A 57,671-nucleotide genomic window follows, 5' to 3' on the forward strand; every position below is an offset into this window, starting at 1 on the left:
TTTGTTTGAAGTAGTTTACCTTCGCTATCGCGTAACTCAAACGTGAATTCCCCATTGTTCAAAGCTCTTCCATTTAGTTTCTTCTGAGCTGTTAAAACAACACTACCAGATTTTGGCGTATACGTATTTTCAAATGTTGTATCGCCTTCATACGTAGTTTTGGCCACTAATTGTCCAGATTCATCACTCACCGTTACTTTGGCTTTTATAACTTTTTTATCATACGTAATTGTGGTGTCGGTACCTTTTACTTCGGTAATGGTGTAATCATACGTGCCCGCTTTTTCATAAGACAATGCATCAAAATAGATATTTCCATCGCTGTCATTTGTTTTTGTTTGAAGCAGTTTGCCTTCGCTATCACGCAACTCAAATTGAAACTCATTGGCTAAAAGATTTCGCCCTGTAAGCCGCTTATCTACGGTAAAACTTGCAGTGGCAATCTTCTTTTGATTCTCCCCGATATATTTCAAGCCTGCACTTTCATCGCCAGTAACCGAAAATTCAAATCCTTTATAATCTAAGCCATCAACATTGTAATCTTTCACTGGTACGGATTGGCCTTGTTCATTTTGGATTGTTAAGGATTTTTGATCATGCGTAGACGATTTCAGCTCTAAAATGACAAAATTTCCAATGCCAATTTGTTCAAACTCTACTATTCCCTCACTATTTGTCTGTTTATTATCAAGAAGAGTGAGCTGATCTCCTGATTTTTTATATAAGCCAAAAGAAACTCCTGGAATTGCTTCTTGCGTTTGTGCATCTCGTTTTTCAAGGCGAACATTGCCTTTTTCTACTGCACCAACAGTACCATTAAAATCTTTATACTCAACAATCGACTCATTACTGTTGACAGAGCTATTACTATATTCGATTCGAGCCGTATTCACAATATCTTGTGAAGCAGTACCTTCTGGAACATTTGTAGAAAATTTGATAATAGGACTCATTACAGGCACGTAATCATTGGCCGCTACACCTAAATCAGAAAAGTAACGATCATAAGCTGTTCTAGTAGTCTCTTTAACAATCTCGGGTACATTTAAACCATCAACTGCTGCATACAAATCACTTTTGGTAAAATTCGCTCGCAATGTACCTGGCAAATCGCCTGCATTAAAATAAAGATAGTCACCGTCATCAGGCGCATTAGCCTCAGCTGTATGATTATCTTTTGGAAAAATACCATAGCAAGGAGCGGGCGTATTTTTTACTTTTTCTTTAAATTCAGATTCCGTTTCACCGTTTTGATATTCTAGCTTTTTGAAATTCTGTGCGCCTAAAAATTCTCCCGAAATAGCATAAGGAGTACCAGGTTGTAGTTGACCTTGATATTCCACAACTAATGGAAAAGCAACCCAAGGAGATAAGCTACGCACAGTCTGTCCTTTTTGTAGTTCATCAATAAACAACACATTCTTTTTTGTCGCAGCTTGGATATCTGTTATTTTTCCTGTTAAAAAATCAAAAAAGTCACTACGATTGACCCCAATTTCCCAATTAACACGGTTCACATCGTTATTATTTTGCCAACCCCATTTTTCCATATTCCCAGAAGGACGGATGATACCGATTTGATTTCCTCCACCACCTTCTGTAACAGGAATTTCGATTGGACTACTACCGTCAGCTATTTCAATAACAACAGTATCATTTGAAGTAATTCCGCCACCTGCAAAAAATTTTCCATTTTTCAAAGATGCTTTCGATTCAATTTCTTCATTGAATGTGCATTTTATCAAATATTGCCCCTCTGCTTCTTTGATAACTCCCCAACGCCCAATTTCAGTATTCGAACCTTCCAGTTTTAAAGAATAACTGTTTTCCATAGTGGTCTGTATGTCTACCCCACTGATTTTCACTGGTATATAAATGAAATCACCAGCCTTTATTCCCGTAGTATCTGAAATGTTCCAATACACTTCAAGTTGAAATTTATCTCCTTTTTTTACCTCTGTTGCTGATTCATATTCTTTGTCATTAATGAGGATCTTTTTTGAAGTAACGTTAAGCTTTTCAGATACGTCTTGCCCTGCCGCTAAAGCATTCATTGGAAATAAAAACTGAATGAGCAATACACCAATCATGAAAAGACTCATACATCTTTTTTTTGCCATCATTCTATCCCCTTTTCATTTCTAAAATAGTGCATTTTTAATCTCTGATTTTCATAATTGTGTGAAAGTATTAATTGTTCTTATATGAATTAGTCAGACATTCCTCTACTCCTACTTGATATCAAATTCTCGCCAAAGAAAAACTCCCATTTCCAATGTCAATCAGCTTTTTTACCCTCTCCCACTTTAAAATCTCCTCCTTATCTTTTATCGTTGCGTAGTAGATACTGCTACTTTTTACTTTCACTCTGATTGTTTGTTCATGTAAGGCAAAAAGTATCATTTTCCTGATTGAATCGTAACAAAAAAGTGAAATTGAAAACTTAGTTTGAAATCGCTTTCAGATAGTTTTGAGGAGCAATTTTAACTACTCTTAAAACATCACGTTTAATTCAACTTTTTTTCTGTCCTACAAAAATCACTTCTAATGAATCACGTGAATAATAACGGATGTTTTTTCAGCTAAAACATTAAAAATTCTGATATACCTTTCATTATTCTTCAAATAGAATTAAAATATATTTGATATTTGATAATAAAATAAGATTATAGCTATTAAAAAAACCTGAATCATACTGACTCAGGTTCTACTACTCATTGAGGTGATAATAATGCGCGTTTTCATTATTGATGATCATTTCATCATCCGTCAAAAAGTTGCAAATATTATAACGGCATATTCTTCCTCTGATTTTGTAATTGTCGATGTAAAAAATGAAATCCGTTTTTATAAAGAGCTCGACTGCCTCACAATTTTATCTGATGATTTATTCATTATAGATATTAATTTAAATACTTTTTTTACTGGTATTGATTTGGCAGAAAAAATTCGTCAGCGTAATGAATCATGTTCCATCGTGTTTTTAACTATTTATGAAGATAAAGCCGTTACTGTTATTAACCGACAAATTAATGCAGCAGGCTATATCTTAAAAGACCAACCACAACAAGAGATTGAGCAAAAACTCTACTTGTTACTGGACAATCTTTGTAATGATAATAGTGCTATTAAAGAGACAAAGCTAGCTTTCAGCTGCGGCAGTCACACGTTATTTGTTCCTACTGCACAGATTATGTTCATTTCTATTCTTCCTGGCAGTCGCAGTACCTTGCTTGTTCAAACTACAGAGGAACAAGTACTAATTAAAGAACGCTTAAAAGTAATCAAAGCCAAGGTAGTTGGCACCTCTATGATTTGTGATTTAAAATCATTTATTATTAACCCAGATTATGTGAAAAGCGTTTTTACGACAGAAGGATTGATACAATTCACGGATTGGAGCACTTTAGATGTGGGAAAAATTGGCGCCAAGAAAATATTGAAACACTTGAAAGAAGGTGTTTGAGATTAGCATTGCTGAAACCGTCTCACTTTTTTCATTGAATTACATCATCATTTTGTGGTCCATTTTATATGGAAATTTACTTTCAAAAAGAAATACTGTCTTCTTAACGTTATTTCTTTTTATAACTTTTGTGATAGGCATGTTATTTCAAGATAATTTTATCTTTATTAACATCTTACTTTTTTTCATAATCCAATTTTTTATGACAGCAACCTTCATCAAAGACTTTTCTCTCAGTGCCATCTTTTCTATTTTAGCATTTGGGCTGGTTGCCACAACCTGGTTTGTGACAAATTTTGTTCCGCAATATTTTGACTTATTATATTTTCTTGCAAATGAACAGCGTATTAGTTTACTTATCATCACCCAAGCCATTTTACTATTAATCATTACAAATCTTTTGCGTAATATTAGTGATAAACACCACTTTTGGCAGATGCTCAATTATCAGAGTACGGTCAATTTTAAAAAAGGGATTTTTTTATTTGCGATCTTTTTTTGCTTAGTTATTTTAGAGTATCATCTTATGTTGAAAGGGGCATTTTTCCCTAATCTTTTCATGATTGTCGTTCTTTTCTTAGTCATATTTTTATTATTTTATGCTCTAACAATGAAAAATATCAGCTATCAAAGAAAAGTTGCTGTTGAAAATCTCGAATTAACCTTACAAGAAGAGCAAACTTATTATGAAAAAGCGCGGGAATATCGTCACGACTTACGTTCCATCCTCGTTTCGTTACAGGCTTACCTTGATACTGACAATCTTTGTGGTGCTAAACAATTTTTAACAGATGTTTTACAAGATAGCGCACAGTATTTTGATAACTATCATTTTTTGCAATTAACAACGGTCAGTAATCCTGCAGTCAAAGGACTATTATTAGACTTTATCGCACGTTGTAAGGAAAAAAATATTCCCGTGACACTTGAAATTAATGATGCCGGCCAAGCTATTCCCATTCCATTGATTGATTTTTTAAGATGCCTTTCAATTGTCATGAACAATGCTTTAGAGAGTACCCAGTCTTTGTCTAAACCAGGCAAGATTCAACTTTCTTATTATACTGATACAAAAGATATTCGCTTTTTAGTAAAAAATAGTGTTATCAAAAAGCCTGATATTACCCAAATATTAAAAAAAGGCAGCACTTCAAAAGTTGATCATGAAGGATTAGGACTGCCATTTATTCAAAAAATGAGTAAAAAATATTCTTGTTTTGATTTTTTCATTTCTAGTACTGATTCAGAGTTTTCTGTTTTGTTGCATTTTATGTTGCACTAAGCTACAAAATTAAATTCGTTTTACTCAAATAAGCTAAAAAAGGTTATGGTAGAGCAGTTAGTTTCAAGTAATAAGATGTAATTTTAAGAAAATTACTGTTCAAGTTTTGACGAAATTCCGTCTTATTTAAAAAGAAATTGCTTCTGTCACAACCTTTATCCGCAAAAAAGGAGATGCGACAAAAATTTGTCGCATCTCCTTTCTTTTAGCTTAAATTAAATTTGAGCCCAAACACTTTCTAAAATATTGGTTTGGTTGCGGTCTGGCCCGACAGAGAATGTTGAAATGCGGACGCCGACTAGTTCTGAAATGCGACGCACATAATTACGCGCATTTTCTGGTAATTCACTTAAGTCTTTACAATTTGTAATATCTTCAGACCAGCCTGGTAACTCTTCATAGACCGGTTTGCAACGGTTCAATTCTTTTAAGCTGGCTGGATAATGGTAAATTAATTCGCCATCTAATTCGTAAGCAGTACAAATTTTAACTGTTTCAAGTCCACTCAATACGTCAATAGAGTTTAAGGATAAATTGGTGATCCCTGAAACGCGTTTGCTGTGACGCATCACCACAGAATCAAACCAACCAACACGTCTTGGACGTCCTGTTGTCGTACCGTATTCACGACCGATTTTGCGAATTTGTTCGCCTGTTTCATCAAATAACTCAGTTGGGAATGGGCCATCGCCGACACGAGAAGTGTAAGCTTTACATACGCCGACTACTTTATTAATTTTAGATGGGCCAACCCCTGAACCGATGGTAACACCACCGGCAACTGGATTAGATGAGGTTACAAAAGGATAAGTTCCTTGGTCGATATCTAACATAACCCCTTGCGCACCTTCAAATAATACGCGTTTGCCCGCATCTAAAGCGTCATTTAAAATAACAGAAGTATCCGTTACATATTTTTTAATTTCTTGACCATATTGGTAATATTCTTCAAAAATATCATCAAAATTCATGGCGTCGCTGTCAAACATTTTCGTAAATTGACGGTTTTTGTCTTCTAAATTAATCCGTAAACGTTCTGCAAAAATTTCTTTATCTAGTAAGTCGGCAATACGAATCCCCACTCGGGCTGCTTTGTCCATATAAGCTGGGCCAATACCTTTAATCGTGGTACCGATTTTATTATCGCCTTTTGCATCTTCTTGTAATTGGTCTAATTTAATATGATAAGGCAAAATCACATGGGCACGATCAGAAATACGTAAGTTATCCGTTGCTACTCCATGTTCTTTTAAATAAGCTAGTTCTTGCACCAATGATTTCGGGTTCACGACGACGCCGTTTCCGATGACACTGATTTTTTCCCGATAAAAAATACCTGAGGGAATTAAATGTAATTTATAAGTCACACCATCAAATTTAATAGTATGTCCTGCATTATCGCCACCTTGATAACGGGCAATAACTTCTGCATTTTCACTTAAAAAGTCAGTGATCTTTCCTTTTCCTTCGTCGCCCCATTGTGTTCCCACAACTACTACTGATGACATACGAACACCTCATTTTCTTTTATTCAATCCTGAACTATTGTATCAGGTTAACTGGAATTATTCAACTTATTCTCGAATAATGATTTTAATTTTTTCTTCAAATTAACCAAAACACGAACATTAAAAAGAGCCTTCGCCATTTCTAGTATTTTACTTCCAAATTCACTTCTCACCTTTTCAATTTGCTTTATGCGACACAAAAGCATTAAACCCAGCTGACGAACTTTTGCTAAATAGTGCCTTTTTAATAGCAGCCACTGATGCAAGCTAAAAAAATGCTTCAAATCAATAAAAAAGCGTAATTGCCATAAACTCCATTCTTCTTTTTGATAAATCTGCGTTAATTCTGCTTGAAAACAAGCACTTGGAAATTCAGCTGACGAGCTTAAGCATGCTCTTAATTGAAAACATTTCAATAGTTGTAAATAAATCGTTTCGTCAAAACGTTGATCTTGATAATAGTTTTTCATGCGTTTGGTTAGTGTTTTAGCCGTTAAGCCAAAAACTTGTTTTGCATTAAATGGAATATACATCGCTTTTTGCTCCTTTTTTTATTGACCTGTATTTCCTCGTTTAGTGTGGTATTGTTACGCTTTTTTTGCGTAATAAATATTACGCAAAAAAGCGCACCGATGATTTTATCTATCTTTCACAAAACGCTGACCTGATTTTTTAATCCTCACCTTAACAACGAAAAAAGCAGCAGTTGTGTCAAAAAACGCTATAAAAGAGGACAACTTTTTAATATCAAAATAAAATTAGCCAAAATTATTCCGCCAATTTATTCAAATTTCTTTCGTAAAAAATCAGCCTTGCGACTGATTTTTACTAAAATACTGCTTTTTACTTCATCTGTCGTAGTAAACATGCTATTATTATTACGACAGATGAAGTAATTTTAAAAGGTGGTGACACAATGATTTCAAGCGATGGCATTCGCGGTTATAATGACGCGATTATTTTAACAATTTTGGCTGAAGGAGATTCTTATGGCTATGCGATTTCAAAAGAAATTAAGGCCCGCACCGATGAAATTTATGTCATCAAAGAAACGACGCTCTATTCCGCTTTTACCCGTTTGGAAAAACAAGGTCTCATTACCGCTTATCCCGGGGAAGTGACCCATGGCAAAAAGCGCACCTATTACGCGATTACCGCTGCCGGAAAAACGGCTTTAGCCGAAAAAATTGCCGAATGGAGTCAGACAAAAAAAGTAGTCGATCGCTTTTTAATTGGTTCATAACAAAGCACTGCCTAATTTTTAACACGTCTGAAAATATATTGTCACAAAACGACTTCAATTTGAGCTGGAAAATAAAAGGTCACCTGACTTCACATCAGATAAACTCCTTAAAATACAGCTATAACTTGAAATATGTACCTTGTTGTTAGACTGACAAAAATTTTTCAATCCAACTAACAACAATCAAACAAGGAGGAAGAAAAATGAAAATTATCGTGGAATATTTAGATAGTTTGTTTTTAAATGTCCCCGTCACGCCGGAAACAAAAAAAGCAAAAGAAGATTTACTGGCATTGATGGAAGATCATTATAACGAATTAATTGCTGAAGGAAAAAATGAACATGAAGCAATCGGGGCGGTAATTACCGAATTTGGTTCAATCGATGAATTACTTGATGAGTTAGGCGTACAGCGGGAAATGCCACAAGCTACTTCAGAGAAAAAGATAGCCCCAGAACATGAACAACCCCAAACTAGTTTAGATGAAGATTTCAATTTTGATGAAGAAGATTTTTCAAAAGCAGCTTGGCGGGCCAACCACGAAAATTCCGACCAACAAGATTGGGACACTTCAGATTATGCCAAAGAAGATTACGCCAAAAATTATGCCGAGCCAATTACCCTAGACGAAGCTGAAGATTACTGGCGCATGATTCGCCAGTTTGCCCTTTTCATTGCCAGCGGGGTCTTATTGTGTGTCGTAGCGCTTGCTTCACTAATTTTGTTAGCTAATAGAGGTGTAGAAGGTATAGGGTTAGCAAGTTTCTTCTTATTAGTGGCAGTAGCAGTCGGGATGTTTATCTCTGCTGGGATGAAATTTACGCGTACTCATAAAGCATTAGATGATCGACCGATTAAAGAAGAAGTCCGTGCCACCGGTAAAATGTACGCTCAACAATATCATCGTAGTTTTAGTTTGTCACTTGTAGTTGGAATTTTTCTTTGTATTGTCTCGTTTATGCCGATTTTCATTTTTCAATATGCCGAATATTTTGGCGTTGCCTTGTTTTTGATTATCGCCGGCTTAGGTGCTTTTCTAATTATTTATGGCAGTATCGTGCAAACTTATTACAAACGCTTTGATAAAGGTTCGATTTTCATTTCCGATGAAGGAGAACCTGGGCCAAATGCTCGCCAACATCTGTATGGCAAAAATGCGCCCATTGTCGGAATGTTTTCAACCATTTACTGGCCGGTTGTCGTTGTGATTTATTTTATTTGGTCCTTTGTGTTTCATGGTTGGGGGTATTCTTGGTTAATTTTTGTTATCGCTGGAATTTTTCAAGACAGCATTTTAAAATATTTCAAAAATAAACGGTAATGTTGCCTCCTTCTAAATTAAATTCTGCATGAAAAAACAAAATTATGTGAAATTACTTTTTATTTTATTTGATTGTTTCATAGCGGTACAATGAAACTTACTTCTGACAAACAAAAACAGTTACAGGTGCGCCGACCTCATTGCTAAAAGAGGTAATTTAGGCTAACACTTGTAACTGTTTTTTATTTTTAGTTACCTTTTTTTGAAAAATGGGCAACTACATGACGTTATTGTTTTGAATCACTTCTTGAATGGCGCAAAGATATTTTTCAGTGCTTTTTACGTGGGCAGCTTCATGCGCTTTGATTTCAGCCAAACGTTGATCGGTTTCTTCTAATTTCACCAATACTTGTTGTAATAACACTGTGATTTGCTCATTATTCATTTTTTAACCCCCAGATTCTAATCTTCCACCGGTAATTCTTCTTTTAGTGTGTCGGTAGTTTTGACCCGATAAAAAATGCCATATAAAATTGCACAAACAACCGGTAAAAAACCTGCCACTAAATAAATGCCTTGGAAAGATAACATGCTGCGTAATTCTCCTAAAATAAATGGTCCAATCCCAAGTCCTAAGTCAAGACCGATAAAATAAGTCGATAGCGCAATCCCAATGCGGTGGTCTTCACTGACTTTTAAACAAATGGCTTGGCCATTTGACATGAAAGTCCCATAGCCTAAACCAATTAAAGCCCCCGCTACTAGTAACATCCAGCTGGCATTGGTGATACTTAAAAGAAATAAACCGCCAGTTAAAAATAAATAACTTGGATACATTACGTAGTTTTCCCCACGTAAGTCAAAAATGCGTCCTGACATTGGCCGCGTGAAAGTAATAATAAGAGCGTAAACCACAAAGAATAGTGAACTAGCACTTACTAAATGAATTTCTTTGGCATAAGAAGATAAAAAAGCCAAGACACTTGAATAAGCTAACCCCATTAAAAAGCCAATAAATGAAATAAAGGCAACTTTCTTTTCCACAAAACTATCAAAAGTCCATTTGGATAATTGTGCGCGATGTTCTGGCGTTAAGACAATATTTTTGACCGGGAAGAAAAAACAAGCAATCGTTGTTAATAAAATTAAAACGATGGAGAAAATAATAATGAAATAGAAATTGGTGGTATTTAAAAGTACCATCCCGATTAACGGACCAATCGCAGCCGCTAAACTAGTTGATAACCCATAATAATTAATACCCTCTCCGTATTTTGATTTGGGAATATAGGCGGTCACAATTGCGTTAGTCGCAGTTGAAACCGTTCCATAAGCAAAACCGTTTAACAAGCGAATCAGATACATCATGCCAATAGTCGGCATGTAAAGATAGGCAATCATCGTGACCAAATAAAATAATGCACCGTAACGCAGTACCGCTTTACGGCCCCATAGTTCAAGGGTTTTCCCAATAATTAAACGGGCTAATAATGTTCCTAAGATATAAATGCCTGTCGCTAATCCCGCTTGTCCTAACGTCGCATGGAGATTATCTTGGGCGATGACGGCCATAATTACCACTAACAAATAATAAACCAAATAAACAATAAAATTAATGAGGGTGATACTGATAAAGCCCTTATTGAATAATTTTTCTTCCTTGTGTTCCAACGAATTTCCTCCTAGAATTTTACAGTCAGCTCTTCAAAAATAGAAAGTGACTGCTTAAATGTTTTGGTGGCGTAGTTTTAGTTGCCTACTTCCACCCTACGTGAAAAAAATCTAATTCCTTTGGTTATTAAAAAACAATCTTCCTGTTTATAATTGCTTTAAAACTAATTACGTAATGCGTTAAGCAAAAGATTCGGCTAAATTAGAGGTAAAGGCCACTTCTACTTGGTTGCCACTACGCAAATGTTCTAATTTTGCTTCTACTTCGCGGTAATTTGAAGGGTAGCGATCGACTAAAAGACTAATAAATAAATCCCGCACCGCCATAAACTCTTGCATAAAAGCAGTAAATTCTTGGCTTTCTTCTTTACTTACTTCCAGCTTCCAAAATAAAGCATCTTGATAGGCATCATTTAAGAAAATTAACGCCTGATCTTTTTCAAACCGTGCTTGATACGCTGCATCCAAACGTTCAAAAATCATTTCTTGCCATTCTTTCATGAAAATTTCCTTCTTTCTTTTCCTTGTGGGACTTAGTATAGCCAGCAACAGCAAAGAAAAAATGCGATTTTGTGATAAAAAAAAGTTTAAAATAAAATATAAAAACAAAAAACATTAACATTTGTTATTGTTTTTCCTACTTTTATCAGTTTAAATAAAGCTAACTATGTTTTCTGAAAAAAAATGAAAAATTGCACAAAAGAGGGTAAGGAGCGTTTGCTTAGATGGATAATCGCGTGTTGGAGGAGTATTTGCAAGCTCATGATTTTCCGGTAGTGGTTAAGGAAAAGAAAAAATATTTAACTTATGAAGGATTACAAGATTCAAATGTCTACATTTTAAAAAGTGGCACAATTAAAACCAGCGTCATCTCCCGTGATGGCCGAGAGTTTAATCTGCGCTACATCAATAGTTTAGAAATTGTCTCATTATTAAAAGATGAATATTCCCAATTTATTGATGCTCCTTTTAACATTCGCGTTGAATCCTGCAAAGCAGAACTTTATCAAATTGATCGAGTCCAATTTTGGAAAGACATCAACCAAAATCTAGACTTGCAGCTTTTTGTCAAAGATTATTACCGAGTGCGGCTGCTTCACTCCATGAAACGCATGCAGCAAATGTTAATGAACGGCAAATTTGGTGCTGTTTGTACGCAAATATATGAACTATACGATACTTTTGGTGTCAAAACGTCAGATGGCTTACTGATCGATTTTGTCGTCACCAACGAAGAAATTGCTCACTTTTGTGGTATTGCTTCAGCTAGTAGCGTCAATCGCATGATGCAGCAGCTAAAAGATATGGGAGCAATCACTATTAAAAAACGCAAAATTCTTATTTTAGATCTTGAAATTATTAAAGATAATATTATTTTTTAGCTAAGCGCAAATTTTTTCAAGCAAATACTAAAAGATGTTGTGACAGAAGCGACTAGCATCACGAAATAAGACGGAATTTCTGAAAATTGTTTTTCAAATTTTAGGAAATTCCGTCTTATTTAAGAAGAAGCTGCTTTGAAGTGCGCCCCAAAAGTTAGATTTTCTGGTCTAACTTAGAGGGCGCACTTCACTTTTGTCACACCGTTTATTTAAAAAAAGAAGATGTAACAAGACTTTTGTCACATCCTCTGAGATATATTCGAACTTTCTTTCACTTCTCACTATAATCCAAAAATGAAAATAGAGGGAAGAATCAGTCGTCACTGACTCTTCCCTCTAATCTTAGTATGTTTATTTTGCCCTATTTTAATTCATGTTTTAAAACGGACAATTGCTATCTCTTAACGATCTTTTTCCAATTCTTTTGCGATTGCTTTTGTTGTCTCCTTTTTAGGTTCTGCGTTTTCAGCTACCCGCAAAGCTTCCAAGTGTTCCAATTTCACATGTAATTCTGCAATTCTATCCGTCAATTCTTGGTGCATATCTTCATGACGGCGCTGCATTTTATCCATCCGCGAACGGACCACCACACCATTTCCCGCTGCAATGGAAGCTCCTAAGGCACTTAACACATTCGTATAATTGCCCAAAATCAGTTGTACATTGTTATCTGGTGATAAAGTGTGAATTGCTGGTACTATCTTTGTAATAAAGGCAAAAATAACCAGATAAAAAAACAAGAATAAATAGATGAAGATTGAAATTTTACTCGCTAGTAGCGCCGGAATTTTTTGCAATATTTTTTCCATTAGACTCTCCTTTACCGTCATTCAAGCAAACGTCGCCATATCCATATGAAGTAGCCCTATATAAGTCGCTACCAAGACCGCTTATGAAAAACTCTTTAATCTATGGTTCTAACTGCAACTAGTTTATAGAAATAAATTAAAATTATCCCAAACAACGGAGAGTTCAAAACAACCGCATATTGTGAACTCGCTTTTTCTAATCATCACCAATATGTGACAAACTTCATCGGTAGTTTCGTATAAAATTTCCTATCAAACTAATAACGTATAGAACCACAAGCCTACTAATCCGATAAAAATTAATAGCCAAACAGCTTTTCCAAGAAGTAAATTGGGATTAATAGATAACCCAATCCCGTAAACTTTGGGTACCCAGATAGAATTCGTTTCATTTTCAGGCTGGCTATAAATAGCTTTATATAGGAAATAACTCATTATTTCTAACGGTATACATGCTGTCAGAATAGCTAATCCCACCCATTTTTCATTTGCTTGGCCAAATAAGGTTCCCCCAATAATAGCTAATCCCATAATAAGAATCGACAAAGCGGCAACAAATCTCCCTAATTTTTTAATTTCTTTCTTTTGGGAAATTTGTTCATAGTCCTGCTCAACCTTTTTCACGTACTGCTCATCTCCTTTTAATAAGTAGTCGAGAGAGAGCTCGAATTGGTCGCTAATTTTTATGAGCGTAGGAATGTCAGGAAAATTTTTCCCATTTTCCCAATTGGAAATTGTTTGTCGTGTCACAAACAATTTGTTAGCAACTTCTTGCTGTGTCCATCCCAATTCATTTCGTCTTTTTTTAAAAATATCACTGAACACACGTATCCCTCCCTAGCTATTACTATAAAGACATTTCTGGTGAGAAAGCTAGCAAAACTCCCTTGCAGTGCTCCGCAAAGGTACCTTGCATCCTTATTATATCAACATTTTTAATTCTATTTTAAAAAAACAGCATGCAATAAAAAATTGCCCAATGCTGTTTTTTGTACGAGGTTAAAGCGTTTTGTCATAGTATCTTAAACTGAAATATTCTACTGGATACTTAAGCATCATTAAATATAAGGCGTAATTGAAGGCATGCTCTAACGTAATCGTTTGTGTAGAAGTTCCAAACAAAATAAAGTAAATTGCACCGCAAGAAACAATAGTAGCGATTAAATCATAAAACTTTAGCAAAATATCAGCTGACTTTATTCGGACTAGTTGCCAACGTTCATCATTTTTATAGAGCTCAACCATTTTTGATTTGTAGCGAGTATTTAGATACATGAAAATAATAATTATAATACATAAAAGAAGAATTATTGTTTGTCTCATTGATGATTATCCTCCACTTGAAACACCTCATTAATGTCTACATCAAAAGCTTGAGCAATATGAAAAGCTAGTTCTAATGACGGTGTATATTTGTATTTTTCAATCGATATTACTGCTTGCCTAGAGATACCTACTCTCTCAGCCAAATCTACTTGTGTCCAATTCCTTTCGGCGCGAAGAACTTTAATTCTATTTTTAATCATAGATAACCTCCAGCAAAATGTAACTAACTCATTACATTTAAAATTGTAACCAAGTGATTACATTTTGTCAATAAGCTAATACAAAAGAAGAACTGATTTTCGTCAATTCTTTTAAAAAGTAACGATTATTTTTTTGTGATACTGCCCACTCACTTCGTTTATAGAAGCAATATTTCTCGATTGACTCGCTTGGTAGAATTTGAAATCTACCAGAGAACAGTCCGTCTACTTTTAGTAGATGTGCATTGTGGTTAATAAAAATCTAATTTTCGCCATTGATGGATGTGTGAATCTTTCCACCTACAATTAGACTTACTTATCCATCTTCAATTTTCACATTGTTTTTATCCCTATGTACTTAAAACAGATGTTGCTCTATCACTTTTAAAATTTTCAGTTGCAAAAATGAAAACATGAACAACAACTTGAACTAAAAAAGCAGCATCTCCGCAATTTTTGCCGACATGCTGCTTTTTTTACTTTTCATAAATTAATAAATCTCCTGGCTGACACTCTAACACTTCACAAATTTTTTCTAAAGTTGAAAAACGAATGGCCTTAGCTTTACCGTTTTTCAAAATAGAAATATTTGCCATGGTAATGCCGACTTTTTCAGCAAGTTCTGTCACACTCATTTTACGCTTTGCTAGCATAACATCTAGATTCACTACAATTCCCACCTAATAGCCTCCTATACCGTCAAATCTTGTTCTTTTTGTAAAATTACCGCTTGTTTAAATAATGCTTCAACAATTTGGGCAAAAATGAATAACGCAAAAGGCAGCAACACTGCGATCAAACCTAATACCATTAAGCCTGGTGCATCTTCTATTTGCGCACCCTCATAAACAAAGGGCAAAATGCCACAAAACGAGCAAGCCATCCCTAAAATAAACTGACGCATTCTTTGAACAATAGGTAAAATCTTAGTGGAAAAAGCTTGGTTATCTCCAATTAACTGGACGGCTTGATAGAGTTTCCACAACGCTGCTAACGCAAACAGCGCGGTTGCCAAAATGGCCACAACAAAAATGATTAAAGAATTATTCCAATGCGGATTTTCTGCCATAAAAATTTGTGTTCCCACTAAAAAAACTAAAAATAAAATACTTACAACAAATAATAAAATAACGCCTTTAAAGAAATTCGTCTTAACTTTCATCTCGTTCACCTCAATAATTGATGTTCTGATTATAAGCACCGCTTGTATTGAATGTCAATATTTTTTTATCGAAAAACGATAAATCAATAACCCTATTTTTGGAGCTAAAAGAAAACTTAGAAACTATTTCCTCCACTTTATTTCCAGTCCCAATAAGAATCTAGCTGTGAAATAAAACTACTTGCAATATTTTTATTCAAAAAAAGGCCACAACGCTTATGCTATACTAAATTGATCCAAGTAATGAATAAATTTAGTGTTCAAAAGAAAAGAGGTCTTCCATGACAAAAATTAAATTAAAAAAAGTAACGCCTCCTAAAAGAGACAACGAGGCAAAAATTTATCAGTTGACCGACGAAACAATGCTAGGTCGTAAAGAAAAAGTCTTAGCCCAAATGCGGGCAGAAAAACTCGATAGCCTGATTATTTATTGCGATTTAGAGCACGGTGGAAACTTTGCTTACTTAACCGGTTTTGTGACACGTTTTGAAGAAAGCTTACTCATTTTACACCAAGATGGTACCGCTTTTTTTGTGGCGGGCAATGAGAATTTAAAACTAAATCAACACAGCCGTATCTCAGCAACATTGCTGCATTATCCTCAATTTTCTTTACCTGATCAGCCAATGGCAGGTGAAAAAACATTGACAACTGTTTTACAGGAGGCAAAAATTTCTGATTCAAAAGCAAGCATTGGTATTGTTGGCTGGAAAATGTTTACCACCACCAATGAAAATAATCGCCAAATTTTTGATGTTCCTCACTTTATCGTCACAGCCGTCAAAAAAGCTGCTCCTAACAGTAAGATTGAAAACCGCAGTGACCTTTTCATTGATCCTCAAAAAGGCGTACGAGCAATAAATAACGCTAACGAAATTGCCTATTATGAATTTGGCTCAAGTTTAGCTTCTGACTGCGTTTTAAATGCTCTGGATGCTGTTGCGATTGACAAAACTGAAATGGAAATCGGTACTCATTTGACCCGTTACGGGCAAACACCAAATGTTATGCCCATCGCAGCTACCGGCGAGCGTTTTTCTCACGCCTTTATTTCGCCGACTGATAAAAAAATACAATTGGGCGATAAGATGTCACTAACAACCGGCTTTAAAGGTGGATTAGCAAGTCGCAGTGGCTATGCTGTTCATAATGAGAACCAATTACCCCAAGATCAGACTGATTATTTAGAAAAAATTGCCAAACCTTACTTTAATGCGGTGACAACTTGGCTCGAAAAAATCGAACTTGGCATGACCGGTGGGCAATTATATCAGATGATTGAAGCCGTTTTGCCTAAAGAAACTTACCATTGGCACTTAAACCCTGGACACTTAACTGCAGACGAAGAGTGGTTATCATCTCCTGTCAAAGAAAATTCACCGCATCCGCTAACCTCTGGTATGCTCTTGCAAATTGATATTATTCCATCTGTTTCAGGTTATGCCGGTGCTAGTTGTGAAAATGGGATTGCCTTAGCCGACAGCAAATTGCGCCAAGAATTAGCGGCAAATTATCCAACTGTCTGGCAACGCATCAAAGCTCGTCAAGAATACATTCGCCAAGAACTTAACATTGCCTTGCCTGATCACGTATTACCATTATCTAGTGGCGTGGCCTTTTATACGCCATTTTTCTTAGTCAAAGATCTGGCTTTTGTAAAAGAATAAGAAATATTCTTTATAACCAAAAATAACTCGCTCAAAATTAGCCAACTAAGCTGGTTTTGCGCGGGTTATCTTTTTAAATTTATTTTTCTGTTGTTTGGAGCGGATAGCTAATCTTCACCTTAATTATATTAAAAACACGTAAGAAAGCTGAAATCATCGGCCCCAGAGCAAAAATTGCAAAAAAAGTACCAATTCCTATTGATCCTCCTAATAAAAAACCTATTAAGACAATAGTAAAATCAATTAAGATTCGACTATACTTCAACGAGAATTGTAATTTATCACAAAGACAAAACATAATTCCTTCAACTGGGCCCGCTCCTAAATCTGCTCTTAAATAGATAGCTGTTCCTAGAGCCATTAAAGTGAAGCCTAAAAGTAAATAAATAAAATTTATTATTGCAGGACGACTGTTTTCAAATTGCACAAAATTAGCACAAAAAGAAATTGCTTCTCCAAATAAAAGAGTATTAATGAGACTGCCAACTCCTAATAGCTCTTTTTTGTAAATAAAAGTACTCAGTAAAAATAAAAGACTTAATAGCTGACTCCAACGACCAAAAGGGATAGTCGTATGTTGTAATAAGCCTAAAATTAATGTGCTCACAGAATCAGAACCTAAGTTAGCCGTAACAATGAGTTGTACGCCAAAACCTGCAATTACAGTTCCTAGGCATACAATTATGATTCGTTTCCAAATATTATTCATCCGCATCCACCAATACTTTTAATTTTAAAATGAATTCTGTAAATTCATCGGTAGCTGCCAATTGTTTGACGTTAACTGGCTCAGAAACTATTTCAATAAACATTTCAAAGAATTCATTGAACTCTTTACTTTCTGCTTGCGCAATGGCAACCAGTGCTACCATTTCCACAGAATAATTGCACCAGCGTATATTTTCTTGTAACGTCATTACTGAAATCGCACTCTTTTGTGCGTTTTGTTCAATGGAATGTGGAACAGCAATCCCTGATGGAAAGCTTGTCGGTGACATTGCTTCTCTTTTTTCCATCGTTTTAGAAAATTCTGAGTTGACAAAACCTGACACAAACATTTTTTGAAACATTTTTTGTCGAATAGTTTCTGGTGTGCTATCACTAGGGTCAAACTGACCAATATAAAGTTCTTCTACCATGAAGCGATCAATATAACTGAACATTTTTTGACGCCAACAACTTTTTTTCTTCGCTGTGACTCGCTTTTGCACTTTCTCCAAATCTTTTCGAGTTAAGATGGGATGAACGTATACGGCCCCATTAACTTCTACTGCTTTTTCCCGATCTGAGGTTAAATAAACATCACAATTTTGTATATCATTTAATTGATTTTTTACTTCTACAATGGTGATATCTTTTTCTAAAGCATTACGTAGATTTTTAATATTCGTTGTTTCAAAATCGTGATAATCATTTACATCAACCAATACTCTTAATTTAGGCCCGCTATCTTTTTTACTTTCTAAATAAGCACCAATATGCAAAGCGATAAAAGAAATTTCATCATCATTAAACCAAATCGCCAATTTTTCTTGTAATAACATCGAAATATAGACCGCAATATCGTAAGTTAAAGGGTAGGCTGTTTTAATATCTAATAAACTACTATTACGAGTAAAGCGTTCATATTGCGAGCGATCATATAAACTTTGCAGATGAATAGCGAGTTTATTAAAAAAAGCTTCATCTTGTAAATCAATAAGATAAGTTTCTTTTACGTCACTTAATACTTCTTGCAAAACTTTAATAAAACGCAATTCAACAAATTCTGATAATTTACTTTCTTTATGAGTTGTTAAGTATTCATTTTGTAGCCCTACAAATAGTAACGCTAATTGCTGAATTTCAGAATCTGAAAAATCAATTTGATAAAAATGAGAAAGAATATCTGTAATTTCTTTACTTATTTGGTATTCAGTAGAATGAATGTTTAACGGATAATCTTTAATAATTTTCAAGTTATTTCCTTGACGAATCCGTTCAATACTAATGGCAAAGTGTAAGACAATATTATTCATGGAATATTGATTTATTTTTATTTGGTGCAGTGCTAAAACATCTCGAATTCTTCGTTCTAAATCTGCTAAAGAGATTTCACCAATCATATCTTGAATGTGATACTTAAGCTTTTCTTGGTAGTCTCCTTCATCATAGAGTAATGAAATCATATATCGTCTTTTATCACGTTCAGAACCTGCTAAATAAATTCTATTATCACTGATGGTGACTTTTAAATTCTTTGTTTGCATTTCTTGTCGCAAGGCCTGAATATCATTTTTCAACGTCGATTCTGAAATATACAGTTTCTCAGCTAAATCATAAAGATCTATTCCGGCTGCTGTGCTTTTGAGTAGCAATAAAAATAATTGTGCCTTACGATCTTCTTTTGTATCATCCAAATCATGTTTTAACAAACTCTTCTTATTTTCATCAATGCGATAACCTTGCGTACTAGAAAGAATTTGTTGCTCTTCTTCATTCAATTTAGCTACTTGATTGCGTATAGTCCGAGTAGTACAACCACAAAATTTTGCTAGTTCGCCTGCAGTCACCCACCGTTTTTGATTTTTTGTGAGATACGCAACAATATCTTTTTGTCTTTTGGTGGCCACTTTTTTCAACTCCTCTAGCATCTACTTTGCAGAAAATTTTGCTTTTTAATACTTTAAAAAGGTGGATACGCAAGTCTAAGACTCGTATCCCACCTATCAGTTGCTTTAATTTATAGTTTTTCCCCATTAGATGAAATAACATCTTTATACCAGTAAAAACTATCTTTTTTGATCCGCTCGCCACTACCTTTTCCCTCGTTATCAAGGTCAACATAGATAAAACCATACCGCTTTTCCATTTGCGCAGATGAACAACTAATGATATCAATTGGACCCCACGCACAGTAAGCAATTACTGCTACACCGTCATACATAGCCCGTTTTATTTGATCAATATGGCTTGCTAAATATGAAATTCGGTAATCATCATGAATGTGGCCATCTTCTAGTTGGTCATACATACCAAAGCCATTTTCTGCAATAATAATTTCTTTGCCATAACGATCCCAATATTGTGATAATGAATTATATAACCCCTTAGGATCCACTGCCCAGCCCCAAGGATTTGCTTTTAAGTTGGGATTTGGTGTCACAGATGCTGGATTCATATCATTTTTCTTTGCATCCACCATTTGAGAGTAATAATAAGAAATTGCAAGGTAGTCCATCGTATTTTCTTTTAATATTTCTTTATCTTCTGCAGTAATATCAATATGAATATTGTTTTCTGCAAAATAGTTCAAAGCATATTGTGGATATTCGCCTCGAAACTGTACATCTGTATAAAAATATTCCATGCGATTACGGCGTAAAGCCAAATTAACATCATCAGGATCACAAGAAAATGGATATGCCGTACAATCTGCGACCATTGTGCCAATTTGCATAGCTGGATTTACTTTTTTGCCGTATTCATAGATTTTGGCACTAGCAACAAATTGATTGTGGACCGCCTGATAACTTGCTTCTTCATAATTATCTACCGTATCATAAGGAATTGCAGTTGAGTTGAAAGGTTCAAATTGGATCAAATTGATTTGATTGATTACAATCCAATATTTCACTTTATCTTTGTAGCGATCCAAAATTGTTTTGCCATATTTTACAAATAAGTCGATGACAGAACGATTATTCCACCCACCATATTTTAAAGTGATTTCCACAGGTGTTTCATAATGTAACATCGTAATAATTGGCTCCATACCTAATTCACGTATCTTATCAATCAACGCATCATAATAAGCCAGACCTGCTTCATTTGGCTCTGTTTCTTCACCGGTAGGAAAAATGCGTGTCCAATCAATCGATGTTCGAAACGTTTTAAAACCCATTTCTGCTAATAAAGCTAAATCTTCAGGATAGGTATGATAAAAATCGATTCCATGCCGTTTTGGATAATACCCTTTTTCATCTACCATATTTGCTTTAACTTGAGCCAATGACATTCCTTTATGTTGTTCGGCGGAAATTTCCTCATTTGTTTTATCTGGATAGTATAAATGTAAGTCAGCTAAGCTAACTCCTTTACCAGCTACCTTATAAGCACCTTCTGCTTGATTAGCTGCAATGGCTCCTCCCCATAAAAAATCTTTTGGAAATTTATATTCTGAAAACATTGAACATCCTCCTAATTCATTTTTTCTAATTCATTTTTTCTGCGAATTTTTTAAATAAGCGTACCATGTGTTCCCCAATTAAAATTTCACTTTGGGCTGTCATCAATGTATCTTGAGCATGACAAAATAATGTTGAGTAGCGAATTTGTTCGCCTGAAGCTTCCATCTGTAACGTATCTGTCTGTAGTCCGTGGGCAACCACAACTTCTTTACGCGCAGCTTTTACAAAATTTTCAGCTGTAGAAAAATCCATTTCTTCGAGTGCATTTAAACCTTTAACTAATAGCTCTCGCGCATTACCAGCATGAATTAGAATATTCATAGATAATTCGTTCAAACTATCTGTTTCAACAAACTGTTGTGACATACAAATTCCTCCAATTATTGAACGATTGAAGCCTGCATCGTTTTTGCTGCTTCTTGTTCTTCAGCGATTTTTTCTTGTTTTACTAACGAATTGTCATAAGCTTTGAAAAATGGTAGGAATACAAACCAAGTAATTACAAAAATCAAAGCGCAGACGATAATGGCGCGGAAATCTTGTGTTGCTAAATAGGAAGTAAATGGATATGGCATGTACCAAAGTAAAAATGATTGGCTAGGAATATTGACTAATCCCATATTCATCACTACATATGAAATAGTTGGTACAATTAATGCATTAATCCACATTGGCACCATTAAATAAGGATTAAAAGCAATAGGTGCACCAAAAACCAGTGGTTCATTAATATTAAAGATAGAAGGTACAAACACTGCTTTACCAATTGCTTTTAACTAGGCAGACTTACTTAAAAGTAACATCATCACGGACAATGCTAAGGTAGTCCCAACACCACCCATCGATGAAAATGCATAACAAGTTTCTTGTGTTGCAATATTTACTGCTTGACCACCATTGGCAACTGCTTCTGCGTTAGCAGCTAATCCTGCCATATAGACCGGATAAATTGCTGGCATCATGACCCAACCAGAAATTCCGAAAGTATATAGGAAAACTGGAATAAATACTGATAGAACAAAGCCTGGATAAGACTGTACAATTTTAGCTAATGGACTAAAGGCCCAAATAACGACTTCAAAGAAATCAACATTCATTTGCACAGTAATAAACCAACCCACTAATAAAATGAATGTTATTGGCAATAAACTATTGAACCAGCCTACGACGAAATCAGGAATAGGTGTATCTTCATCAAATAAAGAATGTTTTGCCGCAAAATTCATAATACAAGAAACAAACAGCCCTGAAATAATCGCTAGAAACATTCCAGTAGCGCCAAATCTAGAAAGAATAAATGTTGCATTTCCTTCAGCTGTTACAGTGGGGAATAATAACATCATAAATAAAACCAAACCCGTTGCCCCAGAGATTAATTTTTGTCCGCTGTTTCCCTTTTTCTCCATCAAATAATAAGGAATCAAAAATGAGACAACTAAGCCAAACATCCCAAAAGAAAAATTACTAATCATTGAAAAGTCGGGTAAACCACTAAAAATATTCTTTAATAAGGAAACCACAGTCACCAATGAACCCACAAATACTAATGGTAATGCAGCCATAATCGAATCCTGAATAGCAGCAACCCAAGGATTTTTAACTACTTTATTCACTTTTGGAGCAAATTTATTCGTCATAAAGTCCATAATTTTATTCATCATTGTTTAACCCTCCATGCTTAGAATTAAATCCAATGCCTTATCTCCATTTAACGTGCCGTAAGTAGCTTGAGGAATCACAGCGACTTTAACGTCTTTTCCTTTGGTCTGTTCTTTTAATTCATCTAACATATAAGACAAATGCGGCCCAATTAAAAGATAATTAATTTCGTTAATGCGCTCGTCAAGTTGCGATTCACTTGCCGCTTTGACTGTCACTTCTTCCCCTCGCTTTTTAGCTGCCTTACGAATCGATGCAGCCATAAAACCACTTGAAGCCCCAGAGCCACAAATTAATAAAATATTTTTCGCCATTTTTACCATTCCCTTCTCTTTCTTACATGTTTAGTTTAGTTTTTTTAGTATCCGCTTTCAAACCGTTGTTTTTCCTAAGGTTAGGAAATTTACCAGATAAAAAAACTCTAACAAAATCATAAATTTTGTTAGAGTTTTAGTTGTTTTTTGATAAATATTTACAAACTATTATCCGTGATAGCTTTTCCCCGTAATCTTAGTTGCAGTCGCCTAGTATTTCGTGGGGATCAAAAGATATCACTATCTTTAAGACTACTTGAAAAAATTTTGCTGATTATGATTAAATTTTATCACGAAGTAACTCCAGTGTAACTTCCATTGTTCTTTCGTTATTTATTTTTTATAATAGAAATAGAATAATCAATATTAAGTCGTTTCAAAATATTATAAACTGTTATTTAATTCTATATAATAAAATTATATTCAGCTAAAATAGGAATGGAGGTGAGTTACGATGGAAAAAGTGAGTAGCGATATTATTGGTCAAAGTGATGGCCCCACCGATATTTTGGTAGAAACACCCCATTATTTAGTTCCGATAATTGCTGTAGTGGTATTGTGTGTGGTAATAGGATTTGTAATATATAAACGGAAAAAGAAATAAGCTTCAGCTAAATTTTCTAGTTACAGGCTTGCGTAATATCAGCTTTTTAAACCAGCCTTTTGCTAAAAAAATATTATAAAGTGAGCTGATTCTACAATATTGCCTGTTAACTCACTTAAAGTGTTAATAAATAGCGAACTAATCAGCTTGCCTTACATAATCAATCCGTTACATTACAAATACGTTTTAAGCGTCATACGTTTTATTGTTATCGCTTTTCAATGTCAGTAAAAAACATCTTATCTTCTCGTACGAGTCAGAATAAGATGTTTTTTGCTATACTATTTCGCATAAATTGCCGCAAAACGCTGCAAAACAATTCCAATTGCCGCTTCCCAATAATCCCAGTCATGATTGCCGGGACCTTCTTGGTATTCAAAGTTGTTGAAAGATTTTTTAGCTACTTGTAAAAAACGTTGGTTATCAGCGTAAACAAAATCTTCAGTCCCACACATTTGTAAAAAAAACGTATCACAAGATTTTTCTACTAGGTCTTGTCTTTTCAGCAAGGTAAATAAATCATTTTGACTGTCTTTAAGTTTCTGTAAATCACCAAAAATAGCCGCAAGATGTTTTTGGCGTTCTGGTCTTTTGCGCCATATATTCACAACATCTAACGCTCCTGAAAGTGAAGCGGCGCCACTAAATTGTTCAGGATAGGTGAGCGCCCATTTAAATGCACCATATCCGCCCATAGAAAGTCCAGCGACAAACATTTTTTCTTTAACCGCCTCAATTTGAAACCAATGCTTCATTTTTTGAGGTAACTCCTGAGTCAAAAAGGTGAAATAGTCACCGCCTGCGGCCATATCGGTATAATAACTTAAACCCACTTGTGGCATCACAATAACAAAGGGATATTTTTGGGCTTGGCGTGCTAAATTCGTCTGATTCAACCAAGCGTTGCAATCATCTGACCAGCCATGTAATAAATAAAGGACTGGCGCATCAGAAACTGACACTGTGTCTGGCAAATAAATACTGACACTGGTACTTAAATCTAAAATTTGTGATTTAAAATTTAGCTGACAAATTGTCATCAAAAAGACTCCTTTATCCACGAACCAACGTGGTATTTACTAATAAAAAATCCAGTTCACAGCTGCTTAAAATTAATTAGTAGCAACCGCACACTGGAATTTATTTATTATCCTAATGAAGCACCGGGAACAAACGTGGTATAAATTGCTTCATCCTCCACCTTTTCGCCTTGTATTAGGCGAATAATCTTCTCAGCTGCCACCATACCCCAGCGATGTTTAGAGTATGCAATAGTCGCTAGTCGTGGTGTTAAAAATGAACTGATTTCAATATTATCAAAACCGACAATGCGAATATCTTGCCCAATTTTTTCTTTGCGTTTTGAAAAAAACTTATAAATCCCCACAGCCATTTCATCATTAAAAGAAAAAATATCAATGGGAAACATTACCTGACCCTGATCTATTTTTTCGGCTATTTTTTCAGCTGCGGCATAGCCAGAAGGTTCGGTGAAATTACCGGTGATGATTTCATACGCAATACCAAAACGCGTTAATTCTTTGGTGCTGGCCTGTAAACGCTGTTCGTTATCGTAACCCATTGAGCCGGTTACTAAATAGACGTGCTGGGTTTTTGCTGCTAGCAGTCGCTCTACCGCTAAAGTAGCACCACCTTTATTATCAAGTAAAACGCGGGAGATATTATCTTTTTTAATTTCGCGATCCAATACCACCATTTGATGACCCCGATCAGCTAACATTTCGATTTCTTTTGTCTTAAATGTCCAATCCAAAATAATCGCACCGTCTACCATGCGTTCAGGAATAAATAAATGCGATTTTTGACCACTACAAACAATCATCTCATAATCATAAGCTGCTAATCCACGTTTAATCCCGTCCAATAATTCACCATAAAAGCTACCAGCATAATCGGCTAAATAAACCCCAATAATATTGGTTTGTTGCCTTTTTAATGTACGGGCTGCCATATTGGGAACATAGTTTAACTCATCGGCAATGGCCATAATCCGCTGACGGGTTTGTTCTGTTACTTTGGTACTGCCGTTTAAAGCATAGGAAACTGTGGAAATTGATACCCCTGCGGCTTTTGCTATATCTTTAATACCAACCATGTGCCTTACGCTCCTATTCCAATTCATCACAATCTAGTTTGTTGCTATGTAAAATGCAACTTTTCTACCCTAATTTTGATAATGTAACCAAAATTGGTCACATTATCAAAATCATTATTTATTAATACTACTGCCAATTAGCAATAAATTTCAATTTGATTGCCAGCTGCCAAGTAACCAACAAAATCTGTTTTACTTAAAACAAATCCACCATGACGATACGGGTTGGCTTCTAAGGGAGCTTCTATCACTTTACCATTGATTAACAATTTTTTCTTGCCGTCTTGCGCCTTGTGGAAAGTAATAACAACCGGTTTAGTCGCTAAGGCGTAATTCACTTTCAACCCATCGAGCATAGCAGGCAAAACAGGATCCAGTACAATCGTTTGACTGTCTTCTCTTAAGCCTAAAACACTGGTGAGTAATTGATTTAAATAAATTCCCGGTCCGCTGGAATAAATACGCCAGCCACCTTTCACGTCAACGCTTCCATCTCTTAGTTTACCAAAATTTTCTTGTGCTTCATATCTTGTTTTGAAATCGCCATCAGAACTACTGAAATAAACATTTGATTGACGTAATTTGGCATTTTTTACCCGTGTTTTTAAATTGATGGGATTAATCGTCTGCAATGCTTGCCAAGTCTCTTCAGATTGGCCTAATTTAGCCATCGCTTCTGTAAAACGAATGTGCGCATGAACGTATTGTAAGCCGATTTCTCGTCCAAAGTTGGCTGCTTGTTCTGCCCGTTTGAAATTGGTACTGACACCACCAGCATAATGGGCAGGACGATTCATCAAACGCACACCATCTGGAAATTGCAAGTTTTCTTTGATTACAGCCAGATGAGCTTGCGCTTGTTCTGGTGTTAATAATTCTGCAATCATACTACGTGTCATCGGTAATAAGCGATATTGAATCCCCGTCTTTTTATCGGTAGGATGAATCATTAATTCTGTTGACCCATCTTCTTCCATATAGACAAAACCTGGAATAACATCTGTGGCTAACATGTACTTATTAAAGTCAGCTTTAATACCTGTGACAAGTTTTGCCAAGTGACTACTGTAATCTTTATCGACTGCCGCTAAAACAGCGCTAAGTTTATTTAACACTTGGTAAGTTAATGCCACAGTCCAACTTGATGCCATGTGTTTTTTCAAACGACTATCATAAGGTTGTAAGGTATCGTCCCAGTCTCCATCCCCATAGCAAGAAAGATAAGTTCCCGCTAGAAAATGGTCTTCAATATATTGAACCTCTTTTTTCAAATGCTCAAACAAAGTAAAACTTTCTGTTGTTTTATAGAAGTCACTGCGTTTAGTATAGGGCACAACTTCTTTTAAAAGATGATAATCCCCTGTTTTTGCGAGGTAATCTGCGACAATTTTCATTGGCCATACAATCACATCACCATGACTTTCGTCAGCTTTTTGCGTTTCATAACGATCAAACATAAACCACTGCGGCCAGTTGCCATCGTCATCAAATTGATTTGCATAAACTTTTTTAATAATGTCTTTAACTACTTCAGGACGATTGATGGCAAAGAAAAATTCTGTTGGCCCTTGGGAAACATCCCGCGTACCCCATGCTGCCCCACCATACTGTTCTAAGCCATGAGGAGATAAATAATGAACTAACATATTGTGAACATACCAGCGACTTAGATAGTTCATACTGCTAACATCTACTGTTTCATGTTCCAATTTAAAGTGATGCAATAAGCCATCGATAAAATCACAATAAGCTTCATCTTCTGCAATGAAATCCGTTTGTGTTACCTTAAAATCAGCTCCTGTTAAAGAACCTTGGATGCTACTTTCAAAACCTGCGACATCTTCTATAAGCAAAACATTTAAATCACTAGCTTCCACTCCAAAGAGACGCTCATCACTAACCGTAAAGCCTGTATCTATTGTCATATAATAAGTTAAATCTGGATACTCATTTGTTATAGGTGATGTGGCAGCTGGTTTAATGATCAGTTTATTTTCAACATGTGTCATTTGATAAACCGGCGTTTCTGTTGCGCCCATCAGCAGATGATTGGTTAATGCAAAAGTATAATTTTTGCCAATTGCGCTATGACAATTTAAGCGAATCTCACGACCATCTGCTATGGTATAAGTAGTAATTGTCAATAAGTCATCTGCTAACTGGTAATACCAAGTAGCTGAATTTAAGCCCATTTCAAAAGCGGATGGCATCGTTAATAAGCGCCATTGCCCGCTTTCTTTCACATACAAGCGTTGCCCGGAATGTTTTAAAACATTTAACGCGTTACGGCTATTACTCATCAATTTGTTCATTGAAGTATTTCCTAAAACCACTTGTGAGTTAAAAATGCCATACATGTAAACAGTTGTAGCAAGTAGTGGCTGATCCACAGTTAAATCGGTGCCACTTAATAAAATATGCCCAGTTGCCCGTTCCATTTGCTCTTCTTTTTCTTGTAAGACAACATGGTGATAATTAGCGGTAAAAAAGGACAGTAGACCATTTTCATCTACTTCTACCTGTTCTTTTTCCGGAAATAGAGCATTTACTTCTGCAGTGGTAAACTTACGCCCCACTAAAGGTGCCCCTATTTTTTTCTGAGGCGCATTTTGCTCAGAATTAGCGAGAATGGTTGGTTTAAGATAAGCTTCTGCTACCTGTTCATTACTAAAAATCGGCTCTGTTACTGCTTGGGGCTGATTTTCTTTAAACCCACCGTAAAAAATAACTTCTGTTGAACCTTGTAATGTTATTTTTTCTGATTGTAAAACCGGATAAGCAAATTCATATTGGTAGACTTCATTAGCAAATTGATCATCTGCTAGGGCTTCAGGCACATTAGTTGTTTTGAAAGTTGTTCCAAAAAATTGATAGCCATCTGTTAAATAGCCTCGGTTTTTGGTTAAGCTACCGTGTTCTACAACTGGAAAAGTGCCGCTTTGCGGTTGATTTTGCCGTGAAGTAATAATATAACCGTTTGCGCCTTCGGTAATTTTATGATCCACGTATTGGGACATATAAGCTTCATTTGACTGAACTGCCCCTTTTGCTGCATTACCCAAATCTTGCGCGAAAACGACATCGACAATTTGTCCTGAACCTTTTAATGTCACTGTCCAAAACCAAATATCTTTTGGGCTTAAAGTAAAATCAACTTGATAAGAAATCTCCCCCACGTTGCCTTGCCACGTTACCCCATTTTCACTTTTTGAAAAAGTACTGGCACTGTTGGAGCCAATTAAAGGTGTTGCAGTGATTTCATTGGCAAAATTACGTAAATAGATTTGGTTAACACTACCGTCTAATGCATTACCGTTTAATTGATTAATCATGATTTCATTACTAGTTAGTTCATATAAATCCCCTGTGGGTAAAAACGCCGCTTTGACATCTGTTCCTTTTAAAATAATTTGTGTCATTGTCTTAACTCCCTACTTCACTAAATTAAATCTTACTGCAGTTAAATCGCGACTATTTGGTCCCACCATCGCTAAAAAGGCTCCAGTGTCACTGGTGGTCATTTGATTTTGATGGACATAACGCAACATCTCTTCTGTAATGGTAAACGAAACTTTACGACTTTCTTTACCTGCTAATGACACTTGTTCAAAAGCCTTTAATTCCTTAATTGGCCGTACGACTTGTCCGACTAAATCTTGGAGGTATAATTGCACTGTTTCTATTCCAGCGACATCACTTTCATTGGTCACAGTCACAGTCGCTTTAATTTGACTGTCCTTAGTTAATTCTGTTTGATCCAGGACAAAATCTCGATATGAAAATTGACTATAACTTAAGCCAAAACCAAAAGGATATTTGGCGTAATTGGAAACATCCAAATATTTTGAAACATATTTTTCTTGCGGCGCACTTTCATAAGGACGTCCGGTATTATCACAGTTATAAAAAATCGGAACTTGGCCGACATTTTCTGGAAATGACATGGATAACCGTGCAGACGGGTTATAATCCCCCCATAATATAGCAGCTAGCGCATTACCTGTTTCTGTTCCACCAAACCACGCTTCTACAATCGCCTTTGCTTCATCAATACCGTTTAAATCCAGTGGTCGACCGTTATATAATGTCACAATAATATTGTCATTAACTTTTTTAATTGCTTCAAACAACGCAATTTGTGCTGCTGGTAGGGTAATATCACTCCGACTTGCTGCTTCTCCGCTCATCCACTCTGCTTCTCCGAGCGCCAAGACAACTTTATCTGCTTTTGTTGCTAGTAAAATAGCTTCGTTAAGCGCTGCATCACTTGGAGTAAAATAATCAAAAGTTTCTTTTCCAATCAATAACTGTTGACTGTAAGCTTGCGCACCTGTAACTAAAGAGACCGCTTCTTCCATCTTTCCTTGCCATGACCATGCCCCTAAAACATCTTGACTGTTGGCGGCTGGACCGATAATGGCCACGGTTTCCGTCGTATTTAACGGCAAAATATTCTCGTCATTTTTTAATAGCACCATCGATTTTTTAGCAATTTCTTGGGCAGATTGCCGGTGTTCTTGCGATAAAATTACTTTTTCATCTGCAACGCTGGCACCGCGATATGGATTTTCAAAAAGTCCTAAGTCATTTTTCAACTCTAAAATACGTAAAACAGCTTCATCCAGTAAGGCTTCATCGACACGCCCTTCAGCAATTAGCTCTGCTAGATAGTGGGTATAGCAAGTCGTCATCATTTCAATATCGACGCCTGCTGCAATAGCTAGTTGCGCCGCTTCTTTTTCATCTGCGGCAACACCGTGGGGAATCAATTCTTTTACTGCTCCCCAGTCAGAAATTACAACCCCGTCAAAATCGTACTCCTCTCTTAATACATCGCGGAATAACCATTTATTCCCTGTAGCAGGAATTCCGTCAATCGTATTAAAAGATGTCATCACTAATTTTGCCCCTGCGTCTAGTGCTGCTTTGTAACCGGGTAAATAACTTTCTCTTAGTTGTCTTTCAGACATATTCACTGTATTGTAATCTCGCCCTGCTAAAGCTGCACCATAAGCGGCAAAATGCTTAACACAAGCGGCAACCCGACTAAAATCATTTTTTAAATCGTCTCCTTGGTAGCCTTTAACAAAACTTTCGGCAAAACGAGCGTTCAAGTAAGGATCTTCTCCTGTCGACTCCATCACGCGTCCCCAACGTGGATCGCGAACCAAATCCACCATCGGAGAAAAGGTCACGTGTAAACCAGAAACTGCGGCTTCTTTGGCGGAAACTTGTGCCATCTCTTCAGCGGCAGCTAAGTCCCAACTGCTACCTAGTGCTAATGGAATCGGAAAAATTGTCCGAAAACCGTGAATAATGTCGGCCATTAGTAAAGTTGGTATCCCCAAGCGATTTTTTGCCATATATTCTTTTTGAATTCGTATTGCTTCGCTCGCACCTGATAACCCTAAAATAGTACCGGCATTTTGAATATTTTCATCAGTTAAGCCCATCTCTGTCATCGGACCGGTTTTTTCTTCGGCGGCCTGTGAATAAAAATCAGCAGCTAACTGTAATAATTGATCGACTTTTTCAGCCAATGTCATTTCTTGTACCAATGCAGTTAATTGTGCTTGTTCCATTGCTGCATCCTCCTTTAGCGTATACGTGGGTAGTTATTTGTTTCCTGAAACGTTATAACCTTCTAAAATATATTTTTGTAAAAACATGAAGATGATTAAAATCGGCACCACCATAAACGTTGAACCGGCCATCTGTAAGGAATAGTTATTGGCATATTGACCTTTTAGTAGTTGCAACCCAACAGATAAGGTGTAGTATTTTTCGTCGTTTGCCATAATCAACGGCCATAAGAATGAATTCCAACCACCGATAAATGTCGCAATTCCTTGAACTGCCAAAACAGGTTTTGAAATTGGTAGAATAATACGAGTGAAGATAAACCATTCACTAGCACCATCTAAACGGGCTGCTTCTAAAAGTTCATTAGAAATCGCAGAAGCAAATTGTCGGAATAAGAAAATCCCGTAGGCTCCCACTAACCCTGGCAAGATAATCCCAGCCATAGTATTGGTTAATTTTAATGAATTCATGATTAAATAAACGGGAATCATCGTTACTTGTCCGGGAATCATCATTGTTGCCAACACTAAGTAAAATAAAGGTTCCCGACCTTTAAAATTATATTTGGCAAAACCAAAACCAGCCATTGCATTAAAGAACATGCCTAAAAAAGAAAAGGCTACGACAATTAACGTGTTTTTTAAATAAACAATAAAATTAAAAGCACCAAACAACTCTTTGAAGTTATCAAAAGAAAACTGTTCAGGTAAAATTTTAGGAGGAAACTGCATGATTTCCGCGTCTGTTTTAAAAGAAGAAAGAATCATCCAGACAAAAGGAATCATCCAAATAATCGCACCAATCGCTAAGGCAATTCCGATTGCAATTTTGGCACGACGGTTACTTTGCATTTCTTTGGTCATCTTTTGCTACCTCACTTATAATTGATTTTCTGCGTTTTTGCGTTGCATTCTAAATTGCAACAAGGTGACAATAATAATGGCTGCAAATAAAATGAACGAGCCAGCTGCGGCATAACCAAATTTACTTAATTGGAAACCATTACGATAAATGAACAGTGCCACAGAAGTCGTGGAATCTAGTGGTCCACCATTGGTTAAAACAAACGGCTCTTCGAAGAATTGTAACCAACCAATTAACGTTGTCACTGTGACAAAGAAAGTTGAAAAACGTAAAGATGGAATAGTAATGTACCAAACTTGTTGTCGTTTTGAGGCACCATCAAGAGAAGCTGCTTCATATAGTTCTTTTGGAATCCCTTGAATAGCCGCTAGAAAAATCAACATATTGGCGCCTACTGCTCGCCAAACCCCTAAAATGATCAAGGAAACTTTGGCCATCACTGGATTGGTTAACCACGGAACAGCATCGATATGTAGCAGAGACAATAAATAATTCAAAAAACCAAAACTAGGATTATATAAATAAGCGAATACAACTGCGACAGCGACGACGTTTGTAATTGCAGGTGTATAAAAAATCATCCGAAAAGCAGAGAAAATTTTATTTTTACCAAAGTTAATCATTAAAGCTAAACCCATTGATAAGGCAATGACTACCGGTACACCAAAAACAACATAAAAAATGGTGTTTTTAATACTCTTTAGAAAAACGGGATCAAAAACAATATCTTGATAATTTTTAAAAGCAACAAATTTAATTTGTGACCAGTCGGCGAGCCCAACAAGACTCATATCAGTAAAACTAATAAAAAATGCAACAAAAATTGGAATAATAGAAAATAGCAAAAGTAAAATCAACGCCGGAGCGATAAAAATATATGGTGCTTTGCTAGTTTTGGCTTTTCGCAAGGAAAGCGCCCCCTTTTTAAATGATGTTTTAATGACGAGATTGCCAAAAGCAAGGAGTGGCTAAAGCCCAAGCTGGACTTTTGGACCACTCCTAAAATTTGTGGTTTGGTTAACGTTTTTTATCGCCAAACCAACTACCACATTTATTTACTTAAAGTAGTTTCTGCTTCTTGGTTAAAGGCATCCATTTCTTTTTGTACATCAGCGCCACCAAGATAAATTTGTTCAAAGTGTTTCAAATAATTTTGCGCAATCTCTTCAAATTCAGGAATCAATGGCATTGGTTCAGAATTTTGTAATTGTTCGTTAAAGACGCTATAAATTGGATCAGATTTCAATGAATCATCTTCCCAAGCTTTTAGTGCAGTTGGCAAGGCATCCGTTAATTTCATCCACTCTAATTGATTTTCAGGTCGTGCCATAAATTCGATAAATTTCGCTGCGTCATCTTTTTTCTTCGAATATTCAAAAATAGTTAAGTTTGAACCACCCATTGAAGAAATGTTATTTTCTTTTTTCGGTAAAGTAGCAATGGCCCATTTGCCATCAACATCTGCCACTGTATCTTTCACTGTTTTTGCCATCCAAGGACCACTGATAAACATTGGTACCATTGCATCGTCGCCAGAGAATGTTTGAGATACATCTAAACCTAAATCTTCTTTTGGCGCATAGCCTTTTTGGATAAAGTTGTTAAGGTAAGAAACAGCGTCAACAAAAGGTTTTTGGTTAAATACAGGCTTGCCGTCTTCTAATAATGGTGAACCATTTTGACGGGCAAACATAAATCCTAATGTTTGTTCTTTACTGTCGATGTTAATTCCGTATTTGTTATCACCACGAGCGGCTAATTTTTTCGCTGCATCTTCTAATTCTTCCCAAGTTTTTGGTGCTTCTTTGTAGCCCACTTTTTCTAAAACATCTGTACGATAGAACAATACGCGCGTTTCTGCTGCCCACGGAATACCATAGTATTTATCATCAAATTTTGTTGTTTCAACCGAACCATGATAGAAGTTTTCTGATTTTAAATTGTCGTATTCTTCGATGTATTTACTCATATCTGCTAAAGCGCCGGCCTTTTGGAATTCAGGCATCCAAGTTGTCCCCATTTGCAACACATCAGGACCACTTTTTGAAGCAACAGCTGTTAATAATTTGTCATGAGCATTTGACCATGGAATTGATTGAATTTTAACTTCAATACCAGTTTCATCGGTAAACTTATCTGTCATTTTAGATAATTGTTTTACCTCTTCTCCCATCCCCCAAATATTTAGCACTTTGTCATCTTTAGCAGAATTTCCGCCAGAACCTGACCCGCAACCAGCCAAAACACCCAATGTCATCGCTGCAGTTACACCTAATAAACAAAGCTTTTTCGAAATCTTCATCTTTCTTCCTCCGTATTTCATTTTGGTGAAACGTTTCTACGAACAGAGTATATAATGCCGTCAATCAATTTGCAACCGTTTTCTATCTTTTTCTATAAAAAAACTTTATTTCGTTAAATAAATTGGCTGTTTATAAGGATTTATCTAAAATTAAATGACATTTTTTTAATCAAATGATGCTTTGAAAATACTTTCATGTTAAAATTCTGGTGCCAATATTTCACTATTTAAGAAAAACGTTTCACCTATTACGAGTTAATCGCGAAAGGAGTATTATTATGAAACCAAAGTGGTGGCAACAAAGTGTTTTTTATCAAATTTATCCGCGCAGTTTTCAAGACAGCAACAACGACGGTATTGGTGATCTTAACGGTATTAGCGCACGTCTGCCTTATTTAGCTAAATTAGGTATCGATGCGATTTGGCTATCTCCTGTCTTTGCATCTCCGAATGTCGATAACGGTTATGACGTGAGCGATTATTGTGCAATTATGCCTGAATTTGGCACGATGACAGAAATGGAAAATTTGATTGCCGCAGCCAAAGAAGTTGGTATCAAAATTATCATCGATTTAGTTGTCAACCATACCTCTAACGAACATCCATGGTTTAAAAAAGCCTTGGCAGGAGATATGCATTACAAAAATTATTACATTTTTCGTTCCGATAAAAATGGATTACCCAATGACTTAAATTCATTTTTTGGTGGCTCCGCGTGGGAACATGTCCCTGAAACAAAAGAATATTATTTTCACTTATTTGCCAAAGAACAACCGGATTTAAACTGGGAAAATCCAGCAGTAAGAAAAGAAGTTTGGCAGATTATGAATTTTTGGCTGGAAAAAGGGGTAGGTGGTTTTCGCTTAGATGTGATTGAGCTAATCGGTAAAATACCTGATCAAAAAATTATTGGTGATGGGCCTAATTTACATCCCTATTTAAAAGAGATGTATCAAGAAGTTTTAGCAGGCCGCGATGTGGTCACAATTGGAGAAACTGGTGGTGTAACGCCCTTAACCGCACCTTTATATACCGATCCTAAACGCAAAGAATTAGCGATGATTTTTCAATTTCAACACATGGCTTTGGATGAAGTACCAAAAACTTCAAAATGGAATTTGAAACCTTTAGCTGTGCCAGAACTGAAAACTGTTTTATCCCGCTGGCAAACAGAATTGCCAAAAGAAGCTTGGAACAGTCTATTTTGGAGCAATCACGACCAACCACGTATTTTATCCCGCTGGGGAAATGCGGATGGCTATCCGACTGAAAGTAGTAAAATGTTAGCGATTTTATTGCACATGATGAAAGGAACCCCATTTATTTATCAAGGGGAAGAGTTGGGGATGACAAATCAAAAAATCACCCAAGTTAGCCAACTCGATGATATTGAAAGCATCCATTATTATGAAGCAGAAAAAGCAAAAGGAACGCCAGTAGCGACTATTCTACAAGCGATCAATACCAAAGGACGCGATAACGCCCGTACTCCCATGCAGTGGAACAGCAATAAAAATGCCGGTTTCACTGATGAAAACGTAACACCTTGGTATCCCATTAACTCTAATTTTCAAGCAGTAAATGCAGACAATCGTTTAGCTGATGACAACTCGATTTTTTATACTTATCAAAAATTGATTCAGTTACGCAAAAAGTACCCGCTCATTGTCTGGGGAGATTATCAATTACTGGCTACTGCAGAAACTATTTTTGCATATACTCGCAGTTATAAGGGTGAAACTTGGCTTATTTGTGCGAATTTTTCTGACCAAAAGCAGACAATCTCACTGCCTTATCACGCTAAAAAAACAATTATTGCAAACTACGCCCACGAGTATCACAAATTGAACGGGTTAACCTTACGTCCTTATGAAACATTTGTAGTAGCACTTGGTTAAACGCGTAGCTTACCTTTCTTCAAATTATTTCCTATTACTTACAAAAAAAGAAGTCAGCAAGAAAATGCTGACTTCTTTTTATCCTGACAACTTCATCTATTAAAGACAATTATAATAGCTTTAACACTAACTTTTCCTTCTGAAGAAAGAAAAAATGAAATTTAATAAGACCTGTCGTCCACTCTTTAATAGTAAACTTGTGTTAGGATAATACTTCATTAAAAATATTTGTTACCAAAAGACGGTTAAAAAATTCAGTATTGGCTAAGTTAAGCCGTTCAAATACCAGCTAAAAAATGATGGCACTTCTTTTGTAAATTTTTCCTTTAGGCTTTTTTACCAAAAAAGAATGAAACAATCGCTACTAAAATTACTGCGCCAATAATTGACGGAATAATTGCCATCCCAGCTAATGAAGGTCCCCAATTTCCTAATAATGATTGTCCAATCGCTGAACCAACTAACCCTGCGATAACATTTGCGATAATTCCCATTGAACCGCCTTTATTTGTAATAGCACCTGCGATTGCCCCAATGACACCGCCTACGATTAATGACCAAATTAATCCCATTTTTACATCCTTCTTTCTTAAAAAAATTACACCACAATTTTGTTTGTATTCAATCTGGTGTACTAATAGGATACCGCCTTCGATCATATTTTAAAAATAAAATGCCTCATTTCGCTCTTTTTTATGTAAAATTTTTTGGTTTTTCGGCAAAAAAAGGTTGTCCAAACTCGTTCATCTCGCTAGCAATAAGATAAAATTTTAATAAATTATCCCTCAAATTTCTCAAGCTTTTGGCTTAAACTTATTGCCGTATCGCGCGCGTTTAACGCTTATAAAAAGCAGATAATTTCTTTAAGCAAAAAATAAAAACCATAGACAAGTTATTTTCATAAGCTTATCTATGGTCCAACTTCTAATAAAAGAAGCTGTTCATGGTTTATCATAATTAGTGAGCGGATTCCTAGAAACAAAAGTGCAGTGGCACTTTTTATATACCCAAGGCGATCCCTGGAGCTCCTTCCAGTTTTAAAAATACTTTTTAAGTGCAGCAGAAATTTTTTTAATCAGATTACTTTTTCCTGATCAGTAAAAATCAGTTTTTTTCCATACCAATTGGCTTTATATTTGAGTTTTAGTACAAAACGATTCCAATCCCTTATTGTAAAATTGACTGCTGTATTTTTATAATTAGCAGAACAGTCTTGGTGAATAGCGGCTGAGTGATTTGCGCTTAGCGACTCAAAAGCTTTTGGCATCGTTACCGTCACCAAATCAAATTGACGTAAAAGCGCAATTGAAAGTTGTTCCATAAAATCTTCTTTTTGCTTGATTTGATGGATATAGAGCTTTTGGAGGCGTAGTTTTTGTTTTTGATAATTTTTAGCCTGCTCTAACTTAACATTGCGCCGTTGCGCACTTTTTCCCCGACAATAAAGCTTTCGTTGCGCATTTTTTAATTGGACTAACAGCCGTTGTTGACAAAAATTAGGCCGATCAGAAAGAACCTTACTCGTGCCAATTAGCTTAATGGGGTCATAAGTGATGGTAATATCAAAACCCGTTTTGGGTAATGCTGTTATTTCTTCTTCACATAATAATGAAACATAAAACTCTTGCCGATTTTTGGCAGAAATCGTCGCAGAACGAATTTTACCGCAAACCTGGCGGTGTTGATGAATAGGAACTTTACTCTTTAACTTTGGTAGTTTTAATCCTTCATTGGTGAGATAAATGGTGTGGCCTTGGTTATTTGTTGTATACGATTGCCAAGCGTTTTTTTTACTCTTAAGCTTCGGATAACTGGCGCGACCACGATAATAGTTTTGAAAAGCCTTCGTTAAATTTCGTTGGGCATTGGCTAGGGCTAAGCTGTCTGTCTCTTTTAAAAAAGGATAATCTCTTTTTAACTTAGCGGGCGTAGCCGTCGTTTTTTTCTCCCAAACACCAGTCATTTTTTCGGGTAAAGTACTTTCATCACTTGGATTTTGCTGCCGTAATTTTAACAACGTGTTGTAAGTAAATCGCACACAGCCAAAAGTTTTAATGAAAAATTCTTGTTGTGCTTCATCTGGATAAATACGAAATTTGTACGCTTTTAATATTTTAATTTGTACCTGCCTCCCCTTGCTGTTACAGCTGCAGTTGTGGCGGTTTGGAAGTGGCCTCCCTTTGCCTCTTTTCCAACCTTTTTACACTTTCTCATTTTTGGGTCATGGTTTTCGCATTTAAGTATTTTTTTATTACGAGGCAGTTTGCGTTTGCGCCAATTTTTGCTGTAATTTATTTTGATAAAAGGCAATTTCATCGGCGGTACAATAAACGTAATGTCCCGCTGCTATTTCGTGCATTCCCCGCTGTTTGCCGTCATCTGGTGGTACTTGATATTTAATGCGCTTGCGATTACGCTCATGATCTGGATCGGGTAGTGGAATCGCCGACAGCAGGCTTTCGGTATAGGGGTGAACACCGTGATTATAAATGGCATCGCTGGTTCCGACTTCAAGTAATTTACCTAAATGCATCACCCCAATGCGATCACTGATATGTTTTACCATCGATAAATCATGGGCAATAAATAAATACGTCAAATTTTGTTGTGCTTGTAGATCTTGCAATAAGTTTACTACTTGGGCTTGAATGGAAACATCCAAAGCTGAAATGGGTTCATCACAAATAATGAATTTTGGTTTGACAGCTAGCGCACGGGCGATACCGATTCTCTGTCTTTGACCGCCGGAAAATTCATGGGGATAACGCGTGCCATGACTCGGATTTAAGCCAACTGTTTCAAGTAATTCATCCACCCGTTGATTCCGTTCCTTTTCATCTTTGGCTAAGCCATTAATATCAATGCCTTCTGCAATAATATCCCGCACTTTCATCCGAGGATTTAAAGACGCATAAGGATCTTGAAAAATCATCTGGACATCTCGTCGAAATTCTTTTAACGCTTTTTTCCCTTTAATTTTCATCACATCTTGGCCATCAAAATCAATTTCGCCGCCAGTCGGTGTATTTAAACCAATAATCGTCCGACCAGTAGTTGATTTACCACTGCCTGATTCTCCCACTAAGCCAAAGGTTTCCCCTTCATAAATGGAAAAGCTAATATCATCTACTGCTTTAACTTCATCTTTGCGTCCGACGTTAAAGTATTGTTGTAAATGATTTACTTTTAATAACACTTTTTTCACAAGGTGACCCCCTTAAGCTTTTTTTCTTCAAAAATTTTCCAACGGCGCGCAATTTCTGCTGGTGGTGTAACTTTTGGCGCTTGTGGTGCTAATAACCAGGTCGCTGCTTTATGGGTTTTAGATACTTCAAAATAAGGCGGTGCCTGTTCGGTATCAATTTTTAAAGCAAACTCATTACGAGGATAAAACGCGTCGCCGGTTGGTGGTTTTAATAAATCTGGAGGAGAACCTGGAATGGCGTATAAACGTTCTTCTGTCCCTTCCAATGTTGGCATCGAACCGAGTAAGCCCCAAGTATAAGGATGTTGCGGATTATAAAAAATTTCTTCTGCTGTACCCACTTCCACAATCCGTCCCCCATACATAACCGCCACGCGATCGGCGACATTCGCAACCACACCTAAATCATGGGTGATAAAAATAATCGAAGTATTAATTTTTTTCTGAATGTCTTTCATTAGTTCCAAAATTTGTGCTTGAATCGTCACGTCTAGTGCGGTCGTTGGTTCATCTGCGATTAAAACTTCTGGATAACAAATTAAAGCAATCGCAATTACAATCCGTTGTCTTTGACCACCGGAAAATTGATGCGGATAGTTTTTCAAGCGTTTTTTGGCATCGGGAATACCGACTAGATTTAAAAGCTCCAAAGCCGCAGCCAAAGCTTCTTTTTTTGAAACTTTGTTGTGAATGATTAAAGATTCTGCAACTTGTTTGCCAATTGGCATCGTTGGATCTAGTGAGGTCATCGGATCTTGGAAAATCATCGCAATTTCTTTGCCACGAATCTTCTGCATTTCTTTTTCCGTCTTTTCCACGATATTGGCATTTTTAAAGATAATTTCTCCCTTATCGATATTGGCATTACTCGCCAACAACCCCATAATACTACGCGTCGTTACCGATTTACCGGAACCAGATTCCCCTACAATCGCCAGTGTTTCGCCTTTATAAAGGTCAAAACTGACATTGCGAATCGCTTGGACCGTGCCCGCATAAGTATCAAAGGAAATTTCTAAGTCTTTAACTTCTAATACTTTTTCTGGCATATTATCACTCTTTCATTTTCGGATCGAAGGCATCACGAAGACCGTCAGCTAATAAGTTGAAGGCAATCATAATGACTGACAACGTCACTGCTGGTACCCACAATAGATAAGGCAGATATTGGAATGTTTTATACCCATCACTTAACATCGTTCCTAGTGAGGCGTTTGGCGGTGTTAGCCCTAAACCAATGAAGCTTAAGAAGGCTTCAAAGAAAATCGCCGTCGGAATACTAAACATCATTTGGACGATAATCACACTGGAGATGTTGGGTAAAATATGTTTAAAGGCAATCTTTAAATTACTTTCTCCTAACGTTTGCGCCGCTAAGACAAATTCTTGGTCTTTTAATTTTAACGTCTGAGCTCTCACGATACGGGCCATGGGAATCCAGTTGGTAATCGCCATTGCCGCAATAATCGAAGGAATCCCCGGTTCAAAAACAACCAACATTAAAATCATTACGACTAAATTGGGAATACCGGATAAAATTTCTAAGAAACGTTGCATCAACGTATCAACAGTGCCACCTTTTAGACCTGAAATTAGTCCATAAGTAACACCAAAAAGAATATCAAACATGGCCGCGATAAAAGCGATTAATAACGAAACCCGCGTCCCCATTAAAAGTCGACTTAACACGTCACGCCCCAGACCGTCAGTACCAAAATAGTAATTTAAATTCTCTGGTACATTGGCCGCAGCGTATTTATCTACTAATTGACCACCGACCATTGCTTTACCGTTTAAACCATTGATGTTAATGCCGGGAATTCGCGGTGGTAAATTCATATACGCAACATTTTGTTTAGTGGGATTGTGAGGTGAAAAGAAAATCGAAACCACGGAAATCAAAATGATTACCATTAAAATAACCATACAGACCACCGCTGCTTTATTTTTGCGCAAACGGCGCCATGAATCTTGTAAGAAAGTCAAAGACGGCGCGGCAATCATTTCCCGCTCTTTAATTGTACTGCCGTGATATAACTCAAATTCTGAAGCGGGAATATCAGTAATAGCTTCATATTTAGGTTTAGCCTTCATTAGCCTTTGCTCCCTCCTGAAACCCGAATCCGTGGATCCACAATTCCATATAATAAATCAACTACTAAGATGACAATGATCAACATTGCCGAATACAACACCGTCACTGCCATAATTGTCGGATAGTCATTGGTTGTAATCGACTTAACAAATTGCTCACCAATTCCTGGAATAGCAAAAATATTTTCAACTACTAAAGAGCCCGTCATAAGTGCGACAGCTAAAGGTCCAAGTAAAGTCATTAAAGGAATTAAACTGTTACGTAGCCCGTGTTTAAAGGCAATTTCCCAACGACTTAACCCTTTGGCTCTGGCTAATTCCACATAATCACTATGCATCACTTCTACCATTTCCGTCCGGATAAAGCGTGCCGAATCCGCTAGCGGCGACATAGCCAGTGCGATTGTCGGTAAAATGGTGTAAGCAAAACTTTCCCATTTGGCAATCGGTAAAAGGTGCAACTTAATGGCAAAAACGTACTGCAATAAAACGGCAAAAACAAAGTTGGGAATGGAACGGCCCAAAATAGCAATTAACGTTGCCAATGTATCAACCCACGTGTTTTGTTTCATAGCTGAAATGGTTCCTAAAATAATGCCGATAAATGTTCCTAGAAAAATAGCTTGCAATCCCAGTTGTAATGAAGGACCCACACGTCCTGCTAAAAGTGTAGCAACTGGTTGATTTTTAAATTGGAAGGAAATACCAAAATCTCCTTGTACTAAGTTTTTCAGATACGTCCCATATTGCACAATAACCGGTTTATCCAGGCCCATTTGTTTATTTAATAAAGCAATTTGTTCTGGACTTAAGCGTTCAGCATTAGTATAAGGTGTTCCTGGTAACATCTTTGATAAAAAGAAAGTAATCGTAGCAATCAGCCACAATGTTACCAACATGAAGAAAAGCCGTTTTAAAAAATATTTGAGAAAGTCATTCAAATTACTTCTCCTCCTATAAAATGGAATAATCACGAAAAAAACACGTTCTTTTTTGAAAGAAGTTGTCTTTCATGGATTTAGTTGAGTCAAACTCTGTCGCTTTTTAACCAGCCAATAAAATCCTTTTTGACTTTGCGAAATGAATTCGCTACAGTATAAGAAAAGCTTTTTAAGCCCACTATTACGAAGTGTTCTCGCTTTTTTGACCTAAAGAGTAAAAATCAGACACTTTTAACGATTTCGTTAAAGCAGTACAGCCAAAATGTACAGAATACACAAGGAGTTTGCTATGAAAAAATATCGTCCTTATCTCATTTCACTTGTTATCTTTGCTGGCGCCATTATTTTTGGCATTAGTCAAAATAATTTAAGCTTCATCACACTATCGGATACACTCTTCATGTTAGGATTGCCTTTTTTGATTGTGGGTAGCTTGTTATGGATTTTTTCCTCTGGCTTCTTCGATACTTTTCAAAGATCCATGCACGAAAGCTTAGGAAGAAAACAAAAGAAAAAAGCTAACTACACCCCCTTCTCTCAAGTTGGGGCTGGTGTTTATCCTTTCTGGTTAAAAATTGCCGGTGTTCTTTTGCTTTTAGCCCTCATCTTTTTTGCAATTAGTAATATTTAATAATTATTAATTAAAAAGACAAAGCGCGTTAGCTAAAAAAATTATTTGCAAAAGGCTGTGACAATTTACGTCACGGCCTTTTATTTGCAAATAAAAGAAGAAAGTAGCGGAAAAAAATAAACCAGATAATGGTAAAAATATGACGACTATTTTCCGATTATCCGGTTTATTTCTTGTAACTGAACTTTTTTCACGCCTCTTTTACGATAAAAATTATTCGGTTACATAAGTCCATTTGTAATCCCATGAAGCGCCGGCAGCGTGATGTACGATACCTTTTACTTTTGGATTAATCATGTGACCTTCTGCTTTTTGGTAAACGCCGATAACGCCTGCAGTTGAACTGATGATTTTATCTGCTTCTTGCAAGTTTTCCCAACGTTTCATCGGATCGCCTGCATTGGTCGTGTTTGATTCTTTGACAACTTTGTCATAATCTTCATTTGACCATTGACCACGGTTATAAGAGTTCCCTGTAACAAACAAATCAGTAAAACTAGATGGGTCTGAGTAATCTGCGCCCCAGCCGCCTAATACCATGTCAAACTCGCCGTTATTTGAACGATCTAGTCGCACAGAAAATGGTACTGGTGTTGGTTTGATTTTGATACCAGGTAATGTTTCTTCCAAGGTACTTTGCAAATATTCCAAAACTTTTTTCGTCCCGTCATCATCAGAAGCGACAATATCAAACTCAAAGCTGTCTTTGCCCAATGCTTTTTTCGCTTTTTCCCAGTGATCTTGGGCTTTTTTCTTATCAAAACTTACCAAATCGCCAGCTTCTTTAGTGAAATCTTCGTTTGTTTCAGGATTTTTAGACATATCTGATGGAATTAAACCTGTTGAAGCTACTGATCCGTCTCCTAAAACAGAATTCACGATGGCGTTTCGATCAATCGCATAAGAAATTGCTAAACGTAAATCTTCATTCATAAATGGTGAGTCTTCTTTGCGTTGATTCATTTCAATATAAGAAGTACGCGCCTCTTTTACCGATTGGAACGCATCTTGATTGGCGTTTTGTTGTGCCAATTCACCAGATAAAATTACGTCGTCTGTTTGGCCGTCGTTAAATAAATTCAATCCTGTTGAAGATTCTTTTACCACGCTAACTTTTACAGAGTCTAATTTCACCGTATCTTTATCCCAATACGTATCATTTTTTTGATATTCCCACTCCGTATCAGTCCCCGGTCCGTCAAATCCTGCTAACACAAAAGGCCCATTGTAAACAGATTGGTCTGATTTTGTCGCGTATTTGTCGCCATTTTTTTCTACAACTTTTTGTGGTTGTGGGAAGAATGATGGGAACGCGAATAAGTAATCCATATAAGGTGTAGGACGTGTTAGAGTAATTTCTAATTCATAATCATTTACTGCTTTAATCCCCAACTCAGACTTGTCTTTTTTACCGGCTGTAATATCTGCTGCATTCGTAACGGGCTCAAAAAGATACGCATACTCTGAAGCTGTTTTGGAATCGACTGTTCGCTGCCAGCCAAAGACATAATCAGACGCTTTCACCGGTTCACCATCAGACCACTTTGCATCTTCTCTTAATTTAATCGTATACTTTAAGCCGTCTTCACTAACTGTTGCCATTTCTGCCGCACCAGCTGGAATTGGCTTACTGTCTTTATCTAAACGATAAATTCCTTCATACACATTATTTAAAGCTGTAAAACTAATCGTATCGGTCGCAAGTGATAAATCCGCACTTGGCATTTCTTGTAAAACCGAAACACGAAATTCCTGTTTGTCTGCTTCTTTACCAGAAGAACTTGCGGCGTTACTACCATCTGTTGTACCGCCTCCGCTGCCACATGCTGAAAGTACAATCCCGCAGACAGCCACAATACCCAATAATGATGTCTTTTTCATTTTCATTCCTTTTTCTCCTTGCCATCGATTGAATTTTCAGAACATTTAGCATTTTCTGAAGTTAACGAAAATTTTAATCAATAATTATTAAAAAAGCAAGACTTTATTCGTAAAAAAACAAATATATATAAATTTTCTGATAATTCTAAAAGTTAAAGATAAAAGAAATACCGCGAAAAGAAAGACTTCTTTTCATTCAAAAAAAGACGTTTAAAATAGCATTTTTTTGGAAAAAAAGAGGTAACGATTACAATCAAAATTGATAAAAATATAGTTTGAGGAGTTTTTTAATAAATAAAAAACTAATATTATTTCATAAAACCAATATATTTATTCGTTTTCAGCGGTGATTTTTACAATTTCAACAATAGTTTGGGTCGCTTTTTCCATAGCCTCCAGCGTAATAAATTCATATGGCCCATGAAAATTCTCACCACCTGTAAACAGATTTGGAGTGGCAATTCCTTTATAGGAAATTTTAGAACCATCTGTACCACCGCGAAACGGGCTAATAATCGGCTTAATCCCTAACCTTTTCATTGCCAAAATAGCGTAATCTACCGCTCGTGGCTCTTTTTTAATAATCTCTTTCATATTGTAGTATTGATCAAATAAACGATACGTAATGCGCGGATAATCAAATGTTTCATTTAAGCGGGCGATAATGGTTTTTAGCATTTCTTTTCTTGCTCTGAATTTTTCTTGATCAAAATCGCGAATGATATAATCCAACTCAGCCTTTGAAATATCCCCACTAAATTTATTTAACAAATAAAAGCCTTCACTGTCTCTCGTCTGTTCTGGAACTTCTTTTTGGGGCAATTGACTGTCAATTTCTTCACCAATTTTAATTGCGTTTACTAATTGTCCATACGCGGTTCCAGGATGGACGCTCGTTCCTTCAATTTTAATTTCCATTTTTGCGGCATTAAATGTTTCATATTCAAAATGTCCTACTCGACCACTATCGACAGTATAGGCGAAAGCTACCGGAAAATCGGCTACTTCAAAATAGTCAGCTCCCCGCCCAATTTCTTCATCTGGTCCAAAAGCTACCCAAACATCTCCTCGCTTGGCTTCAGGTATTTCTTTTATTAGCCGTAACGCTGCCATAATTTCTGCAATACCCGCCTTATCATCGGCACCTAAAAGCGTTGTCCCATCTGTTGTAATTAAAGTTTGGCCGACATATTCTTTTAAGTTTGGAAACTGACTGGGAGATAACACTATCTTTTTCTCTTCATTTAAAACGATCTCTTGACCAGTATAATTTGACCAAACTTTAGGCTGAATATTTTCTGCATTGAAATCTGCTGTATCAACGTGCGCAATAAAGCCAATCGAAGTTTTTGCTGGATTTCCTTTTAATACTCCAATAACAAAACTGTTCTTAACAAAATAATTAACCTGATCTAGCCCCAATTCTTCCAACTGTTTTTTTAACTGTAACGCCAGCTCTACTTGACCTGGCGTAGTGGGAATTTTCGTTGCTGTTTCATCTGAACGGGTATTGATTTTGACATAACTTAAAAAATCTTCCAGTAATTGACTCATTTTTATTCTCCTTTATTTCACTTTTGCTGTACGTAAATTGAAATAATCTCCGTAAGCGTGAAAGACAATTCCGTCTACTTTTTCATTAATTAAATAGTTTGATGCACTTTGATATAGCGGAACTTGAGCTGCATCTTCAGCTAGCAAGATTTTTTCAGCTGCTTGATAATCGTTAAAAAAAGCATCTGGATGATTCGCATCTGTCGTACGCGCTTTTTCGACAAGTGCTGTATAAGTTTTATTTTGGTAACCACCATAGTTGTAGGAAGAACCAGTTTTATACAAGTTGAAATAAGAATCTAATTCACTAGAACCCGCAATCCAACCTGAAACTGATAATTCGTAATTGCCGTCTGTACGAGACTGATTTAAATTCACTTTAGGCTGTTTATTGATCACAATTTTTAAGCCAGGTAATGTTTCTTCCAGTTGGCTTTGCAAATACTCTCCTACTTTTTCACCATTATCGTCATCTGTCACCAATAATTTTAGTTTCAAGCCGTTACCCACAACTGCTTTGGCTTTTTCCCACTCACTTTTGGCTACTTTTACATCATAAAGATTATAATCTCCGCTATATTTACGAAAGTCTTCCTTGGTATCAGGATTTGTGTATAGCCCACTTGGAATGAGACCATTTAAAGGAGTAGCACCATCGTTTAACACATTTTTAGCTAGTTGTGTTTTATTAATGGCTAAAGCAATCGCTTTTCTAACATGAACGTCTGCTAGGGCTGGATTCGCTTTTTGGTTAAAATCCAAAAATTGATTGGCGACATCGGGTTTTGTAACTAAGCGTGGATCGTTTTTAAATTGTTCAACATATTGACCACTTATCCGCTGTAAATCCAACTCACCGCTATCTACTAATTGAATACCTGTGTTTTCTTCTTTAATGGTGGAGCCGTGAACAGTCTTTAATTTAACCTCATCTTTTCCATAATAGTTATCATTTTTCACTAAGGTCCATTCATCGCCAGTTTGCTTCCAGTCTTTTAATACAAAAGGCCCTGTATATAAAAGATCCTCACTGGTACGGGCATAAGCATCTTTTTTAGCGGTGACAAATTTTTCATTTTGCGGTGCCAACCAACCAATTGAGACTACAGATAAAAATGACGGTTGCGCTTGTTTTAAACGTACTTCAAATGTCTTTTCATCTAGCGCTGCTAGACCAATTTCATCGACAGATTTTTTACCTTCACGAATCGCCTGGCTGTTAACCACGTTATCAAGTAGATAAGCATTTGGGCCCATTGTTTCAGGATTTACCAAACGTTTCCAGGCAAATAAAAAATCAGCAGCCACTACTTTATCGCCATTACTCCATTTTGCATCATCTCTTAAGGTAAATGTATAGGTCTTACCATCAGAACTAATCGCAACTTTTTGAGCCAGGCCTGGAATCGGCTGGCTATCATCATCAAAGCGATATAATCCTTCAAACAAATGCTGCACGACAGTAAATGTGATTTTATCGGTCGTCTGCGTGGTGTCTAGTGTACTTAACGGTGCGGGTAAACTCACACTAATTTCTTGTTTTATCGCGTTTTTTCCTGTAACATCCCCACTTTCTTTTGCTGTCCCACCGGTCGTACATCCAGCGAGTGCTAGCGCTAAAATACCTACTGCCACTAAAATACCCTTTTTCCTTTTCATTTTTGCCACTCCTCTATCCTGATTTTTGTAATAACTAACGACCAACCAATCTGTTGAAACTTGCTGAACTTTCGCAGAAAATAAAAAAGTCCTCATCCCTTTGCTTGCCAGACTATGACAAACAAAGGGACGAAGACTTTTCGCGTTACCACCCTAATTCATACTATCCTTACGAATAATATCTCAACGGTACCTGTTGATACCCGGCAGAATAACGACTGCTTTTCCGTCCAAACGGCGTGAACCATTTGAAATGCTCAGAGCTCATCTTCACTAAATTGTGCAATATCCTTTCACACCGACCGGACTCTCTTTAATCGCTCTTTTTAGCTACTCTTCTCTTCAACGCATGAAATCTTTAGTTGTGTGTTAGCTTACGCAGAATTATGACATTTGTCAATCTTTTTTTGTAATATTTTTAATATTTAATTTATTTCAAAACGAATGCTCAAAAGCAATTGGAAGCTATACTGCTTTTCATTCAGATACAAAATACATCTAATTTTTTGTAATAATATACATTTATGACAATATTAATTCATACCCATGCCATAACTATTCGTTATATTAAAAAGAGGATTACAAATGAAAGAGCTTAAAATACATTATCAAATACTAACAAATAGCATCACGAAAAAACGACTCCTGTACTTTTGTAACTTGAGGTAATCGTTCAACTCCATATCACCTAATAGGCTATCAAACAACCTCACATCCAAAGTCAGCCATTAAAAGTTATCTATACAAAATTATATTGATAAAAAACTGGTTTTGGATAATATTGCATTGATAAAGATTTTTCAACTATTAAAAAAAGACAAATGATCTCTATCAAATTTTATATCATTAAATTCAAAAATAGCGGACTCACAAAATGAGTACCGCTATTTTTAGACTTTAGCTTTCGTTAAAAATATATATTCAATTTTACTTTTTGTGATTAACTCCGCAATCCTTTGCCACGACTAATCAAATAATAACAAACTGAGTATAAGACTACGATAAATAAAATAAGCACTGTCATGGAAACTGCGACTGGGATATCGGTTGTCCCTAAAAATCCGTAGCGGAAACCTGAAATCATGTAGACAATCGGATTTACTTTAGAGACAGCTTGCCAAAATGGCGGTAACATCGAAATGGCATAAAAAACGCCACCTAAATAAGTCAAAGGTTGCAAAACAAACGTTGGTACAATCGAAACATCATCATAGGATTGCGCAAAAACGCCATTAATCAGCCCAGCTAATGAAAATAAAATAGCTGTCATCAATAACGTCACAATTACAAGTAACCAGGAATGAACATTTAACGGAACAAAAAATAACGAAATAATCGTAACTAATGCGCCAACTAATGTACTGCGGCCAACCCCGCCAATTACAAAGCCCCAAATAATAATATGGGCCGGTACTGGAGCTACTAATAATTCCTCAATATTTTTTTGAAATTTTTGAGAGAAAAAAGATGAGGAAACATTGGCATAAGAACTTGTAATGGCTGACATCATAATAAGACCAGGTACAATAAATTCAATATAAGAAAAGCCCCCCATATCCCCGATGCGACCACCAATCATTTTCCCAAAAATAATGAAATAAAGTGAGGTGGTGATAACAGGCGGCACCAATGTCTGCACCCAAATCCGCAAATAGCGATGGGTTTCTTTGGCGGCTAGACTTTTTAATGCAGTTAAATAAAGACTAAACATGATTTTCCTCCAAACGAACTTTTTCTTCGGTGATTTTTAAGAACAATTCTTCCAGTCGGTTGGATTTATTACGCATGGAGACTACTTTAATTTTTTGTTCACTCAACTGATTAAAAATTTCATTAACCCCTTGATTGCGTTCAACTTCCACTGCAAGCGTTACTTCATCTTCCAACTCATAGTTGTAGCCTGTGAGTTTAAGTGGTGTTTTATATGGCGCTAAGTCCAAAATAAACGTTTCAAATTGCAATTTGGCTAAAAGACTCTTCATACTCGTATTTTCAATTAATTCGCCTGATTGAATAATACCAATATTGCGACACAACATCTCCGCTTCCTCTAAATAGTGGGTCGTCAAAATGATCGTAGTACCACTTTCATTTAAGGCCTTTAAAAAGCCCCACATCTCTCTTCTTAGTTCAATATCCACACCGGCTGTTGGTTCATCCAAAATCAAAAGTTTTGGTTCATGCATGAGGGCTCTGGCGATCATTAGCCGTCTTTTCATCCCACCAGAAAGCATCCGCGCCCGTTCATTGCGTTTTTCCCAGAGATTAGATTGCTTCAAATATTTTTCACTGCGTTTTAAAGCTTCTTTGCGGGAAACGCCATAATAGCCTGCTTGATTGACCACAATTTGTTGGACTGTTTCAAAAGGATTGAAATTGAATTCTTGGGGAACCAAGCCGATTTGTTGCTTGGCTTTATCTAAATCCGTATCTAAATCATAGCCAAAAACTTTTACCTTGCCGGCAGTTTTATTCACTAAGGAAGTGATAATTCCAATCGTAGTGGATTTACCGGCACCATTAGGACCTAAAAGAGCGTAAAAATCGCCTTCTTCTACTTTTAAATCAATCCCGCGCAAAGCTTTCACGCCGGTGCTGTATACTTTTTTTAAATCTTCTATTTCCAGTGCGTAGGTCATTGGTCTTTCCTTTCGTTGTTTCAGCTTTTTTCGTTTTATCTTATCTGACTGTCGACAGCTTTGAAATGCCAAATAATTGCATTTGACTGTCCAGAAACTGACGGATAAAATCTTCTGTCAATTGATAGTGATGCCAAATCCCTTTTTTTGTTACCATCACCACCCCAGCCTTTTCCAAGATTTTCATGTGGTGGGAAAGTGTCGGTTGGGTAAAGTCAAAATGTTTTAACAGCTCACAAGCACATAAACTACCACCAGTCAGCAAATCAATAATTTTCAGGCGCTTCGGATCAGCTAACGCTTTTAAAATCACTGCCATTTCATCATAATTCATACTTTTTCTCCTATAGATAGATAAACGTCTATCTAACAAAGTAACCAATCAAAGCCAACTTGTCAATTGCTGCTAGCTAAAAAACGGATAATTTTCAAGTATGAAGATAAAATCTGGACAAATTGTCTGCAAATTTCTCAGGTCGTTTCATTATTGCAATAAAGAGTAAACTTACCAAACTAGACTAAAAAAAGCAACGAACGTGGATAACGCTTTAGGTTGAAGCGCACTTTAGGATGAAGCGCAAATGATAAGAATTTGCCCTTTCATATCCCGCAGTCTTTAAGTATGAAGTCTACCCTAAAAAACTTATTTCTTATAAAAATTAGATAACTATTTTACATAAACACAAAAAAAATAAGCTGTGACAAATGTCTTGTCACACCTCCCATTTTCAAATAAACAGTGTGACAGAAGCAACTTCTGTCACACCCTCTTTTATTTGCGTTAATCTTAATCGCCACCGGCTGCAATTTTAGCGCGGTTATAAATGGCTTCTTTTGCTTTTAGATCCATAATATTGGCAATATCTTCGCCTTTAGAATGATAACTATCCATAATCCCTAATGCTTGGAAAAGAGTTTGTTTATAAGCGATTTCTGCATTCCATTCCACTGTATCCAAGATAGATAACGCTTTGTGGATTGCCATCAAGCCATCGTCTCCTGTAGCATTAATTAAAACGCCATGGCTATCAAGTAATAACATATGGGGTACAGGTAGATCATTTTCACGAATATATGTGCTAGTAATTTCAGCTAATTCTTCTGAGCAATTAGGTGCAAAACGCATCACCGGCACTGGTCCTACTTTTTGCGTTGCTTCTGTCAAATTCGGCATTGGTAAGCCACTTGTAGCCCAAAACATCGCATTTGGCGCATGGGCATGTAAAACTGCCTTAATTTCTTCATTGGTCTTATAAACAGCTTGGTGCATATTGATTTCGCGGGTTAGACTACCTACCCCACAAACAATCTCTCTTGTTTCTAAGTCAACTACCAAAATTTGCGCTGCCGTTAAATTACCTAAATACGCTTCTGACATCATTGTCGGTGTCATAATAATATATTTTTTACCATCTTTTTCAGCTAAGAAAGAAAAGTTTCCTCCCGCTACATTGGTTAGTTTACGTGTAAAGATTAAACGGACAATATCCGCCATATCTTGTCGTTCCCGTTCAAAAAGCATACGTCCATCAGACATCATTTATTCCCCCATTATTTTTTAAATAGTTTCCCGGAAGACAGTACTTCGCGTGTGGCCTCTCTGATTTCTTGGGAAGCTTGTAACTTTTGTTTTTGTCGTTCATTATATTCTTTAAATAAAATGGGACTGCCATAGTGATAAATAAAGCCCGCAAGTACAATGACGACAAGATTTATTAATAAGTTTTGCATAAAAAGATTCGTTGCAAAGAGTCCAATTGCCACCATTAACAAAACGTACCATTTGAATTTTTCATTAATCACTATGACTCACTCCTCATTTAAGCCGTTTTAGCGGCTAAATTTTCTGCTTTTTTCTCTTCATAACGTTGACTTGGTACTTTAGCTTGCTTCATGTAGCGATTTAATAGAACAAATAGCCCTAAGAAAATCACGATTCCTGCAATGGCATAAATATTTTTATTAAAGGCTTCAGCAAACAAGACACGGAATTCCGCTCCTTCAAATGAAGACCAAGTAATTAATTGACCTTCTTTAAAGCCTTCTACTGCCCCTGTTTTTGTTGCTAAGTTACTTAAAATTGGCGCTAACCAAGTTGCTGTATACAAGTAGATTGGTAATGTAATCACACCTAAAACCAACATGCGTGCTAAGTTACCACCAGTTAAAAGTAAACCGCCGACTGCAATCGAGTAATTAATAATCCCTGCTAAAGGTAAAACAGTGTTTCCTGGTAAGAACATCGCATAACCGATAAAGACTGGGACTAACAAAATTGCTGTTACCCAAATTTCAGAACGTCCCGCTAAAATTGGCCAATCTAAACCAATATAAACTTCGCGATCTTTGAATTTATTTTTCATAAATTCTGACATAGCATCTGCTAGTGGTGATAAAGCTTGCATAAACATCTTAGAAATCATTGGGAATAAAGCCATTGCTGTTGCAACTTGAATCGCTAAGTTTAGTGAACCTGATACACCATAAGATGCCGCAAAACCAAGTGCCAAACCAATGATAAAGCCCATTACTGAGTTTTCAGAGAAAATACCTAATTTGGCTTTTAAGGCATTTGCGTCTGCTTTACGATTAAAGAAAGGAATTTTATCCATCAACATGTTAAACGGTAATAAAACAATCGCAGAAGAAGTCATAAAGTGCGTAACCGTTACCAATGGAATGCCCGTTAAATCTTGAATATGTCGTTGGAACATATCCCCTAATTTTAATTCTAAAATTACTTGAACAATCGCTGTAATAAAACCAGCAACTAAACTACCTGATACAAAGTAAACCAAATACGCTGTTAATGCTTTCCCCCAAACATTCCACATATCAACGTTCAATGTTTTGGTTAAGTTTAAAACTAACATTAAGAAATTTACCCCAATTGTCACAGCGAAAAAGACAAAGGCATAAGACCAAGACCATGTAATACTAGCAGCACCCGTCCAGCCCATATCTAAAGCTGGTAAATTGATGCCTGTGTTTTCTGCCATAGCTTCTGAAGCCGGACTCACGGCATTTGACATAAAGCCAATCACCATCGACATACCGGTAAAAGCAATCCCTAAAGTAATCGCCGACATAAACGCTTTTTTCAGCTTCATCCCTGCTAAAAGACCTAACAATAAAATAATTAATGGTACAAAAATTGCAGAACCCAAATCTAAAACTGCTTGAACAACACGTTGAAAGATTTCCATCTTTTTTCCTCCTATTTCGCCAATGCAGTGATTTGATCGTAAATTTCGTCAGCGCCCATGCCAGTTAAAAATGGAATACCAGGGAATACTTTCACCCCTAATTCATCGGCTTTAGACAAGACTTCACTATCTGGTTGCGCAATATAAACATAAATCCCCGCATGTGGTAATTCGTTGGTAATGGATTTGTAATCCACCGCTTCAACTTGGAAATTAATTCCGTCATCTTCAAATTTGTTAGCAATTTTACTGGCAATTGTTTGGCTAGTAGCGACCCCGCTGCCGCAAGCTACGATAAGTTTTCTTTTCATGTTTTTTTCCTCCTAAGATTCAATACTTTTAATGAAAAACTGATACATCATTTCTGGGCAATCAATCGCCAAAAACTGCTGTACAAATTCCTCATCCATAAACAAATTCATAAATACTTGCAACAAACCAACCTGATTTTTTCCATCTTTAATTCCTAAAAAGAATAAATTCTCAACTTCCATTTCGCTATTGTCACCCATCTGCCGGCATTTTACAGGCGACTTCAAACGACATATAAATACAAACGCTTCTTTGACAAATTCTGGATCCGCATGAGGCAATGCGATATTTAAATGCTGGGTGACCAACCCAGTCGGAAAGTTTGCTTCCCGCTTTGTAATCCCATCAAAATAATCCTCATTCACCATACCTGCTTCTAAAAGCTTTGCCGCCACAATTTGAAACACGTCTGCTTCGGTTGTAGCCTCTACTGACAAATCAATTAACTTAGGACTAAACATCGATTTATAGTCCATTCCGACACCTCCTCGACCTGTGAAGAACAATGTTAAACTTTGTGTTGTTGTGTTCTACTTTGTTCTACATTCACATCATAATCGAATTTAATCACACTGTCAACGCTTTCTTTAACAAAGTTGAACATTTTTTTATTATTCTCTTGGTTGAAAACAATTTCATATTCCTATACAATGAAGTCGAACATCGATTTGAAACAAACTTTAACAATGTCCAACAAAATATTCTGGAGGCCTGTTCATGCTTAAACAAGAACGACAACAAAAAATCTTAGAACTTATCCAACAACATACTTATTTAAGTATTTCTGACATCGCATCACGACTAGACGTCTCTGAAATGACCATTCGCCGAGACGTAACCGAATTATCCAAACAAAAAAAATTAAATAAACTTTATGGCGGCGCTCAAAAATTAGACGTCTTAAATAAAGAACTATCCACTGATGAAAAAATTACGACAAATGTCGAACAAAAAAAATATATTGGCAGACTAATCAATCACCTTATTCACGATAATGCCATCATCTTTGTTGGAGCAGGAACGACAATTCTTCATGCGTTACCCGAAATTACCCGTAAAAATCTTTTCGTCATTACCAATAGTCTAATTTCCTTTAATTATTTAAAAGATAATACAGACTACCGTATTTTACTTACTGGTGGTGAATTTATTAGTACCACTGAAGAATTTATCGGTGAAGTGGCCAAACGCTCATTTGAAACGTTAAATATTGATTTTGCATTTATCGTTACGAATGGTATTTTTGAAAATAATATTACAACCGCACAATATGAAGAAGGCGATATTCAAAATGCGGCCGTTGCTAAGGCAAAAGTCGCTTGTGTCGTAGCGGACAGTTCCAAACTAGGCGTATCAGACGTCTATACTTTCCAACATATGGATCAAATGGACTATTTGATCACAGATGATCGTATTCCAGATGAATGGGTGCAACATTATAGTCAGTACACACAGATCCTTAAGGAGGAACCTGAATGATTATTACAATTACAATGAATCCATCACTAGATTATTCTTATATCATCCCCCATCTTGCTTTGGGAGAAACTAACCGTTTTGCTGCCCCCGTTCAATCCGTTGGCGGTAAAGGCATCAATGCTGGTCGTACGGCTGCTCTTTCTGGTAGCGAAGTCTTATTAACTGGTTTTTTAGCCGGCGATCAAGGACAACTGGTTGCACAATATTTACAAAAAGAACAACTTTTCAACGTTGCCATGCAAGAAACAACCGGCCAAACCCGCCACGCTATTTCTATCATGCACGATCAAAATTTTCATACTGAAATTGTCGAAGAAGGCCCACTGATTTCAGACCAAGAAGCGCACACTTTAATCGATCAATTAAAAGAGTATGTGGCAAAAGAAGATGTCCAATTAATTTGCATATCCGGTTCTATCAATTCACAAAATGAATTCATTTATTTGGATATGCTAAAAAAAATTCGCACAGAAATCAGCGAAACATTACCGGTCTTTATGGATGTGTCTGGTAAGCAATTGCATAATCTTTTAACTTCAAATCACTACAAGCCTTCTTTTATTAAACCGAATATCCCTGAATTAGCAGAAATTTTAGGTACTTCACTAAACACCAAAGAAGAAGCATTTGAACAATTACAAAATCCGTTATTTGATGGCATCGATTATGTCATGATTTCCTGTGGTTCCCAAGGTGCTTTATGTAAAATGAAAGATGAGCTATACGATGTTGAAATTCCCAAAATTACTGTGCGCAATACCACTGGTTCTGGTGATGCTAGCGTGGGTGGTTTTATGCACGCTATTGTTAGCGACTTTACACCCGAAAATGTCTTAAAATATTCCATGGCTTGTGGCATGTCCAATGCCCAACATGGCGAGGTCGGCATCATTAATCCTAAAAAAGTTGCGGAGTTCCAAAAACAAATTTGTGTCAAAAAAATTCAACCCCAAGAATGTATTGCCTAAATCAATGGTATAAAAGCAAAGTCTAAGCAATTGCGACTTTTGCTTTCACTATTTATAGCTTTTGCTATAAATAACTTTACATCTTTAATTTTTAGCAATATCAAATTGGACCAATCCTATAATACACTGATTTAGATAACGACACAATGTTATTTAAATCAATTGAAAAGCAACCGAGGTTTCCTTATTTCACGCAATAAAAAGCTCTGAAAAAGTTCCTTATTAAAGGAAAAATTTTCAGAGCTTCTTTTTTCATAACGGATAGACCATTTCAACTTCTACTAATATTCAACAGTAAAAATAACAATATATATTTGTTTACTCCACTTGAATACCTGAGGCAAAATAAAAATAGTAAAACGCGGTACTTTCCCTCAGTTTCTTTACTACCGTATCAACTAGTGATTACTTTTTAGCTTGTAGGGCTTCTTTTCTAAGTGCTACTGCTAACATTACTTCTTTCACATTTTCTTTATTACGTACCTTAAAAGACGTGCCAGGAACTAACGCTAAAAAGTAGTCTTGTTGCGGATAAATGGTACAAAATGAGCGCCCGCTTTTTTGATATTTAATATTCCAGCCTCGCCAAATATTTTGATTCATGGCACAGTTGGA

At 36.4% G+C, this 57,671-nt stretch carries 53 protein-coding genes, 1 pseudogene and 1 other annotated feature (1 of these 55 running past the window's edge); of the genes and pseudogenes, 11 read left to right on the top strand and 43 right to left on the bottom strand.

The genetic code is table 11. The features are described 5' to 3' along the window. A partial coding sequence (locus RU96_RS09370) for a Spy0128 family protein (protein ID WP_249024176.1) occupies positions 1 to 2,120 on the bottom strand: 2,120 nt, incomplete at its 3' end. Positions 2,121 to 2,731: 611 nt separating this feature from the next. On the opposite strand from RU96_RS09370, the gene RU96_RS09375 reads away from it, so the two are divergent. After that, positions 2,732 to 3,466 carry a LytR/AlgR family response regulator transcription factor gene (locus tag RU96_RS09375; protein ID WP_071865276.1) on the top strand — a complete coding sequence of 245 codons (735 nt, stop codon included), beginning with the start codon at positions 2,732 to 2,734 and terminating at the stop codon, positions 3,464 to 3,466. A gap of 526 nt (positions 3,467 to 3,992) precedes the next feature. Then, positions 3,993 to 4,748 carry a sensor histidine kinase gene (locus RU96_RS09380; RefSeq protein ID WP_159429699.1) on the top strand — a complete coding sequence of 252 codons (756 nt, stop codon included), beginning with the start codon at positions 3,993 to 3,995 and terminating at the stop codon, positions 4,746 to 4,748. Positions 4,749 to 4,963: 215 nt separating this feature from the next. On the opposite strand, the gene RU96_RS09385 is transcribed toward RU96_RS09380, so the two are convergent. Further along, positions 4,964 to 6,256: an adenylosuccinate synthase gene (locus RU96_RS09385; RefSeq protein WP_071865278.1), complete on the bottom strand. Its 1,293-nt coding sequence runs from the start codon at positions 6,254 to 6,256 to the stop codon at positions 4,964 to 4,966. 47 nt (positions 6,257 to 6,303) lie between these two features. After that, complete coding sequence (locus tag RU96_RS09390) at positions 6,304 to 6,789, bottom strand: hypothetical protein (RefSeq protein ID WP_249024177.1); 486 nt, start codon at positions 6,787 to 6,789, stop codon at positions 6,304 to 6,306. A 383-nt stretch (positions 6,790 to 7,172) separates the two neighbouring features. Here RU96_RS09390 and RU96_RS09395 point away from each other — a divergent pair, with 383 nt between their 5' ends. Further along, positions 7,173 to 7,499, top strand: coding sequence for a PadR family transcriptional regulator (locus RU96_RS09395; RefSeq protein WP_016173204.1), 327 nt, complete (start codon positions 7,173 to 7,175; stop codon positions 7,497 to 7,499). A gap of 203 nt (positions 7,500 to 7,702) precedes the next feature. Beyond that, the gene (locus tag RU96_RS09400) at positions 7,703 to 8,821 is read left to right on the top strand and encodes a permease prefix domain 1-containing protein (protein ID WP_071865279.1); all 1,119 of its coding nucleotides are present in this window, start codon (positions 7,703 to 7,705) and stop codon (positions 8,819 to 8,821) included. 217 nt (positions 8,822 to 9,038) lie between these two features. Here the strand turns inward: RU96_RS09400 and RU96_RS13065 are convergent, their stop codons facing one another. The 3 genes from RU96_RS13065 to RU96_RS09410 form a co-directional block, all read right to left on the bottom strand. Next, complete coding sequence (locus tag RU96_RS13065; RefSeq protein WP_169818350.1) at positions 9,039 to 9,206, bottom strand: hypothetical protein; 168 nt, start codon at positions 9,204 to 9,206, stop codon at positions 9,039 to 9,041. A gap of 17 nt (positions 9,207 to 9,223) precedes the next feature. Further along, a complete protein-coding gene (locus RU96_RS09405) occupies positions 9,224 to 10,432 on the bottom strand; it encodes an MFS transporter (protein ID WP_071865280.1) in 1,209 nt (402 codons plus the stop codon). Positions 10,433 to 10,612: 180 nt separating this feature from the next. Further along, positions 10,613 to 10,933, bottom strand: a complete 321-nt coding sequence (locus tag RU96_RS09410; protein ID WP_071865281.1) for a hypothetical protein — start codon at positions 10,931 to 10,933, stop codon at positions 10,613 to 10,615. A gap of 224 nt (positions 10,934 to 11,157) precedes the next feature. On the opposite strand from RU96_RS09410, the gene RU96_RS09415 reads away from it, so the two are divergent. Next, positions 11,158 to 11,814: a Crp/Fnr family transcriptional regulator gene (locus RU96_RS09415; RefSeq protein ID WP_071865282.1), complete on the top strand. Its 657-nt coding sequence runs from the start codon at positions 11,158 to 11,160 to the stop codon at positions 11,812 to 11,814. A gap of 401 nt (positions 11,815 to 12,215) precedes the next feature. Here the strand turns inward: RU96_RS09415 and RU96_RS09420 are convergent, their stop codons facing one another. The 6 genes from RU96_RS09420 to RU96_RS09445 form a co-directional block, all read right to left on the bottom strand. After that, positions 12,216 to 12,623, bottom strand: coding sequence for a hypothetical protein (locus tag RU96_RS09420; protein ID WP_071865283.1), 408 nt, complete (start codon positions 12,621 to 12,623; stop codon positions 12,216 to 12,218). 252 nt (positions 12,624 to 12,875) lie between these two features. Further along, on the bottom strand, positions 12,876 to 13,448 hold the full coding sequence (locus RU96_RS09425) for a helix-turn-helix domain-containing protein (RefSeq protein ID WP_071865284.1): 573 nt from the start codon (positions 13,446 to 13,448) through the stop codon (positions 12,876 to 12,878). Between the two features lie 174 nt (positions 13,449 to 13,622). Further along, positions 13,623 to 13,946 carry a DUF2178 domain-containing protein gene (locus RU96_RS09430; RefSeq protein WP_071865285.1) on the bottom strand — a complete coding sequence of 108 codons (324 nt, stop codon included), beginning with the start codon at positions 13,944 to 13,946 and terminating at the stop codon, positions 13,623 to 13,625. Beyond that, entirely contained in the window at positions 13,943 to 14,149 is a 207-nt protein-coding gene (locus RU96_RS09435) for a helix-turn-helix transcriptional regulator (protein WP_071865286.1), read from the bottom strand. Before RU96_RS09435 ends, RU96_RS09430 begins: the two co-directional genes overlap by 4 nt. Before the next feature lie 476 nt (positions 14,150 to 14,625). Next, positions 14,626 to 14,829 (bottom strand): helix-turn-helix domain-containing protein, encoded by a 204-nt coding sequence (locus RU96_RS09440; protein ID WP_071865287.1) that lies wholly within the window; start codon positions 14,827 to 14,829, stop codon positions 14,626 to 14,628. Between the two features lie 11 nt (positions 14,830 to 14,840). Then, positions 14,841 to 15,311, bottom strand: a complete 471-nt coding sequence (locus RU96_RS09445) for a DUF2975 domain-containing protein (RefSeq protein WP_071865288.1) — start codon at positions 15,309 to 15,311, stop codon at positions 14,841 to 14,843. Between the two features lie 281 nt (positions 15,312 to 15,592). On the opposite strand from RU96_RS09445, the gene RU96_RS09450 reads away from it, so the two are divergent. Then, positions 15,593 to 16,978, top strand: a complete 1,386-nt coding sequence (locus tag RU96_RS09450; protein ID WP_071865289.1) for a M24 family metallopeptidase — start codon at positions 15,593 to 15,595, stop codon at positions 16,976 to 16,978. Between the two features lie 79 nt (positions 16,979 to 17,057). Here RU96_RS09450 and RU96_RS09455 read toward each other — a convergent pair whose 3' ends face one another. The 6 genes and pseudogenes from RU96_RS09455 to RU96_RS09480 form a co-directional block, all read right to left on the bottom strand. Continuing rightward, positions 17,058 to 17,687: a YczE/YyaS/YitT family protein gene (locus RU96_RS09455; RefSeq protein ID WP_071865290.1), complete on the bottom strand. Its 630-nt coding sequence runs from the start codon at positions 17,685 to 17,687 to the stop codon at positions 17,058 to 17,060. Beyond that, positions 17,680 to 19,590, bottom strand: coding sequence for a BglG family transcription antiterminator (locus RU96_RS09460; protein ID WP_084035488.1), 1,911 nt, complete (start codon positions 19,588 to 19,590; stop codon positions 17,680 to 17,682). Before RU96_RS09460 ends, RU96_RS09455 begins: the two co-directional genes overlap by 8 nt. A gap of 110 nt (positions 19,591 to 19,700) precedes the next feature. Continuing rightward, positions 19,701 to 21,146, bottom strand: a complete 1,446-nt coding sequence (locus RU96_RS09465) for a glycoside hydrolase family 1 protein (RefSeq protein WP_071865292.1) — start codon at positions 21,144 to 21,146, stop codon at positions 19,701 to 19,703. A 25-nt stretch (positions 21,147 to 21,171) separates the two neighbouring features. Beyond that, positions 21,172 to 21,513 (bottom strand): PTS sugar transporter subunit IIA, encoded by a 342-nt coding sequence (locus RU96_RS09470; RefSeq protein ID WP_071865293.1) that lies wholly within the window; start codon positions 21,511 to 21,513, stop codon positions 21,172 to 21,174. A gap of 14 nt (positions 21,514 to 21,527) precedes the next feature. Further along, a pseudogene (locus tag RU96_RS09475) lies at positions 21,528 to 22,805 on the bottom strand (PTS sugar transporter subunit IIC). 6 nt (positions 22,806 to 22,811) lie between these two features. Further along, a complete protein-coding gene (locus RU96_RS09480) occupies positions 22,812 to 23,129 on the bottom strand; it encodes a PTS sugar transporter subunit IIB (RefSeq protein WP_211269909.1) in 318 nt (105 codons plus the stop codon). Positions 23,130 to 23,574: 445 nt separating this feature from the next. On the opposite strand from RU96_RS09480, the gene RU96_RS12850 reads away from it, so the two are divergent. Then, positions 23,575 to 23,724: a sodium ion-translocating decarboxylase subunit beta gene (locus RU96_RS12850; protein ID WP_143350961.1), complete on the top strand. Its 150-nt coding sequence runs from the start codon at positions 23,575 to 23,577 to the stop codon at positions 23,722 to 23,724. Positions 23,725 to 24,005: 281 nt separating this feature from the next. Here RU96_RS12850 and RU96_RS09485 read toward each other — a convergent pair whose 3' ends face one another. The 7 genes from RU96_RS09485 to RU96_RS09515 all read right to left on the bottom strand — a co-directional run bounded on the left by RU96_RS09485 (position 24,006) and on the right by RU96_RS09515 (position 34,589). Beyond that, positions 24,006 to 24,764 carry an alpha/beta hydrolase gene (locus RU96_RS09485; protein ID WP_071865294.1) on the bottom strand — a complete coding sequence of 253 codons (759 nt, stop codon included), beginning with the start codon at positions 24,762 to 24,764 and terminating at the stop codon, positions 24,006 to 24,008. 107 nt (positions 24,765 to 24,871) lie between these two features. Next, complete coding sequence (locus RU96_RS09490; RefSeq protein ID WP_071865295.1) at positions 24,872 to 25,840, bottom strand: LacI family DNA-binding transcriptional regulator; 969 nt, start codon at positions 25,838 to 25,840, stop codon at positions 24,872 to 24,874. Between the two features lie 137 nt (positions 25,841 to 25,977). Next, positions 25,978 to 29,259: a GH36-type glycosyl hydrolase domain-containing protein gene (locus RU96_RS09495; protein ID WP_071865296.1), complete on the bottom strand. Its 3,282-nt coding sequence runs from the start codon at positions 29,257 to 29,259 to the stop codon at positions 25,978 to 25,980. A 12-nt stretch (positions 29,260 to 29,271) separates the two neighbouring features. Then, positions 29,272 to 31,422 (bottom strand): beta-glucosidase BglX, encoded by a 2,151-nt coding sequence (gene bglX / locus RU96_RS09500; protein WP_071865297.1) that lies wholly within the window; start codon positions 31,420 to 31,422, stop codon positions 29,272 to 29,274. 33 nt (positions 31,423 to 31,455) lie between these two features. Beyond that, positions 31,456 to 32,286: a carbohydrate ABC transporter permease gene (locus RU96_RS09505; protein WP_071865298.1), complete on the bottom strand. Its 831-nt coding sequence runs from the start codon at positions 32,284 to 32,286 to the stop codon at positions 31,456 to 31,458. A 15-nt stretch (positions 32,287 to 32,301) separates the two neighbouring features. After that, on the bottom strand, positions 32,302 to 33,195 hold the full coding sequence (locus RU96_RS09510) for a carbohydrate ABC transporter permease (RefSeq protein WP_071865299.1): 894 nt from the start codon (positions 33,193 to 33,195) through the stop codon (positions 32,302 to 32,304). A gap of 143 nt (positions 33,196 to 33,338) precedes the next feature. Beyond that, positions 33,339 to 34,589 carry a sugar ABC transporter substrate-binding protein gene (locus RU96_RS09515; RefSeq protein WP_071865300.1) on the bottom strand — a complete coding sequence of 417 codons (1,251 nt, stop codon included), beginning with the start codon at positions 34,587 to 34,589 and terminating at the stop codon, positions 33,339 to 33,341. Between the two features lie 278 nt (positions 34,590 to 34,867). Between RU96_RS09515 and RU96_RS09520 the strand changes: the two genes are divergently transcribed. Beyond that, positions 34,868 to 36,487 (top strand): glycoside hydrolase family 13 protein, encoded by a 1,620-nt coding sequence (locus tag RU96_RS09520; protein WP_071865301.1) that lies wholly within the window; start codon positions 34,868 to 34,870, stop codon positions 36,485 to 36,487. A gap of 326 nt (positions 36,488 to 36,813) precedes the next feature. Here RU96_RS09520 and RU96_RS09525 read toward each other — a convergent pair whose 3' ends face one another. The 6 genes from RU96_RS09525 to opp3b form a co-directional block, all read right to left on the bottom strand. After that, positions 36,814 to 37,059 carry a GlsB/YeaQ/YmgE family stress response membrane protein gene (locus RU96_RS09525; protein ID WP_071865302.1) on the bottom strand — a complete coding sequence of 82 codons (246 nt, stop codon included), beginning with the start codon at positions 37,057 to 37,059 and terminating at the stop codon, positions 36,814 to 36,816. Between the two features lie 503 nt (positions 37,060 to 37,562). Continuing rightward, the gene (locus tag RU96_RS09530) at positions 37,563 to 38,606 is read right to left on the bottom strand and encodes an RNA-guided endonuclease TnpB family protein (protein ID WP_071865303.1); all 1,044 of its coding nucleotides are present in this window, start codon (positions 38,604 to 38,606) and stop codon (positions 37,563 to 37,565) included. Positions 38,607 to 38,738: 132 nt separating this feature from the next. Beyond that, positions 38,739 to 39,692 (bottom strand): ABC transporter ATP-binding protein, encoded by a 954-nt coding sequence (locus RU96_RS09535; protein ID WP_071865304.1) that lies wholly within the window; start codon positions 39,690 to 39,692, stop codon positions 38,739 to 38,741. Continuing rightward, complete coding sequence (locus tag RU96_RS09540) at positions 39,689 to 40,741, bottom strand: ABC transporter ATP-binding protein (protein WP_071865305.1); 1,053 nt, start codon at positions 40,739 to 40,741, stop codon at positions 39,689 to 39,691. The genes RU96_RS09535 and RU96_RS09540 overlap by 4 nt, the downstream gene beginning before the upstream one ends. Positions 40,742 to 40,745: 4 nt before the next feature. Next, entirely contained in the window at positions 40,746 to 41,786 is a 1,041-nt protein-coding gene (locus tag RU96_RS09545) for an ABC transporter permease (protein ID WP_071865306.1), read from the bottom strand. Continuing rightward, positions 41,786 to 42,727, bottom strand: a complete 942-nt coding sequence (opp3b, locus tag RU96_RS09550) for an oligopeptide ABC transporter permease (RefSeq protein ID WP_071865307.1) — start codon at positions 42,725 to 42,727, stop codon at positions 41,786 to 41,788. Before opp3b ends, RU96_RS09545 begins: the two co-directional genes overlap by 1 nt. Before the next feature lie 289 nt (positions 42,728 to 43,016). On the opposite strand from opp3b, the gene RU96_RS09555 reads away from it, so the two are divergent. Beyond that, positions 43,017 to 43,358: a DUF3899 domain-containing protein gene (locus RU96_RS09555; RefSeq protein ID WP_071865308.1), complete on the top strand. Its 342-nt coding sequence runs from the start codon at positions 43,017 to 43,019 to the stop codon at positions 43,356 to 43,358. Positions 43,359 to 43,571: 213 nt separating this feature from the next. Here RU96_RS09555 and RU96_RS09560 read toward each other — a convergent pair whose 3' ends face one another. From RU96_RS09560 to RU96_RS09610, 11 genes are all read right to left on the bottom strand, one after another. After that, on the bottom strand, positions 43,572 to 45,239 hold the full coding sequence (locus tag RU96_RS09560; protein ID WP_071865325.1) for a peptide ABC transporter substrate-binding protein: 1,668 nt from the start codon (positions 45,237 to 45,239) through the stop codon (positions 43,572 to 43,574). 330 nt (positions 45,240 to 45,569) lie between these two features. Next, positions 45,570 to 46,793, bottom strand: a complete 1,224-nt coding sequence (pepT, locus tag RU96_RS09565; RefSeq protein ID WP_071865309.1) for a peptidase T — start codon at positions 46,791 to 46,793, stop codon at positions 45,570 to 45,572. A 12-nt stretch (positions 46,794 to 46,805) separates the two neighbouring features. Continuing rightward, entirely contained in the window at positions 46,806 to 48,452 is a 1,647-nt protein-coding gene (locus RU96_RS09570) for a peptide ABC transporter substrate-binding protein (protein WP_071865310.1), read from the bottom strand. Positions 48,453 to 48,574: 122 nt separating this feature from the next. Next, positions 48,575 to 48,807 (bottom strand) — a binding site (T-box leader). 585 nt (positions 48,808 to 49,392) lie between these two features. Then, the gene (locus tag RU96_RS09575; RefSeq protein ID WP_071865311.1) at positions 49,393 to 50,163 is read right to left on the bottom strand and encodes an ABC transporter permease; all 771 of its coding nucleotides are present in this window, start codon (positions 50,161 to 50,163) and stop codon (positions 49,393 to 49,395) included. Continuing rightward, positions 50,156 to 51,091 (bottom strand): ABC transporter ATP-binding protein, encoded by a 936-nt coding sequence (locus tag RU96_RS09580; protein WP_071865312.1) that lies wholly within the window; start codon positions 51,089 to 51,091, stop codon positions 50,156 to 50,158. Before RU96_RS09580 ends, RU96_RS09575 begins: the two co-directional genes overlap by 8 nt. A gap of 40 nt (positions 51,092 to 51,131) precedes the next feature. Continuing rightward, positions 51,132 to 51,425 (bottom strand): ArsR/SmtB family transcription factor, encoded by a 294-nt coding sequence (locus RU96_RS09585; RefSeq protein ID WP_071865313.1) that lies wholly within the window; start codon positions 51,423 to 51,425, stop codon positions 51,132 to 51,134. Between the two features lie 453 nt (positions 51,426 to 51,878). After that, positions 51,879 to 52,628, bottom strand: a complete 750-nt coding sequence (locus tag RU96_RS09590; RefSeq protein WP_071865314.1) for a class II aldolase/adducin family protein — start codon at positions 52,626 to 52,628, stop codon at positions 51,879 to 51,881. Positions 52,629 to 52,642: 14 nt separating this feature from the next. Continuing rightward, positions 52,643 to 52,894 (bottom strand): hypothetical protein, encoded by a 252-nt coding sequence (locus RU96_RS09595; RefSeq protein WP_245813020.1) that lies wholly within the window; start codon positions 52,892 to 52,894, stop codon positions 52,643 to 52,645. 17 nt (positions 52,895 to 52,911) lie between these two features. Next, positions 52,912 to 54,297 carry a PTS galactitol transporter subunit IIC gene (locus RU96_RS09600; protein WP_071865315.1) on the bottom strand — a complete coding sequence of 462 codons (1,386 nt, stop codon included), beginning with the start codon at positions 54,295 to 54,297 and terminating at the stop codon, positions 52,912 to 52,914. An 11-nt stretch (positions 54,298 to 54,308) separates the two neighbouring features. Beyond that, a complete protein-coding gene (locus tag RU96_RS09605; RefSeq protein WP_071865316.1) occupies positions 54,309 to 54,608 on the bottom strand; it encodes a PTS sugar transporter subunit IIB in 300 nt (99 codons plus the stop codon). A 12-nt stretch (positions 54,609 to 54,620) separates the two neighbouring features. Further along, a complete protein-coding gene (locus tag RU96_RS09610) occupies positions 54,621 to 55,085 on the bottom strand; it encodes a PTS sugar transporter subunit IIA (RefSeq protein WP_071865317.1) in 465 nt (154 codons plus the stop codon). A gap of 241 nt (positions 55,086 to 55,326) precedes the next feature. Here RU96_RS09610 and RU96_RS09615 point away from each other — a divergent pair, with 241 nt between their 5' ends. Then, positions 55,327 to 56,088 (top strand): DeoR/GlpR family DNA-binding transcription regulator, encoded by a 762-nt coding sequence (locus RU96_RS09615; protein WP_071865318.1) that lies wholly within the window; start codon positions 55,327 to 55,329, stop codon positions 56,086 to 56,088. Beyond that, entirely contained in the window at positions 56,085 to 57,056 is a 972-nt protein-coding gene (locus RU96_RS09620; protein WP_071865319.1) for a 1-phosphofructokinase family hexose kinase, read from the top strand. Before RU96_RS09615 ends, RU96_RS09620 begins: the two co-directional genes overlap by 4 nt. A gap of 405 nt (positions 57,057 to 57,461) precedes the next feature. Here RU96_RS09620 and RU96_RS09625 read toward each other — a convergent pair whose 3' ends face one another. Further along, positions 57,462 to 57,671: the 3' portion of a DUF3788 family protein gene (locus RU96_RS09625; protein WP_071865320.1), read on the bottom strand. It continues 147 nt past the right edge of the window; 210 of the gene's 357 nt are visible here — the last part of the coding sequence; its start codon lies off the right edge, out of view — the gene reads right to left on this strand; it ends in the stop codon at positions 57,462 to 57,464.

The sequence above is a fragment of the Enterococcus canintestini genome (assembly GCF_001885735.1).
In the GTDB taxonomy this organism is placed as follows: Bacteria; Bacillota; Bacilli; order Lactobacillales; family Enterococcaceae; genus Enterococcus_C; species Enterococcus_C canintestini.

Coding starts and splice junctions, on each gene's coding strand:
- bglX (WP_071865297.1), bottom strand. CDS start 31,422: ATGGAACAAGCACAATTAACTGCATTGGTACAAGAAATGACATTGGCT.
- RU96_RS12850 (WP_143350961.1), top strand. CDS start 23,575: ATGGAAAAAGTGAGTAGCGATATTATTGGTCAAAGTGATGGCCCCACC.
- RU96_RS09470 (WP_071865293.1), bottom strand. CDS start 21,513: ATGTCACAACAGTTTGTTGAAACAGATAGTTTGAACGAATTATCTATG.
- RU96_RS09600 (WP_071865315.1), bottom strand. CDS start 54,297: ATGGAAATCTTTCAACGTGTTGTTCAAGCAGTTTTAGATTTGGGTTCT.
- RU96_RS13065 (WP_169818350.1), bottom strand. CDS start 9,206: ATGAATAATGAGCAAATCACAGTGTTATTACAACAAGTATTGGTGAAA.
- RU96_RS09430 (WP_071865285.1), bottom strand. CDS start 13,946: ATGAGACAAACAATAATTCTTCTTTTATGTATTATAATTATTATTTTC.
- RU96_RS09385 (WP_071865278.1), bottom strand. CDS start 6,256: ATGTCATCAGTAGTAGTTGTGGGAACACAATGGGGCGACGAAGGAAAA.
- RU96_RS09395 (WP_016173204.1), top strand. CDS start 7,173: ATGATTTCAAGCGATGGCATTCGCGGTTATAATGACGCGATTATTTTA.
- RU96_RS09420 (WP_071865283.1), bottom strand. CDS start 12,623: ATGGAAAAAATATTGCAAAAAATTCCGGCGCTACTAGCGAGTAAAATT.
- RU96_RS09485 (WP_071865294.1), bottom strand. CDS start 24,764: ATGACAATTTGTCAGCTAAATTTTAAATCACAAATTTTAGATTTAAGT.
- RU96_RS09590 (WP_071865314.1), bottom strand. CDS start 52,628: ATGTCTGATGGACGTATGCTTTTTGAACGGGAACGACAAGATATGGCG.
- RU96_RS09560 (WP_071865325.1), bottom strand. CDS start 45,239: ATGAAAAAGACATCATTATTGGGTATTGTGGCTGTCTGCGGGATTGTA.
- RU96_RS09610 (WP_071865317.1), bottom strand. CDS start 55,085: ATGGACTATAAATCGATGTTTAGTCCTAAGTTAATTGATTTGTCAGTA.
- RU96_RS09400 (WP_071865279.1), top strand. CDS start 7,703: ATGAAAATTATCGTGGAATATTTAGATAGTTTGTTTTTAAATGTCCCC.
- RU96_RS09390 (WP_249024177.1), bottom strand. CDS start 6,789: ATGTATATTCCATTTAATGCAAAACAAGTTTTTGGCTTAACGGCTAAA.
- RU96_RS09410 (WP_071865281.1), bottom strand. CDS start 10,933: ATGAAAGAATGGCAAGAAATGATTTTTGAACGTTTGGATGCAGCGTAT.
- RU96_RS09415 (WP_071865282.1), top strand. CDS start 11,158: ATGGATAATCGCGTGTTGGAGGAGTATTTGCAAGCTCATGATTTTCCG.
- RU96_RS09505 (WP_071865298.1), bottom strand. CDS start 32,286: ATGACCAAAGAAATGCAAAGTAACCGTCGTGCCAAAATTGCAATCGGA.
- RU96_RS09570 (WP_071865310.1), bottom strand. CDS start 48,452: ATGAAAAGGAAAAAGGGTATTTTAGTGGCAGTAGGTATTTTAGCGCTA.
- RU96_RS09455 (WP_071865290.1), bottom strand. CDS start 17,687: ATGAATAATATTTGGAAACGAATCATAATTGTATGCCTAGGAACTGTA.
- RU96_RS09450 (WP_071865289.1), top strand. CDS start 15,593: ATGACAAAAATTAAATTAAAAAAAGTAACGCCTCCTAAAAGAGACAAC.
- RU96_RS09490 (WP_071865295.1), bottom strand. CDS start 25,840: ATGGTTGGTATTAAAGATATAGCAAAAGCCGCAGGGGTATCAATTTCC.
- RU96_RS09555 (WP_071865308.1), top strand. CDS start 43,017: ATGAAAAAATATCGTCCTTATCTCATTTCACTTGTTATCTTTGCTGGC.
- RU96_RS09495 (WP_071865296.1), bottom strand. CDS start 29,259: ATGACACAAATTATTTTAAAAGGAACAGATGTCAAAGCGGCGTTTTTA.
- RU96_RS09465 (WP_071865292.1), bottom strand. CDS start 21,146: ATGTTTTCAGAATATAAATTTCCAAAAGATTTTTTATGGGGAGGAGCC.
- RU96_RS09580 (WP_071865312.1), bottom strand. CDS start 51,091: ATGACCTACGCACTGGAAATAGAAGATTTAAAAAAAGTATACAGCACC.
- RU96_RS09435 (WP_071865286.1), bottom strand. CDS start 14,149: ATGATTAAAAATAGAATTAAAGTTCTTCGCGCCGAAAGGAATTGGACA.
- RU96_RS09525 (WP_071865302.1), bottom strand. CDS start 37,059: ATGGGATTAATTTGGTCATTAATCGTAGGCGGTGTCATTGGGGCAATC.
- RU96_RS09375 (WP_071865276.1), top strand. CDS start 2,732: ATGCGCGTTTTCATTATTGATGATCATTTCATCATCCGTCAAAAAGTT.
- RU96_RS09515 (WP_071865300.1), bottom strand. CDS start 34,589: ATGAAGATTTCGAAAAAGCTTTGTTTATTAGGTGTAACTGCAGCGATG.
- RU96_RS09545 (WP_071865306.1), bottom strand. CDS start 41,786: ATGAAGGCTAAACCTAAATATGAAGCTATTACTGATATTCCCGCTTCA.
- RU96_RS09605 (WP_071865316.1), bottom strand. CDS start 54,608: ATGAAAAGAAAACTTATCGTAGCTTGCGGCAGCGGGGTCGCTACTAGC.
- RU96_RS09445 (WP_071865288.1), bottom strand. CDS start 15,311: ATGAAAGTTAAGACGAATTTCTTTAAAGGCGTTATTTTATTATTTGTT.
- RU96_RS09620 (WP_071865319.1), top strand. CDS start 56,085: ATGATTATTACAATTACAATGAATCCATCACTAGATTATTCTTATATC.
- RU96_RS09380 (WP_159429699.1), top strand. CDS start 3,993: ATGTTGAAAGGGGCATTTTTCCCTAATCTTTTCATGATTGTCGTTCTT.
- RU96_RS09615 (WP_071865318.1), top strand. CDS start 55,327: ATGCTTAAACAAGAACGACAACAAAAAATCTTAGAACTTATCCAACAA.
- RU96_RS09575 (WP_071865311.1), bottom strand. CDS start 50,163: ATGTTTAGTCTTTATTTAACTGCATTAAAAAGTCTAGCCGCCAAAGAA.
- RU96_RS09520 (WP_071865301.1), top strand. CDS start 34,868: ATGAAACCAAAGTGGTGGCAACAAAGTGTTTTTTATCAAATTTATCCG.
- pepT (WP_071865309.1), bottom strand. CDS start 46,793: ATGAGTCAATTACTGGAAGATTTTTTAAGTTATGTCAAAATCAATACC.
- RU96_RS09480 (WP_211269909.1), bottom strand. CDS start 23,129: ATGGTAAAAATGGCGAAAAATATTTTATTAATTTGTGGCTCTGGGGCT.
- RU96_RS09585 (WP_071865313.1), bottom strand. CDS start 51,425: ATGAATTATGATGAAATGGCAGTGATTTTAAAAGCGTTAGCTGATCCG.
- RU96_RS09540 (WP_071865305.1), bottom strand. CDS start 40,741: ATGCCAGAAAAAGTATTAGAAGTTAAAGACTTAGAAATTTCCTTTGAT.